The 56,464-nt window shown below is 51.0% G+C and carries 64 protein-coding genes (2 of these 64 only partly in view); 5 read left to right on the forward strand and 59 right to left on the reverse strand.

Annotated elements, in window-relative coordinates; genetic code table 11:
• The 3 genes from CYG50_RS00800 to CYG50_RS00815 all read right to left on the reverse strand — a co-directional run.
• Positions 1-159, reverse strand: partial view of a tyrosine-type recombinase/integrase gene (locus tag CYG50_RS00800; protein WP_000543934.1) — the 5' end (the start) only. The gene continues 852 nt to the left of window position 1, outside the view; only the first 159 of its 1,011 coding nucleotides appear in the window; it begins with the start codon at positions 157-159; its stop codon lies beyond the left edge, outside the window.
• A 2-nt stretch (positions 160-161) separates the two neighbouring features.
• Positions 162-698, reverse strand: coding sequence for a protein-tyrosine phosphatase family protein (locus CYG50_RS00805; protein ID WP_000949433.1), 537 nt, complete (start codon positions 696-698; stop codon positions 162-164).
• 298 nt (positions 699-996) lie between these two features.
• Positions 997-1,278: a hypothetical protein gene (locus CYG50_RS00815; protein ID WP_000575657.1), complete on the reverse strand. Its 282-nt coding sequence runs from the start codon at positions 1,276-1,278 to the stop codon at positions 997-999.
• Positions 1,279-1,539: 261 nt separating this feature from the next.
• On the opposite strand from CYG50_RS00815, the gene CYG50_RS00820 reads away from it, so the two are divergent.
• Positions 1,540-2,142, forward strand: a complete 603-nt coding sequence (locus CYG50_RS00820; RefSeq protein WP_000278322.1) for a hypothetical protein — start codon at positions 1,540-1,542, stop codon at positions 2,140-2,142.
• A gap of 15 nt (positions 2,143-2,157) precedes the next feature.
• Here the strand turns inward: CYG50_RS00820 and CYG50_RS00825 are convergent, their stop codons facing one another.
• The 20 genes from CYG50_RS00825 to CYG50_RS00910 form a co-directional block, all read right to left on the reverse strand.
• A complete protein-coding gene (locus tag CYG50_RS00825) occupies positions 2,158-2,610 on the reverse strand; it encodes a hypothetical protein (protein ID WP_000791469.1) in 453 nt (150 codons plus the stop codon).
• A 166-nt stretch (positions 2,611-2,776) separates the two neighbouring features.
• Positions 2,777-3,076, reverse strand: a complete 300-nt coding sequence (locus tag CYG50_RS00830; protein ID WP_011872911.1) for a hypothetical protein — start codon at positions 3,074-3,076, stop codon at positions 2,777-2,779.
• Between the two features lie 47 nt (positions 3,077-3,123).
• Positions 3,124-3,366, reverse strand: a complete 243-nt coding sequence (locus CYG50_RS23360; protein ID WP_000750746.1) for a hypothetical protein — start codon at positions 3,364-3,366, stop codon at positions 3,124-3,126.
• A gap of 4 nt (positions 3,367-3,370) precedes the next feature.
• The gene (locus CYG50_RS00840; protein WP_000787563.1) at positions 3,371-3,643 is read right to left on the reverse strand and encodes a MafI family immunity protein; all 273 of its coding nucleotides are present in this window, start codon (positions 3,641-3,643) and stop codon (positions 3,371-3,373) included.
• On the reverse strand, positions 3,640-7,794 hold the full coding sequence (locus CYG50_RS00845) for an RHS repeat-associated core domain-containing protein (protein ID WP_014342219.1): 4,155 nt from the start codon (positions 7,792-7,794) through the stop codon (positions 3,640-3,642). Before CYG50_RS00845 ends, CYG50_RS00840 begins: the two co-directional genes overlap by 4 nt.
• A gap of 240 nt (positions 7,795-8,034) precedes the next feature.
• Positions 8,035-8,760 carry a hypothetical protein gene (locus CYG50_RS00850; RefSeq protein WP_000988732.1) on the reverse strand — a complete coding sequence of 242 codons (726 nt, stop codon included), beginning with the start codon at positions 8,758-8,760 and terminating at the stop codon, positions 8,035-8,037.
• 113 nt (positions 8,761-8,873) lie between these two features.
• A complete protein-coding gene (locus CYG50_RS00855; RefSeq protein ID WP_000868821.1) occupies positions 8,874-9,248 on the reverse strand; it encodes a hypothetical protein in 375 nt (124 codons plus the stop codon).
• Between the two features lie 120 nt (positions 9,249-9,368).
• Positions 9,369-9,485, reverse strand: a complete 117-nt coding sequence (locus CYG50_RS22805; RefSeq protein WP_000338626.1) for a hypothetical protein — start codon at positions 9,483-9,485, stop codon at positions 9,369-9,371.
• A 9-nt stretch (positions 9,486-9,494) separates the two neighbouring features.
• Entirely contained in the window at positions 9,495-9,734 is a 240-nt protein-coding gene (locus CYG50_RS00860) for a permease (RefSeq protein WP_000714162.1), read from the reverse strand.
• A 72-nt stretch (positions 9,735-9,806) separates the two neighbouring features.
• Positions 9,807-10,085, reverse strand: coding sequence for a hypothetical protein (locus tag CYG50_RS00865; RefSeq protein ID WP_000268337.1), 279 nt, complete (start codon positions 10,083-10,085; stop codon positions 9,807-9,809).
• Positions 10,072-11,799, reverse strand: coding sequence for a DUF7146 domain-containing protein (locus tag CYG50_RS00870; RefSeq protein WP_000122923.1), 1,728 nt, complete (start codon positions 11,797-11,799; stop codon positions 10,072-10,074). The genes CYG50_RS00865 and CYG50_RS00870 overlap by 14 nt, the downstream gene beginning before the upstream one ends.
• 177 nt (positions 11,800-11,976) lie before the next feature.
• Complete coding sequence (locus CYG50_RS00875) at positions 11,977-12,363, reverse strand: hypothetical protein (protein WP_001077335.1); 387 nt, start codon at positions 12,361-12,363, stop codon at positions 11,977-11,979.
• A gap of 106 nt (positions 12,364-12,469) precedes the next feature.
• A complete protein-coding gene (locus CYG50_RS22810) occupies positions 12,470-12,616 on the reverse strand; it encodes a hypothetical protein (RefSeq protein ID WP_001032042.1) in 147 nt (48 codons plus the stop codon).
• A 204-nt stretch (positions 12,617-12,820) separates the two neighbouring features.
• Entirely contained in the window at positions 12,821-13,672 is an 852-nt protein-coding gene (locus CYG50_RS00880; RefSeq protein ID WP_000595210.1) for a hypothetical protein, read from the reverse strand.
• A gap of 74 nt (positions 13,673-13,746) precedes the next feature.
• Complete coding sequence (locus tag CYG50_RS00885; protein WP_000064431.1) at positions 13,747-14,304, reverse strand: pyruvate dehydrogenase; 558 nt, start codon at positions 14,302-14,304, stop codon at positions 13,747-13,749.
• Positions 14,305-14,377: 73 nt separating this feature from the next.
• Positions 14,378-14,596, reverse strand: a complete 219-nt coding sequence (locus tag CYG50_RS00890) for a hypothetical protein (protein ID WP_000260293.1) — start codon at positions 14,594-14,596, stop codon at positions 14,378-14,380.
• Between the two features lie 13 nt (positions 14,597-14,609).
• Entirely contained in the window at positions 14,610-14,879 is a 270-nt protein-coding gene (locus tag CYG50_RS00895) for a hypothetical protein (protein ID WP_000184110.1), read from the reverse strand.
• Positions 14,872-15,477: a 5'-deoxynucleotidase gene (yfbR, locus tag CYG50_RS00900; protein WP_000071870.1), complete on the reverse strand. Its 606-nt coding sequence runs from the start codon at positions 15,475-15,477 to the stop codon at positions 14,872-14,874. Before yfbR ends, CYG50_RS00895 begins: the two co-directional genes overlap by 8 nt.
• Positions 15,478-15,548: 71 nt before the next feature.
• Positions 15,549-15,752, reverse strand: a complete 204-nt coding sequence (locus tag CYG50_RS00905; protein ID WP_000050848.1) for a hypothetical protein — start codon at positions 15,750-15,752, stop codon at positions 15,549-15,551.
• Positions 15,753-15,953: 201 nt separating this feature from the next.
• Complete coding sequence (locus CYG50_RS00910) at positions 15,954-18,407, reverse strand: adenine nucleotide alpha hydrolase family protein (protein ID WP_001187970.1); 2,454 nt, start codon at positions 18,405-18,407, stop codon at positions 15,954-15,956.
• 150 nt (positions 18,408-18,557) lie between these two features.
• Between CYG50_RS00910 and CYG50_RS00915 the strand changes: the two genes are divergently transcribed.
• A protein-coding gene (locus tag CYG50_RS00915) for an IS3 family transposase (protein ID WP_096043117.1) occupies positions 18,558-19,705 on the forward strand; the annotation gives its coding sequence in 2 pieces (ribosomal slippage) (positions 18,558-18,795 and positions 18,795-19,705; 1,149 coding nt in all).
• 21 nt (positions 19,706-19,726) lie between these two features.
• Here CYG50_RS00915 and CYG50_RS00920 read toward each other — a convergent pair.
• From CYG50_RS00920 to CYG50_RS00945, 6 genes are all read right to left on the reverse strand, one after another.
• Positions 19,727-20,113 (reverse strand): hypothetical protein, encoded by a 387-nt coding sequence (locus CYG50_RS00920; protein ID WP_000042274.1) that lies wholly within the window; start codon positions 20,111-20,113, stop codon positions 19,727-19,729.
• 232 nt (positions 20,114-20,345) lie between these two features.
• A complete protein-coding gene (locus tag CYG50_RS00925; RefSeq protein ID WP_001093868.1) occupies positions 20,346-20,900 on the reverse strand; it encodes a hypothetical protein in 555 nt (184 codons plus the stop codon).
• 73 nt (positions 20,901-20,973) lie between these two features.
• On the reverse strand, positions 20,974-21,405 hold the full coding sequence (locus CYG50_RS00930) for a hypothetical protein (RefSeq protein WP_000687894.1): 432 nt from the start codon (positions 21,403-21,405) through the stop codon (positions 20,974-20,976).
• A 60-nt stretch (positions 21,406-21,465) separates the two neighbouring features.
• Entirely contained in the window at positions 21,466-23,091 is a 1,626-nt protein-coding gene (locus tag CYG50_RS00935; protein ID WP_000201432.1) for a DNA cytosine methyltransferase, read from the reverse strand.
• 77 nt (positions 23,092-23,168) lie between these two features.
• Positions 23,169-23,471: a hypothetical protein gene (locus tag CYG50_RS00940; protein WP_000410925.1), complete on the reverse strand. Its 303-nt coding sequence runs from the start codon at positions 23,469-23,471 to the stop codon at positions 23,169-23,171.
• A 77-nt stretch (positions 23,472-23,548) separates the two neighbouring features.
• Entirely contained in the window at positions 23,549-23,893 is a 345-nt protein-coding gene (locus CYG50_RS00945; RefSeq protein WP_000209093.1) for a hypothetical protein, read from the reverse strand.
• A 12-nt stretch (positions 23,894-23,905) separates the two neighbouring features.
• Between CYG50_RS00945 and CYG50_RS00950 the strand changes: the two genes are divergently transcribed.
• A complete protein-coding gene (locus CYG50_RS00950; protein ID WP_000498033.1) occupies positions 23,906-24,088 on the forward strand; it encodes a hypothetical protein in 183 nt (60 codons plus the stop codon).
• Here the strand turns inward: CYG50_RS00950 and CYG50_RS00955 are convergent.
• From CYG50_RS00955 to CYG50_RS01050, 19 genes are all read right to left on the reverse strand, one after another.
• A complete protein-coding gene (locus CYG50_RS00955) occupies positions 24,085-24,438 on the reverse strand; it encodes a hypothetical protein (RefSeq protein ID WP_000994741.1) in 354 nt (117 codons plus the stop codon). The genes CYG50_RS00950 and CYG50_RS00955 overlap by 4 nt on opposite strands.
• Before the next feature lie 68 nt (positions 24,439-24,506).
• Complete coding sequence (locus CYG50_RS00960; RefSeq protein WP_000651508.1) at positions 24,507-24,698, reverse strand: hypothetical protein; 192 nt, start codon at positions 24,696-24,698, stop codon at positions 24,507-24,509.
• A 57-nt stretch (positions 24,699-24,755) separates the two neighbouring features.
• Entirely contained in the window at positions 24,756-25,031 is a 276-nt protein-coding gene (locus CYG50_RS00965; protein ID WP_000340223.1) for a hypothetical protein, read from the reverse strand.
• A 4-nt stretch (positions 25,032-25,035) separates the two neighbouring features.
• Positions 25,036-25,488, reverse strand: a complete 453-nt coding sequence (locus tag CYG50_RS00970; protein WP_001176699.1) for a hypothetical protein — start codon at positions 25,486-25,488, stop codon at positions 25,036-25,038.
• On the reverse strand, positions 25,478-25,867 hold the full coding sequence (locus CYG50_RS00975) for a hypothetical protein (protein WP_000026577.1): 390 nt from the start codon (positions 25,865-25,867) through the stop codon (positions 25,478-25,480). The genes CYG50_RS00970 and CYG50_RS00975 overlap by 11 nt, the downstream gene beginning before the upstream one ends.
• Positions 25,868-25,928: 61 nt before the next feature.
• Positions 25,929-26,153: a class I ribonucleotide reductase maintenance protein YfaE gene (gene yfaE / locus CYG50_RS00980; protein WP_001102700.1), complete on the reverse strand. Its 225-nt coding sequence runs from the start codon at positions 26,151-26,153 to the stop codon at positions 25,929-25,931.
• Positions 26,154-26,218: 65 nt separating this feature from the next.
• Complete coding sequence (locus CYG50_RS00985) at positions 26,219-27,103, reverse strand: hypothetical protein (protein WP_000477209.1); 885 nt, start codon at positions 27,101-27,103, stop codon at positions 26,219-26,221.
• A 73-nt stretch (positions 27,104-27,176) separates the two neighbouring features.
• The gene (locus CYG50_RS00990) at positions 27,177-27,677 is read right to left on the reverse strand and encodes a hypothetical protein (RefSeq protein ID WP_000793769.1); all 501 of its coding nucleotides are present in this window, start codon (positions 27,675-27,677) and stop codon (positions 27,177-27,179) included.
• Between the two features lie 90 nt (positions 27,678-27,767).
• Positions 27,768-28,307, reverse strand: a complete 540-nt coding sequence (locus tag CYG50_RS00995) for a hypothetical protein (protein WP_000018872.1) — start codon at positions 28,305-28,307, stop codon at positions 27,768-27,770.
• Between the two features lie 264 nt (positions 28,308-28,571).
• Positions 28,572-28,907, reverse strand: a complete 336-nt coding sequence (locus tag CYG50_RS23365) for a hypothetical protein (protein WP_001071288.1) — start codon at positions 28,905-28,907, stop codon at positions 28,572-28,574.
• Positions 28,908-28,968: 61 nt separating this feature from the next.
• Entirely contained in the window at positions 28,969-30,765 is a 1,797-nt protein-coding gene (locus CYG50_RS01005) for a VWA domain-containing protein (RefSeq protein WP_000039318.1), read from the reverse strand.
• 84 nt (positions 30,766-30,849) lie between these two features.
• A complete protein-coding gene (locus CYG50_RS01010; protein WP_000170086.1) occupies positions 30,850-32,127 on the reverse strand; it encodes a DUF3150 domain-containing protein in 1,278 nt (425 codons plus the stop codon).
• 199 nt (positions 32,128-32,326) lie between these two features.
• A complete protein-coding gene (locus CYG50_RS01020) occupies positions 32,327-33,337 on the reverse strand; it encodes a YqaJ viral recombinase family nuclease (RefSeq protein WP_000706865.1) in 1,011 nt (336 codons plus the stop codon).
• A gap of 62 nt (positions 33,338-33,399) precedes the next feature.
• Entirely contained in the window at positions 33,400-34,389 is a 990-nt protein-coding gene (gene bet, locus CYG50_RS01025) for a phage recombination protein Bet (RefSeq protein WP_001282585.1), read from the reverse strand.
• A gap of 94 nt (positions 34,390-34,483) precedes the next feature.
• Complete coding sequence (ssb, locus tag CYG50_RS01030) at positions 34,484-35,014, reverse strand: single-stranded DNA-binding protein (RefSeq protein WP_000987165.1); 531 nt, start codon at positions 35,012-35,014, stop codon at positions 34,484-34,486.
• Between the two features lie 60 nt (positions 35,015-35,074).
• Positions 35,075-35,983, reverse strand: coding sequence for a hypothetical protein (locus tag CYG50_RS01035; RefSeq protein WP_000739139.1), 909 nt, complete (start codon positions 35,981-35,983; stop codon positions 35,075-35,077).
• A 10-nt stretch (positions 35,984-35,993) separates the two neighbouring features.
• Complete coding sequence (locus tag CYG50_RS01040; RefSeq protein WP_000085162.1) at positions 35,994-36,962, reverse strand: AAA family ATPase; 969 nt, start codon at positions 36,960-36,962, stop codon at positions 35,994-35,996.
• A 219-nt stretch (positions 36,963-37,181) separates the two neighbouring features.
• Positions 37,182-37,367, reverse strand: coding sequence for a hypothetical protein (locus CYG50_RS01045; RefSeq protein WP_001186917.1), 186 nt, complete (start codon positions 37,365-37,367; stop codon positions 37,182-37,184).
• 303 nt (positions 37,368-37,670) lie between these two features.
• Positions 37,671-37,991, reverse strand: coding sequence for a hypothetical protein (locus tag CYG50_RS01050; RefSeq protein ID WP_000547566.1), 321 nt, complete (start codon positions 37,989-37,991; stop codon positions 37,671-37,673).
• Positions 37,992-38,284: 293 nt separating this feature from the next.
• Here CYG50_RS01050 and CYG50_RS01055 point away from each other — a divergent pair, with 293 nt between their 5' ends.
• Positions 38,285-38,926: a hypothetical protein gene (locus tag CYG50_RS01055; protein WP_000796664.1), complete on the forward strand. Its 642-nt coding sequence runs from the start codon at positions 38,285-38,287 to the stop codon at positions 38,924-38,926.
• A 341-nt stretch (positions 38,927-39,267) separates the two neighbouring features.
• Positions 39,268-39,909 carry a hypothetical protein gene (locus CYG50_RS01060; RefSeq protein WP_223854615.1) on the forward strand — a complete coding sequence of 214 codons (642 nt, stop codon included), beginning with the start codon at positions 39,268-39,270 and terminating at the stop codon, positions 39,907-39,909.
• Positions 39,910-39,947: 38 nt separating this feature from the next.
• Here the strand turns inward: CYG50_RS01060 and traN are convergent, their stop codons facing one another.
• The 11 genes from traN to traV form a co-directional block, all read right to left on the reverse strand.
• A complete protein-coding gene (gene traN / locus CYG50_RS01065; RefSeq protein ID WP_001909286.1) occupies positions 39,948-42,758 on the reverse strand; it encodes a conjugal transfer mating pair stabilization protein TraN in 2,811 nt (936 codons plus the stop codon).
• 103 nt (positions 42,759-42,861) lie between these two features.
• On the reverse strand, positions 42,862-43,869 hold the full coding sequence (locus CYG50_RS01070; protein ID WP_000983283.1) for a TraU family protein: 1,008 nt from the start codon (positions 43,867-43,869) through the stop codon (positions 42,862-42,864).
• Positions 43,866-44,537, reverse strand: coding sequence for an EAL domain-containing protein (locus CYG50_RS01075; protein ID WP_001337754.1), 672 nt, complete (start codon positions 44,535-44,537; stop codon positions 43,866-43,868). Before CYG50_RS01075 ends, CYG50_RS01070 begins: the two co-directional genes overlap by 4 nt.
• Complete coding sequence (locus CYG50_RS01080; RefSeq protein ID WP_000621288.1) at positions 44,534-45,799, reverse strand: TrbC family F-type conjugative pilus assembly protein; 1,266 nt, start codon at positions 45,797-45,799, stop codon at positions 44,534-44,536. The genes CYG50_RS01075 and CYG50_RS01080 overlap by 4 nt, the downstream gene beginning before the upstream one ends.
• The gene (locus CYG50_RS01085) at positions 45,762-46,292 is read right to left on the reverse strand and encodes a S26 family signal peptidase (RefSeq protein ID WP_102139632.1); all 531 of its coding nucleotides are present in this window, start codon (positions 46,290-46,292) and stop codon (positions 45,762-45,764) included. The genes CYG50_RS01080 and CYG50_RS01085 overlap by 38 nt, the downstream gene beginning before the upstream one ends.
• A complete protein-coding gene (locus CYG50_RS01090) occupies positions 46,289-46,606 on the reverse strand; it encodes a hypothetical protein (RefSeq protein ID WP_000351984.1) in 318 nt (105 codons plus the stop codon). The genes CYG50_RS01085 and CYG50_RS01090 overlap by 4 nt, the downstream gene beginning before the upstream one ends.
• A 14-nt stretch (positions 46,607-46,620) precedes the next feature.
• Positions 46,621-49,068, reverse strand: a complete 2,448-nt coding sequence (gene traC / locus CYG50_RS01095) for a type IV secretion system protein TraC (RefSeq protein ID WP_000637386.1) — start codon at positions 49,066-49,068, stop codon at positions 46,621-46,623.
• Positions 49,065-49,772, reverse strand: a complete 708-nt coding sequence (locus CYG50_RS01100) for a DsbC family protein (protein ID WP_001259347.1) — start codon at positions 49,770-49,772, stop codon at positions 49,065-49,067. The genes traC and CYG50_RS01100 overlap by 4 nt, the downstream gene beginning before the upstream one ends.
• 148 nt (positions 49,773-49,920) lie before the next feature.
• Entirely contained in the window at positions 49,921-55,452 is a 5,532-nt protein-coding gene (locus CYG50_RS01105; RefSeq protein WP_085281193.1) for an Ig-like domain-containing protein, read from the reverse strand.
• Positions 55,453-55,652: 200 nt separating this feature from the next.
• The gene (gene traA / locus CYG50_RS01110; protein WP_064754699.1) at positions 55,653-55,970 is read right to left on the reverse strand and encodes a TraA family conjugative transfer protein; all 318 of its coding nucleotides are present in this window, start codon (positions 55,968-55,970) and stop codon (positions 55,653-55,655) included.
• A gap of 78 nt (positions 55,971-56,048) precedes the next feature.
• Positions 56,049-56,464 carry the 3' portion of a type IV conjugative transfer system lipoprotein TraV gene (traV, locus tag CYG50_RS01115; protein ID WP_000793435.1) on the reverse strand. It continues 163 nt past the right edge of the window, so only the last 416 of its 579 coding nucleotides appear in the window; its start codon lies off the right edge, out of view; the stop codon is at positions 56,049-56,051.

Consider the following 56,464-nt stretch of genomic DNA (forward strand, 5'->3'; position numbering starts at 1 on the left):
TGACCCGAGGCTCACCAGATAGGCGACGGCGGGGTTGTCCTGGATGTTCCGGAGCGAGCTCGATGACGGCAACAGTTCACCGCGAATGCTTTGTTCTGCCGGAACATTTACTTTCGCATGTGAAACTAGCTCTTCCTTGTCATTGTTTGTGTCGTGCAAAGTTACCTCCTAAGCCCGACCGCAACGAGAAGAAAATCCCATATTTTGAGGTGAAGAGGTAGTTCCTCCTCCATATGTTGCGTTTCGTAGCTTTGCATCAGTGGTTCAAACTTGGTTGGATTGCACAGCAATTCGTAAACTGTTCGGTTGGGCTTGGTGATCGGCTTATTCGGAGTGAATCCATGTTTGTTCTGGAGGTACAGCGCTACCGCGCCACTTCTGGATTCTCCGTAATAGCAATGAACGAAGATCTGATCGATACCGCTACCAACCAATCCATCCAGGAAGGTGGACAGCTTTTCAGCCTGGGATGAGTCAATGTAAGAGGCGTAATTCATCCGGAACGCTGCCTTCATCGTGTGGATGGTGTTCTCAGAATAGCCGCCGTCATAGAAGCTATCGCGGTACAACTGCCCCCACTGTCCGAGAGCGGCAGGGGACTTGTCTGGGTCAGTTATGGAGATCATGGCCGCACCGGGAACCGGCTCCAGTCTTTCGGCCTCCGCTTGACTAATGAAAAAGACTTTTTTGCTAAGCATGTCCCATCATCCCCTTACAAGGATGTGTTGCGAGTAGCTCACGCGCCTGACTTTGCCCCTCTTGAGTATCTACAGGAGCGGTCGTATACACACCTCCATGCCGCAAGTCCACAATACTGGTCCGACAGCAAGAACCTACGTTCTGAACTTTATTGTCCGAATCCAAACCAGCAAAAGTATGGCACGGTCCAGGGAATGGTTTCCTGCAAATAGAGCAGCGCTCAAAGTTCTTATCGAGGATTCTCTTTAAAACTTTCTCAAATTTGTTTTTGTTTAACATCGAGTTCTCCACACAAAGTTACTGGCCGAGCATCCCAGCCAAGGTGGTCTGCTGGCCTTCGCTACAAGGTGCAAATCCGGCAAAAGCACCGGCATTAACCTTGAGCTCATCAAAGCGTCCATCGGTGTCCCGGTAGTACACCTTACGTTTTCCAATTCCACCTTCGAGGTTTGCGGCCAACCAGGCGATCACTGCATCAGCATCGTTCGTAACTGATGCTCCCTGATCCAGATCGATAAGTACCAGGTGGGTGTCCGTCTGGAGTGCCACTTCAAAGGTCGCTCTTACATCAAAAATCACTGGTCGCGCTCCTTGTAAAAAGTGGGCATTCAGCACCACCTATCCTATTCCAAAAACTCTACTTTTTCAAAGATACATTTTAATAAGTAGAACAACAGCAAGAGGAACTCAAATTTATTTACCGTAATTATCATAATTACGGTAATACGGTAATTTTACAGATTTGGATGGAATGGTATAAGATGTCTCGCTGGAACATACTTGCTGAAAAAACGCTTAACAACGATAGTGAAAACATCATGTACAGGTGCGAGAGATAATATGTATAAGAGCCTTGAAGATCTGATGGCGGGTATTTACGAGATGGCAGCGCCAGATGGCATCATCTGTAACGAGGTTTCCAAATTCCTTGCGGCCAACCAGGTCAAGCCGGAAGACATAAGCTCTGGGATCTGGTTTTTCCTGTGGCTGAAATCAGCTCCCAAGGATGCGAAGCCAATCCAAAAAGAAATCCCCGGATTTGGAGTTGTTCTCAACATGCCGACTTATGGCGGAACGCTCAACGAAGCAATCACAGGGTTGATCGAGAACGAGTGCCGTCAAATAGAGCTCGCTGAGGGACATCCGAGCCTTGAGGCTTGGGTTGAATCAGTATTAGCCGGTCGAGATGACGGAGAGGAAAATGAAGCTGCGGCCAATATCGTGGATCTGCTTAATGGGTGTCACGACCTACTGGATACAGCAATAATCAATTACCTTTTTAAGGTGGGAAAAATCAACGAGCAAGAGATTTTGTCGCTCATCTATTATGGAGAGCTATGTGACCACTCTCTTGTCGGTACGCCTTTTTCAACGTTACATATCCCGAGTGAAAATAACGTCCACGAACGTAACATCATCCCCATTAAAAAAGGAGCCAGTTAGGCTCCTTTTTGTTACTCAGGGTTTGCTTTGAGAAACAACTTCATTCCAAGTATGCAGCACCTTCGATAGGTGCTGATGCTTTCTGGTGAAGTCCTTATCATCCAAGAGTGCTTTAAATGGCGCGTTCAGGTCACTGCATGTGACGTTCTTGCCGATCACAGACAGGGTATCCTGGAGTGATCCACCAGCAGCATCAAGCCCCATTCTATCGACGGTCTCACTACTCACCATTGCCTGGACAACATTGGTGAATGCCTTTGAGTTGAGCTGCTCAACGCTCAGGGCTGTATTGCATTTCTGCTCAACCGCTTGCTTGTACTGGATGGTGTACTTTGCAGTGATAGGTGACATGGTGTTCATCGCAAGTATGTATGCGTCTACCTCACTGGTCGGTAATGTCGCGGCATAGACTGACGAGCATGATGCGGCTGCGGCCATTATCAAAGTTATTACCTTCTTATTCTTCATTTCTCTGAAATCCCCCTTTAAAATATGGAGCTACAACTCATTTGTACCAATCATAATACTATTGATTTCCAAAAGTATCTCTCTCTACTGACTCTATGATGGCTCGCCTTCCAAACACTTGGCCGCTGGCGGCGGCTGGGCCAACGCCAGAGCCTGATCCACACTATCATCCGCCTGAAAAAAATCTCATTACCTCTGACGGATAAAGAAACAGATTTCCCCCTTTGGCAAAAAACAGATACCAAACAGAAAAAGCCACAGAAAAAACACCTGCAACACACACTTCAAATCTATTTCTTGCAGAGAAATACTTGTAGTGCTTTTTTTCGTATCTCGGGGCTCTCATTTTGACTAGATTTTTCAATGTCAACCAAAGAAAGATAACCCCAGTAGGAAGGATAACTATCACAACCCCAAAGAAATAAATTGTGTATATAATAAAATCAAACCAGTTATTGATTTCCATAAGCCGTCCCCAATGCTGCGCCAATAGCAGAACCATGTGAGCCGTATTTAATCCCTGGATTCCTCATTAGCTCTCTTTAACTTTAATATTTTCCTTAGATTTAAGTATCCATAGATTCCTGAGAACACTCCATACCCCCCCCAAACACCAACGGACAGATATAAGGCGAATTTGCTTAGAGGCCCATTCACATAATTTAATAAAGCGAACACTGCAATTCCTATAAAGGCTCCAGCTAACGGAAATCCAAGCAGATATACTGCTCTATATTTTAAACCGGTTTTTTTCATCTTATTATTTATCTATATGTTTTGAAATCTTATCTACAATGGATGTAGTATCCATATTCATTATCCTCCCTGCTTTTTCAATCAGAAACTCAGCTTCATTTGTTATGTTCTTTGACTCTTCATTAATAATGTCAATGATAGTTTCTAGTGCGATTCCATACTCACCCACATCAATAAATTCTTGCACTTCTATACTTTCAGATTCAGAAAACGAATCAGACAGCACCATAAGCAAAAGATCTAGCGTGGATTCAATTTCTCTATATTCATTTTTCATTTTGGATTCCTTGGTACGTTTGTTGGAAAACCTGAAACAATATCACCATTAGATTCTTGTATTACACGAACATTAATACCTTCTTTAACTGCCTCTGCAATAGTCCTACCACCGCGCCCAGCCTTTCGAGAAACATTTGGATCGGTAGCTATATCGGAAATGACGTGCATAATTTTTTCATCAGACCAACTTTGAGGAAACTCACTTTTTCCAGGCTTGCCTGTTCCTGCTCGATGCCCTCCACCAGTGGCGTCACCATCAAGAATATGCTTACGTCTCTGGGAACTGGCTAGGTCTACAAAATCATCAGCCGTATTTTTAAAAGCGCGTTCCGCAACATTCCCTAGCGCCTTATAGTTGCCAGGCAGGATAATCCCAGCAGCAAAAAGCCCCCCGGAAATCCACTTTTCTCTTGAGGTCGCACAATCACTGGTGATGGTCTTGAAGGTGTCATAGGCGTCCCAAGCGCTCAAGGCAAAGTCTATGGCAACATAAGCCCCCAGAAGAAGCGGCACAAACTCCCCTGTTGGATCTGCATTGCCTATCGGGTTGCTCAGCGCATAGGCATAGGTGTTAATCCCACCAGCCAGCCCAATCGGGTCACTGGTGATGTAACGCCCGGTATTCGGGTCGTAGTAACGCCGCCAGTTGTAGTGGAGCCCGGTCTCCGCGTCGTAATACTGTCCTGGGAACCGCAAATTGAAGGTCGGCCCCTGAGTGGTGATGCTGGCCTTACCGAACGGGCTGTAGCTCGCCTTCCAAACCACTTGGCCGCTGGCGTCGGTTAGCGCCTTCGGGGTGCCCAGATGATCGACGTGGACTTGATAGGTCTGTCCTGACTGAGCAAAGCTCAAGGGGGTGCCATCGAGCCAGATATACTCCGCCAGCACGTCTCCAGTGGCTGCGTCCAGCTCCTCGATGAGGTTTCCTGCCAAGCCGTAAATCAGTAGGCGGGTCTGGCCGTTTAGGGTCTTAGTTACACGCTGATCCAGATGGTTGTAGGTGTAAGCTGCTGTCACTCCAGCGACCGTTGCGGCCACCAGCCGGTTCTGGCTGTCATAGGTGAAGGTATCCGCCCCCTGCTTCGTCAGGTTGCCATTGGCGTCATAGCTTCTGGAGGTTTGCCCAGTCTTCACCAGCCAGTTGTTCATGTAGTTGATGGTGTAGCTTTGGCTCAGGCCATCGGTCGTGATCGAGGTCCTGTTGCCGGTGGCGTCATAGCCATAGCCCAAAACGCCATAGAGCCCCTCAGCAGAGGTGATGCGGCCAACCGCGTCATAACCGAGTGACTGATTGACTGATGAGCTGAGATTGTCGTCTATGGCTGAAATCAACGAGTCTGGCGTGTACCGATAGACCAGCGAATGCACTCTAGTAGCGTCGATGCCGGTGACTCGGTAATTGAGATCCAAAGAGCGACTTTCTGAAATGCCGTTCCATCTGACCATACTGGTGACGGGGCCAAAGGGCGCTCGCTCGATCTGGCTTGCCAGGCTTGTTGTGGTGCCTGCTTGTGTCGTTGCCACCTCGATGACGTCACCGGCTAAATCACGGGTGTAGGAAACCTCACGACCACTGGGATACGTGATCTTCGTGATGAGGCCTGCACCATCGTATTGGTACTGGGTAGTAAGGCTCTGCCCGTGGGTTTCCCAGGTCTCGTAAGCCAACCATCCTTCGGGTGTATAGCCATATCTCCGGACACCGTTGCCATCATCGACTGAGGTCAAGCGGCCCATGCCGTATGGTGAGGTTGCTTCGTCGTACCCGTACAGAATTGGCGATTCGCCAGCGACACCGCTGGATGCCTCGATGATCCGGTTCAGCGCGTCGTAGCTGTAGCTTGTGGTTTGTCCCTTGGCCGTCTTGCGCGTTGCCACGTTACCGGCTTCGTCATAGGTAATGTCGGTGGTGCCGGTGTCCGGGCTCCGGACCTGAGTCACTTCGCCAAAGCCGTTGTAGCTGTAGTAGGTCAGGCGCGAACGAGGGTCGGAGACACGGTAAACATCGCCGGTATCCTTGTAGAGCACCTGCGTGACCTTCCCGAGTGGATCGGTCGTTTGTGTCCGGTGATGGAAGCCGTCGTACTTGTAGGAGTGTGTGTTACCAGAGGGACTGGTCTCCTGTATCAGGTTTGCCACCACATCGTAGGAAAACGATGACTGATTGCTATAGGCGTCGGAGACACTGGAGAGCCAGCCGATTTCGTTGAAGATCCGGCGCTCTATCCAACGGGTCTGGCCCAGCGCATCGAGCAGTCGCTCTTCTACTGGGTTCCCGAGGTCATTGAGCTCAAGCTCGCGCCGGTTGCCCTGTGCATCTGTTTCCGCCACCAGCCGATGTGCAGCGTCGTACTCATAGCTGACGGTTGCACCATTTGGCTTAGTCAGCGAGCTCAGGAGGCCCACAGCATCATAGTTGTAGGCCGTGGTTCCTTCTGGTCCAGTGGAGCTGACAAGTCTTCCTCTGGCGTCATAGGTGAGGGTTTGGGTTACACCGTTGACGCCCTGAATGGTCCCGGCGCGACCGTTCGCGTCGTAGTCACCAAACTGCATCACCTGCCCCAGCGCGTTTGTTGTCCGGATCAGGTTGCCCTGGTCATCGTAGTCAAATGTCGTAACATCGCTGACGTCGGTGCGCGGACCATCAACCGAGGCCAACAGGCTCGGCTTTCCTGTACCAACAGGGGCATAGGTGTAGGTCCATGTCCGGGAAGCGCCCGAGCTGCGATCTGTGACCTTGCGGCTTATCACCCGGAGATGAGTGTCGTAGGTAAGCTCAGTGATCCTGGTTGGTTCCGTGATTTTTGCAGGGAGCGACTTGGAAGGAAGCCAGTCGGTCGTAACCTTGCCCCCATCCTGGTCTATCTGGGTGGTTTCCAATCCCCGGTCGTTATGGGTGAACGTGCGCTTCTGTCCAGCACGATCTGTAATGCTGGAGACGAGGCCTTTGCTGTCGTAGACGTAGGTTTCCTTGCCTCCCACAAAGCCGGTACACGGCGCACCCTCAACAACATCAGGCTTGAGCATCCCGTTGTGACGGCTGTAGGTATATCGCTGAACGTGGCCGAGGGCGTTGGTGACAGAGACGCTTCCGTCAGCGTTGTAGCTTACCTGAGTCTTCTCTGCGCCCCCGGCGTGTTCACTTAGAACTGCCATCCCCTGAGCATCATATCCCCATGTGGCGAAACGGTTGCCGTTCTCGTCCACCAGCCCAGAGAGCAAACCCGGTGCATTCGGGTCATCGTAGAGATAGCTGCGGCTCGTATTGTCCTGGTAGATCACTTCCGCCAGCTTGCCAGCGCTGTTGTACTGGTACTGAATACTGCCACCAGCAGGATCGGTGACACTGACCATGCGGCCATCTTGATGCTGGAACTGGATGTTGCGGCCAAAGCCGTCAGTGATCGAGGATAGCTCTCCGTTCAGATAGCTCAGGGTGATGTGATTGCCGTTGGGCTTCTCGATGCCGGTCAGTCGTCCGGTTTCATCATAGGCCTCGACTACCCCGTCAGATTGAGTGTAACGCCAGCCGGTAGCATCCTTCGTCAAGGTATCATCGGTTTTCCATGTTGGCACCCAGACAGAGGACGAGTTGTAGAACGCGAGTTGTTGCCCTTCTGGCCGGTGCAGGACAACCATGTTCTCACCGTACTTCGAGGCGTTGACCTCGACGCTCCGCGAGTAGGTATGCCGCCAGCCGCCGAGCTCTTCATCAGGAAGGTGGCTATTGTAGTATCTGGTGAATGTGAAAGGGTCGGAGCCTCCGCTTTGATAATCCAGTTCAGCCTGGAACTTGTTGCCGGTGCCAAGATGGATAGGGTTCCCTACACACATGGTCGTTGTTGGTAAGCCGAGATCCCTGTCCAGGAACGGTGTTTTATCCATCTCACCCGGCAGAACATAGGTTGAGCGCCAGTAGACCGTAGCTGGGTCGCCAGTGCAGGTAGTGGGGTCATAATCGCCAGTAGCACCTAGATACTTAAAACAGATCCTGGAGACATAACGGCCATCACCATAACTGGCAACCGGATAAAGCGCATCCCCAACTGGCGTTCCCTTCCCTTGCTCCTCACCAGAGCGATAATTCTTCATGAAGGAATGCGCGTCTATGATGGTGTTGAAGCGCATTTTGTCTACTTCGGTGCTCACGGCTACAACCCGCCATTGTGCAAAAGCAACGCATGGCAAAGTTGCGAGCACCACAACGGCCAATGACCGCAGGTTTCGCATCAGTAAAAGGGAAGGTCTCGATCTCATTTACAGCTCCAGTTTTTATGCTGGAGCTATTTTCAGGTGGGAGAGTCGTTATCAACGACTGCGTTTTTGCCCTTTTAGGGTATGAATACGTGATTTGGAGAGGTTGTGTATTCAGAACAAATGAGAAGCAGGTTACTCATTTCGCTCAAACACTGTGACAAGAACACGTTTTTGGTTGTCGTCGTTGATCACCATCAGGTACTTGAACTTGGAATCTCTATGGCCCCAGACTTCCACGTTATCTACGCGGCCATACTTTCTGGCTTTATGGCGAGCCACTTTCTCGTCAAAGGGTTGAACCTGTAACTCTGGATGCTGGAGGCGACCAACGAGTGAGGCCCACGGTTTTTTAGGGTCTCCAGAGGTTATCCGGGCCTGATACTGATCGATGGCATGTTGAGTAACAAGGACGGGACCAATGGCCGGTGTAGAGATTTCGTCATGGGTTTGAGTATAGGCTTGCTTGTCCACATCGAGGAGCTCAACGTTGCCCTCACCCGGCTCATCCATAAACTCCATGCTCTGCGAAACTTCAATAGTAGCGCCCTTTAAACGTCCAGTGAGGCAAGCCGCAAACTTGAATGCAAACTCCTTGGTGGATTTGCCCAGCGCCAGCTTTTTAATCGCACCTTTGGATACCACCAGCTTGTAACCAGCACCAGCACCTGGCTCTCTGCAAAAAACCTGTTTGTCCAGCGCCAGATAGCGAATGGCTACGAGCTCAGCCAAAAGATCTGCCTCCTCGTTGTCAAAATCAATACGAACATCAAGGATGCCTTTCCGTTTTGTACCAACGCGCCAGAATACAAGGGCTGAATTATTAGAAGTTTTCTTCGAGACAGTAGTCAGTGTCATCATGGTCTATTTCTCCATTATCGGGATAATGGTCGGCATCGCCGCCAGCACCCCTATTCGTTAGGGTTCATTTAGATGCTACCACGGGTTTTAAAAATGCAACCCCTAGTGCCACTCTATTTGTGGTCCCAAGTATTTTTATAAGCTCGGGCTAGGCGTTTCTCTATCACTTCTGACAAATTGCAACCATCGACTTCTGCCAACCGCTTCAAAATCCTGTGGGCTTTATCGCTTATAGTTATGCTTTTACCAACACCATATCCCCTTCTGCGACGTTGCCTAATTGATGTCCCGAGTTTATTGATTTGCTCTGCTGTCAGATATTTATTAATCCATTCAGTGAGTTCTGATGGTGATCGCCCCATGCTGTTCAGGCTGTCCACGGCTTCAAGTTTCTTATCGAATGGGACGTCACGCCAGAAAGCTGGGCGCGAAGCAGCTCTGAGGAGATAGATCGCCGTAGCCTGAGCATCTTCATTGGATACTTTCAAAAAAACACCTTTACCGTTACATGTCACACCAACTTCATCGTGACATGTAACACTTCAAACTGCAAGTATAAAAAAAGGCCAGCTATTGCTGGCCTTTACGTTCATTATCGCAGTTACTCTTTAGGCGTTGTGATGCTTTTTTTCCTTCTGTTTCTCATGGTAGAGATACAGACTGCCGCCAGTGACGACAGTGAAAAAAATGAGCAACCCCAACATGCCTAATGTGAAAGCGTCCATTTGACCCCCTTAGGAATTGCTGACCTTGGTTAAGATTATACCATAGATCCACAGGATAACCCCAATGACCAACACCAAACCGGCTTCTTTGACGGTTATAGTGTCCCCAGATACAGCCAATCCTACAATACCGACACCGATGGCTGTTACGGCGACCTTACGCAGGTCTTCACCGATAGCTCCCAGAGTCTTCTTGTCAGGAGAGAAAAGACGCACAAACCACGTCTTAATACGCAAAAACTTTTTCATGATTACCTCCATAGTTGAAGAGGAGGCGAATCATGCCCGAGAGGGCATGAACACCCCCTCAGGGTTAAAGTTTTAGGCAGACAAAGCTGTTGGCTTCGCCTTGTTCATCTTCATTGAGTTAATGATCTTCGTCGCTTCATCAGCAAACGGGCCAGTAACTTGGATAGGCTCCCTTCTTGCGAAGGAGGCTGTCACCATCATTCTCTGGCCGTGCATCAGATGACGATACCGAGACCGCATAAGCTCAACGTAGGCCGCAGAGTCCCCCTCCCACCCCTCAGGGGGAGAAAAGGGGCACACCGCGTCGTTACCAGGCGTTGTATCAACCTTCGAGACATCAATGACGGCCATACTCAGCTCTCCTTCTCGCAATGAAATCGCGCAGGTAGCGAGCATTCGGGAAACCGAGGCTTCCCTGACTCATCAGGACATCGTTCCAGTCAATCCCTTTCGCTCTGGGCGGGATCGGGAGTTTAGGCAGCAGGACGTACACACGAATGCCGCGCTTCTCCAGCTTGGCTTTCAGCACGTTCGCTGACTTCTCACCAGTCACAGACTTATCTTTGTCAGCCCAGATCAGTACGGTGTGAACACCTTCTGGAACCTCGAAGGACTCCATCAGGGTCGCATTGACCGTTGACCAAACCGGGATTTGAGTGACTCGATAAGCTGACAGGGCTGTTTCCAGCCCTTCTGCAACACCCAGGATACCCTCAGTCGGTTCACCGAGGCGGATGGCCGCGCCATTGACATCCAAACCGTCAGGAATGGGCATCATCTTCTTGGCGTTGCCGACCTTGGCTTTTTTACCGTTTTGGGTGAGATAGGTGCGGTGGAGCGTTACCAGGTTGCCTTCCACATCTCGGATAGCGCAGACGATAGCCGGGAATTTCCCAACTTCATTGCCATCTTCGTCGTAGTAGGCCATAGCCGGATTGAACCGCAGACAGTCTGTTTTTTCTACTTCATCAACCTTGAACAGAAGCTCGCGGTTTTTGAAGTACAGACGCATTGGCTCAGTCACATGACTGGAGAACGGCAAACACTCGTTCCATACCTTCTCGATTTTCTCACGGAGACGAGCACTGTAAGCGCGTTCGCGCTCCATTCTCTTCTCCATTTCTTCTTGGAGCTCAAGCAGCCAAGGCTTAGGTTGTTCACGAAACATCGGAACAACTTTCGGCTTGTTTTCGCTGCTTTGCTCTTCCGGTTGTGTGGCCGCATGTTGTACTTGCGGTGCCGGAGCTTCTACCGTGCGGTTGACCACAGGGGCCGACTCAACATGGTGACTCACCGGCTCAACACCACCGTTCGAGCGAGCGCGGAACTGCGTTACCGTAGCGCCGCGACGTTCCACCAGCCAGGTGTTGCGATGCGTTTGCATAGGTTGTTCTCTCACAACATTCCCCTGCTCGTCCTTAACTTCAACGACGACAGTTACAGGCTCGCGCCCGAGGTTTGTCATGACGATCTCATCCCCATACTTGGCTTCACTTTCACCAATGGCTCTTTCAAGATCCACGCCCCAGATGGTGCGTTCCAAACCGCTCTTGTCACGGATGAAGGCAAAGTAGCTGAGCTCGTTGTCTTCGTTATGCTCATAAGGAGCTTTACCGTGGGCAATCAGAGTACCGGCAATGGATTTTTTACGATTCTTGGAATCGAGAACCTTGTTATTCACCTTCATAGGCTCTTGCTGAACAGGCGCTTTGGCCTGGACAGGAGCTCGTGTCGGTGCAGCGGCTTGTTGATACTGGGGTTGCTCTTTCTCAACGCCCAGATAATCACCAACCTCGCTCAGGCACTGTTTAAAGTCCCAGTTATTGAGCCACATCAGCAGCTCAAAACCATCATGATTGGCACCGCATGTATTGCATACGCCGCCACCAGTCAGGTGGGCATCCTTGAACAGTCGGAAGCCATCTTTCCCGCCGTGGATAGGACAAGAAACATGACGACCAGGTTTACGGAGAGCTGGTTCAAGATGGGGCGCTAGGGCCGCCAGGATGAATAGCCAGTTTCCGTTTGCAGCTTCACGAACGGTGTCAGCTTTGTAGTAAGACATAGGTTTTCTCCTTAGCGTGAACCCCAGCATCGAGGCTTCCTTAAACCCCCGTCGCCAGGGTTTTAAGGAAACCCCGACACCGGGAGAATGTGCCAAGGAGGCTCCCCAGCCGGGGAGAACTCCCCGGCGAGGGGTTTAAAAAGGTCGCCCCCGAAACGGAGGCGAATTTTGTGAATATCACAAGCACAAATGAGTGCCATCTTCCGAGGCCATCATGATTGTGACATCTGCGGTTACAGGATCTGACTTAATCACAACCTCAGTGGGTTTGAAAAAGCCATCTACAGTGGGCATGGGGTAATAAAGACGAATCTTTCCCCAATTCTTGTTGTCGGTAAAAGCGACCTTTGTTTGAGCAACACAAAGCTGCAAAAACATGAAAAGGAAGTCTTCTACCGAGTGCTTACCATCTGCACCAAATACTCCATCGACAATTGCCGGGGTCACTGCCACATTGGTCAGGAAACCAGCTTGTTTACCGATGGAAGATTGGTCCACCAGCAGACCATCATTGATGGCTTGTTGACGGATTTGGGCGAGGTCCAATTTAGCTACTTGGTTCATAAGGTGTACTCCAAAGTTAATGGGTACACCTACCCCGTGCGGGGAAGTGTACCCGCATGGGTTATTGAAAGGTCACGGCCAAAGCCGAGCTTTAAGGTTCCGAGTTTTACGCTGGCTGAATGCGCCAAAGAACGGTCGGAGGAAACGAGTCAGCGACACGCTTCACATTCGCGTAAAGAGTGTCCTTAAAGACACGCTCTAAGCGACGACCACCTTGACGATAAACCAACTTAAAGTCTTGGAATTTGTTCATGGATACCTCCAGAAATAACGGGAGGTATCTCCAGCAGGAGATAGACTCCCGCAGGGATTAATAAATTAACGTTAATTTGCTGTTTGTTTTTGGCGACCAGCTATCGCACGCTTTCGCCCTCAGGGAGGACAAAATCTGCTTACTGATGGCTTAACCATGAGTAAGAAGACTTGGGAAGTAAAGCAGGGGTTTCCCCCTGCCTTGTTATGCCGCTTTGAGGTGGCGAGAGAAAAAGTCCCTGGTTTGCTGGATAGCGCCCCGGAGAAGTTCTCGTCTGTAGCCAGCGTAGCTCTTGTCATCACTGGCAACGGTCAAGCCGTGCAGACTCTCTTCACCCAGGACAATCTCGTTTTCACGAGAGAGTACCTCAACACGTAGGCCAAGCACTCGCTCTTTCCCTTCCAGGATAGAACAAATTGTTTGGTCTCTTACTTCGTCATCCCAGTGGCCCATATCGAAATCCCGCTCAGGGAGTTCAGTAACACGCACCAGGTAGTTTTCAGTGGCCCGTTCCCAAACCACTTCATCTTCGCATGGAGAGGCCTCGATCAGCGAGTACCCGTCCGCTTCGAGCTTCTTGGAAAGACTTTTTACATCATCCGCCAGCTCCAGCACAAAGCGTTCCCAGAGGTCTTGCCAGCGCTCGACCATATCCTGGTTAATCCCTTCAATGCCGGTGCCAATCATGGAATCATCATCAGGGAAGATCCCTGTGAAGTCCACGTTGTCGTCGATGTTCATGCAGTTCCAATGGCTGTAGTGATGCCCGTGACTATTCCGAGTAATGGACAGGTCACAGGAACCATATTCGCGGAGGACAGAAAGCATATTCTCAATGTCTTTCTGTGCCATCAGGTTCTTCACGCGGCTGACAGCATCCACTTGGCCGGGCTCAGTGCTGAATAGGCGATTCATGAGAGCTTTGACGTCATCAACGCTCAAATCCCCGTAGAAGGCTACGCCATCCCCCTGGCAGTATCCGAGACTGTACTCAATCGTCAGATCATCCGGGTATCCACACTTAACCAGTTCGTTTTGAAAATGCTGTTTAATCATTGGTATCTCCTTAATTTCAGAGGGAGACACCATCCCCTCAGGGACCGATGTCCCCCGTGGGGTTAATGTTTGGGTTAAGAAGCCTTGCGGTTTAATTCAGTATCAAATCGAGGACCTTTGAGAACCGCAGTTTTCATAACCTCGAAGTTTCTTGGGTAACGCAGCTTTGAAACTGCGCCAGCTCGGATGTCGGCAGCCTCACTTGGAGAGACTAGCCTTAACCCTTCGCTGGTTTCAGCGTAGAACCAACCGGCATAACGCTCATAGGCATTCTGCTGGTACTGTTCAGTCGCCATATTCTTCCGGATCGCCTCTGTTAAGGCCTCAACAACACCGTCATCTTTCGTGATGATGTTGAAAACATGAGAGACGGTCAGGAAGTTCCCAAAGAAGCAGGCTGCCCCAAGCCAAGGCTGGAACATTTCGCCATTTCGCCCCGTCCTCACCATTGGTTCAAACGGGTATGGGCGATAACAGTGATACTGCTCAAACATCGGGTCAAGAACGTTGTCACCCAGGACATCCAGTAAAGTCTGAATGCTGTCCGGGTCTTGGCCTGCCCACTTACTCCCATTGCTGAGAATCAGTGTTTTACCGTCAGTACGCTCCAGAGCTTGTTCAAAGTTAGACATAGTGCATTCCTTTTGGTTAGGACGCACCACACCCTCTCGGGATGATGCGCCCGAGTGGGTTAGTTGAGAAGGCTTAGCCGTCAAGTCCGTAAATTACGGCGGAGCCGGGCTCCATCTCGACAACTTGTGCGCTTCCTTCTTCTATCAGCTCCTGCATGTAACCAGACTCAGCATCCGGATTACGTTCGCAGTGTTCGTCCCAGCGTTTCAAAAGCCCTTCTGTGGCTTGTCCGTGGGTCTCACCAAGGCCGATAAACTCATAGTGTCCTGTGTTTACGATGATCACCACCATAGCTAGTGCTCTCCTACAGGTCACTTGGTACATACAGGTCATCTTTGATGGCAGAAAAATCGACAGGAGACTGGTCCCCATAGGTTCGATTCACGCCACCAGCATCATCGACACTGACAAAAACCGTGCGGAGTAAACCGCTGGGCTTTGCAGGGTAAACGATGCTGACATGCTGACCTTTGTACTGTTCTGACAAAGTGCTTTGAAGCTCATCAACCGAACGGAATTTCCGGTCGCGGCCAAAGTCCTTAATCTTGATGTCGCCAGGGATTGGATTAGTCATCGTTACCCCCTGCCAGCAGTTTATCTACTGAATGGCCGAGTCCGTTACCAAACCATTTGTCCAGAGCGTCGATTTCCGGGAAGTCCGATTTCACCTGAGCAACAACACGTTCCATTTTGCTGAGAGCATCCTGGAACTCAAGGCCATTACCTGCGGCCACCTCAAGTTTGCACTTGATGTAAGCGGAGTAGGTATCACAGGCCTTAACCAGTGATTGTTCATAGCCACCGGGAGCGAAGGCTATGGCGACTGCATCCTGGAGTTCTTCGGGAAGAGTCTGGATGAGTTTGTCCTCTGCGGCCTTTTCCAGTCGTTCAAACTCACGCTGCAAAACAGCGTTTGCTTTCTTGACCGGTGTTACAACATCCGAACAGAGAACCTCGGCTGCATCATGCAACGAAGCATGAGCAAGCATGACTGCCAGATCCACCGACTTCCCTTGCTGAATGGCAATATTGCCAGCCAGGTAGGAAAGCAGGGTAACAACAGCGCTGTGTTCCAACACAGACTCCGGTTGAACAGAGTGCATCAGTGACCAGCGTTTGATCAGGCGTTGGCGCAAGGCCAGAGCTAGAAAGCCGAAATTTGAATTAGACATAGTGCCTCCAAAATTGGTTGGAGGTACACCAAAGCCGACCGGGCCTTGGTGTACCCGGTTGGGTTACTTAGTTATCTCGGGTCAAGCTGCTTAGCTATAGCGAGTAAAAACGGATGGAATGGATGATCTTGCGGGACACCCCCAACAAGCTCACGGGCTAAACCGACTGAGTTTGTAGCCAACACCTCTTTGACGGCCAGAATGATTTCATTGTCGATTTCATCCTGGGTCTTTCGTTGTTGGTCCACCAGCCGACTTAACTTGTCTAGGCTCATGCTTCTCTCCTTTGTTTGTGGGAGAGAACCCAGGAGGGGTTTCCTCCCGAGGGGTTAGGTTATTGCTGTTTTGGGCCAGCTACCGTTATAGCCAGCAAGCGCTGACAATGAACAAAGAGTATGACAGCCACCTAAAAGGGTAAAACGCTGTAATTGCCCTTTTGGGGTGCAAAAGAAAAAGCCCTCCCGAAGGAGGGCTTTTTATGCGGCCAAGGACAAGCCTTGCTGTCCTCTTTGCAACTCTGTGTCGTCGCGGCGATGTAAGCGTTGAACCGCCTTGATCATCGTTCTGACATGTCGCTCCAAAGAGGCTGGATGGCGTTTTGACAGTAGGTTGATCCAGTCGAGATAGATAGCAAGCGCGGAACCTTCGGTTAGGGCTGCCTGTATCGCCTCATACTGCCCTACGGCACTCTGGACCACATCATTCACCCACTGGGCGTCAGTATTGTCCAAGAGCTCGCAGAGGGCCGTATAAGCCTTCCTTCTGGTCGCGGCCATGTAACGACGAATGTTGGCGTTTCCGCTCCCCTCTCGCCCTTCCATGACGCTCATACAGAATGCGCTGGAGTAACAAAGCATCGCGTCAGTCACGTAGTTAAACCATCGCTCCTGATGCCGTTTCTGTTCTTCCATTGCTTCCTGGTCAAGTTGCTTCTCGATGAACAACCCCGTCGGAGTACGGTGGTGCAGATGGTACTTGAACGTTAAGTGCAAGTTGACCCACCAGCGTACCGTTGCCAGTCTTCCCTTGATTTTTCGCTTCACCAGATCTTTGTACTTAGCATCGCTAAGCACTTTGACATCCTTGCGCTGTTGGATTCCTTCCATCGTCTGTAGCCCTGTAAGGCCCATCTGGTGGTAGGTTTGACCTCTTTGCATCATACGGTGATACAAAGCGCCTTTTCCTTTCGCAAGCTGGATTGCTCCGAACCGAAGGTAGAACTGCGCTGCACTACCGGGCGTATAATGTCCCTTTAGTACAGACTCCCTTAGTCGCGGGTATTCGTTCCAGATGATGAACGCAGCGGAGTCGGGATCGACTTTCACTTCATCATCTTCTGCGAAGCAAACCACCCTTCTCTTTCCGTCTGCGGTATTGATCACTTGCGCTGCCAACGGGTCATCCCCGCCGTCAAAGTAAGCCATTTCCGCTAACGGATCGGCCAAGCCATCAGAAAGCGAACCATCGCCCCAGCGACCAACCTTCAACCACAATGGCTTCGGAATTGGTGACTGAGGAACGGTTTCACACTGCGGCTCGTCTTCCAGCAAGTCCAGATCACCCATCGACCAAACCCTGTGGTAAATCTCCAGGGCATGGAAAGGCTTATCATTGAAATGATGGAAGGCCCACATGAAGTCGATATGGACTAAAGCCTCTTCCGATATGATCCGGAATTGTGGCTCTGCCATTCGACGGTTCCAGTCGTTATCCTCTGCTTGACCAGTAGCCAGCTTGTATGCCAGCTCATCAGCTCTCTTTTGCTCCATGTAGTCCATGCTGCAACAGACATGAAGCAATCGTTCTAGGAAAACAGGACTGTAAACGTCCGGCTGTATTTTGATGTATCCGCCCTCGTAAATCGTTCGACCTACGGGATGGCGGTCTTCCCATGCGTACCGGCGTTTTGCCAAGTAGCGCTGGATGCGGTTCAGCCCCGACATATAGCCATGCCTTTCAGGGTCCGTGGCAAGCAACGTCTCCATTGACTTATCCAACCCAACAGCCTGGCAAGCCCAGCAACCGAAGCGAGCGCCACAGGCGTCACTGGCCTTCTTCTCTGTTGCCGACCACACGCACTCCCCTGTTGCCGCCTTGTAAAGCTCTGCCGTAGTGACATTGCTCTCCAAGTAACTTGGCAGAGGATATGCTGAGCCCATGCCAGCGGATAGTAAGAACTCCCAGACATCACTCGCCAACCAGTTTTTCACCACATACAGCTCACCCCCATCTTTCGTCTTAATGACGCGATCTGAGCTTCCTCGCTGTTTTGCAATGTTGGCCGCACGAATAGTGCTTTCAGCATCACGACTGCCCAGCAAAAGGCAGACTTTCTGTCGAACCTCTTTGGGAAGCTCTCGCATATAAGCTGCCTTCGCTCTTTTGGCAGAGGTGATTTTTAAATCCTGGCTACACTGGCGGGCCGTGGAGTTGGAAAACGTAGGCAACCCCCTCCCAGTAAGGATTCGGCCCGTCCAACTCTGCGAGATCCCAGGCTTTGCTAGAACGATGGTCAGAGGAAGGTTTTCCTTCGCAATGAAACGCTCCAGCTCGGCCAGTTTCTGATCCGCCAGCCACCTTACCTCTGGGCTTTCGATCAGTGTGTCAGTGTGCAAGATGAAGTGGTGCTGGCTGATGGTCGCCCCACTCCTTACAGCCCGGATCAGGGCCATCAGGAACAGGTGCAAGACCGTTTCAGAATCTTTACCACTGGAATAGCCGATCATCATGGTCCACCCATCAATTAAGGCCGTGTGAATGGACTCAACCGATGACGTGATCAACGATGACAGACTGGTTCCTCTACTGGCATCAACGAAGTTCAAATCCTCGTTATCAGTCAGTTCTGACCAAACAGAATCCCACTTATCCCCACGCAAAAGCACTGGGATGGGTTGTTCTGATAGATCAAAGTTTAATGTTTGTTGCATAGGGCCTCCTGGATTAGCAGGGTGCCCATCCCTTCCGGGAAAGCACCCCGGTAGGGTTAAAATTGAATCCTGGCTATCAGACCTGAATGAATCGCCACGGGTTTAACAGACACCTCAGAGTCATTTAAGATGGCTTAAAGAGAGGTGCCCATGAGCGGTAAGCGTTATCCCGAAGAGTTTAAAATTGAAGCAGTCAAACAGGTTGTTGATCGCGGTTATTCTGTTGCCAGCGTTGCAACACGTCTCGATATCACCACCCACAGCCTTTACGCCTGGATAAAGAAGTACGGTCCGGATTCTTCCACTAATAAAGAACAGTCAGATGCTCAGGCCGAGATCCGCCGTCTCCAGAAAGAGCTGAAGCGGGTTACCGACGAACGGGACATATTAAAAAAAGCCGCGGCGTACTTCGCAAAGCTGTCCGACTGAGGTACGCCTTTATCCGTGACAACACCTGTTGCTGGCCTGTTCGCCTGCTCTGTCGGGTGCTGGATGTTCATCCCAGTGGTTTTTACGCCTGGCTTCAGCAGCCGCATTCACAACGCCATCAGGCAGACCTAAGACTGACAGGACAGATTAAACAGTTCTGGCTGGAATCGGGATGCATCTATGGTTATCGCAAAATCCATCTGGATCTGCGGGACAGCGGGCAACAGTGCGGAGTGAACAGAGTCTGGCGACTGATGAAACGTGTCGGGATAAAGGCTCAGGTTGGATACCGGAGCCCGCGAGCACGTAAAGGCGAAGCCAGTATCGTGTCGCCCAACAGGCTCCAGCGACAGTTCAATCCGGATGCTCCGGATGAGCGTTGGGTAACGGACATAACCTACATCAGGACCCACGAAGGCTGGCTGTATCTTGCCGTGGTTGTTGATCTGTTCTCACGCAAAATTATCGGCTGGTCCATGCAATCCCGGATGACAAAGGACATTGTCCTGAACGCACTGCTGATGGCTGTATGGCGGCGTAATCCCCAAAAACAGGTGCTGGTTCATTCGGATCAGGGCAGTCAATACACAAGCCATGAGTGGCAGTCGTTCCTGAAATCACACGGCCTGGAGGGCAGCATGAGCCGTCGCGGTAACTGCCATGATAATGCGGTTGCAGAAAGCTTTTTCCAGTTGTTGAAACGCGAACGGATAAAGAAAAAGCTCTACGGAACGCGGGAAGAAGCCCGCAGCGATATTTTTGATTACATCGAAATGTTTTATAACAGTAAGCGTCGGCATGGTTCTAGCGATCAGATGTCACCGACAGAATATGAAAACCAGTATTATCAACGGCTCGGAAGTGTCTAGATTATCCGTGGCGATTCAGAACTAGCTGCTACTCGACATCTGGTTGTCTTCGTATTGCTGCTTGGCCTGTTTCACCAGATCAATGTCACCGTCTTGCAGCTTTTGAATATCAAGCTGTAGACGAGCCTTGTGTTTCAACAGTTCAGCGACCGCATTATCAATGTGATCAATGAGCGATTGGTTTTTTTGGATGGTGTAACTGTTGAGTTCATCGAGCAGGGGCCATGCAACACTCGAATGAGTGTTGAGCAATGGGTACTCTGCTTCGATCTCACAAACCACACCGTTTGCTCCTTCTCTGTAATGAGGGAACCCGACACGCAGACCGATACGACGATCCAGCGCTGCATTTACAGTACATTCCAAAGAAGTTCGGTTTGAAAAAACATCGTTGACGTTTTTAGACATGCTATATCTCCGTTCAGTTTATGACGGAGCCCCCCTAACAGGAGGTGCTCCCGTCAGGGTTGATAATTTGCTGTTTGTTTTTGGCAGCCAGCTACCGCACTTGAGCGCCTAAGGCACTTTCCGAAGCACCCTGGGAAACCGAGATGCTTGGGAAAGCGCGGGGTTTCCCCCTGCGCTGATTACCCTTTTTAAGGGGCCGGTACGCCGATTTCTCGGCGCACTCAGGTTGAAGCTACACAGTCAAGAACCAACGTTTCATAGGGACGGTGATGTCTATCATCCCGTTTCCACATGGATTCTGGCCCCAGAATCTGTAGGTCGTCTCATAGAAGTCAAACTCAGACAAGGACTGAATCTGCGCTTCTGAGATCGGCTCAAATGGTCCACCGCAACCGATGTGCATATTGAGCCCATAATCTCGAAGCTCTAGCTCTCCGAGATTTAGCGTCTTCCCGCCCACACAAGCAACCAAGTTCTGGTTTCTGACGTCGCCTTCTTTGAACAGCAAAGCTGACTCATCGTAGCTCCCATATTGGTTGGTAAACTTCACAATATGCCCGTGCTTAGGTGAGGTTTGTTCCGACAACTCTTTCAGTAATCGCTTTACGCTTTGAAATCTCGCGTACAGAGCTGGCGTAAACTGCCCAGAGTAGTTCAAGTTTGGGCAGATCATTTCAAGCATCTCATCAGGTACAGATTCAAGCCCCATTTGCGCGGCCAATGGCTTCGCCTTTTTCAGACCTTCCTCAAGCACTCTCTGATTTACAAGTTGTTCTAATGTGTTCATTTGACTCTCCACTTTCGAGAGAGCAATGCAAGCCGTCTCCGGACTTACATTGCCCGTTAACGGCTTTATTGGTTTATCCCAAGAGGTACGGAGCTACGCCAGTCAGGAAGCCCATGACTCCCAACACAGCGCCAACCACGCCCAATTTGATTGACAGTTGGACACTTTGATCCGGATGGTTCCAGAACCACTGCCAGACTTCCCAGCGCCTGGCTCTGCGAACCTCAAGATTTACAGTGTCTTTAAAACGAACACCCAGAGCATCTACCGCATCGTAATCCAGCGCGACCGCCAGCTTTGTGATGGATAAATTCCCAGGGTTGCCCATCGCATACCGGAGAACCTTTGCTTTGGTCTCTGGGTTTACGATCATAACCGGCTCCCTCCTGAAAAAACGGGTCTTGTCTTTTCGCTTGGAATCCATGTTGCGGTTATGGAACCTGGCAATGCAGTGTTGAAGGCCTGAATCCTCGGGAGGTAAAGGCACAACAGTTTCGATTTTCATGATTACTCTCCTTTCGGATAGGCCGGAGCAAAGGCCTTTCGGCATTGCCCCGGTGAGTTACTAATGAACCAAAGATGAAGTGACCATGATTGCGTCTCCGGACATCATTACCGGGAGATATTCGCAAGGCTCATGGCCGCAGCTCTTTTTAGTTCCGTTAGGTGAATAGACAGCCAATTGACCATCCATAATGTTGAAGGGCATCCCCTGTTTTTTCGCTGCCGGTGACAGCTTGAGAGTGCCCTTTGCGTCAACCAATGCCGTTGCCCAATGGAAGTCTTCACCACCGATCACCGGCTGTGATTCATCCACGACTTCGACCATGATTGGCATCATTCCAACCCAGCTCCACAGGCTGTTCCCTAATGCGAGGGCTAAAGCCTCGAACGCGGGAAAGACTACCGATTGCCCGAGAATCTGGTGGGCAATAGTGTCCGACAGACCTTGGATGAGTTCCTCTGGTATCCCTTTCACTCGACAATGTTCTGTCGGTGTAAAGATGCGAGACAACTCCGGCTGTTCTGGATGAACAATGAAAGGTTCGGTACTTCTGCATTTTGCATAGTCCTTACCTATGGTGCCGCAAAACTCATCGTCGCCAGTCAGAAGCTGGCGAGAGAACCCCTTGCCAGCAGCTTTGTCTCTCAACTCCTTCTCAGCCAGATAGTCAAATGACTTCCAACGTTCAGAATCGAGCGGAACTGGCTCCAGGATGTCCTGTATGCGACTTTCCTTGGTGCGAACAGGCTGAACCTTCTCAAGTTCAAACCCGTCGATCCCGTGGGAAAGCGCAACAACACAAAGACGCTTGCGGCGCTCAATAACCCCAAACTCATTGCCGTCGAGAATGCGCTCTTGTAGGGAGTAACCCAACGAAGAGAGCACCGAACGAATCACTTCCATCGAAGCGGTGTTCTGGTACTCAGGCACGTTCTCAATCAGCACAACGGCTGGGTTTAGCGCTTCTACGAATTGCAGGAAGTTGAAGAACATGGCACCTGCCGCCTCATGCGATTCGGCAAACTCCAACTTGTTCTTACTGCGACCTGACTTTGACGCGCCGGTACACGGTATGCCCCCCATCAAAACATCCACCTGTGGTGGGCGTTTGCTGAGATTCACAGCCTGGATTGGCGATTCGATAACAATAGAATCTTCGTTCCAAAGCTCCGGGTTATTTGCCAAAGACGAATCGAGATATTTCCCTTCCATCTCCACGGCCACAGATATGGCACTGGCAATTCCCGCCTTGTGAAAACCGGCGTGAATCGCTTTATCAAGCACACCACCCCCATGAAAGAGGCTGCATACCGAAAGCGATTCTCCATTCTCCAGCTTACTGATAAGCCGGTTGACGCGCTCGATCACTCGCTCTTGTTGATGGTGAGCAGAGATCACAATTGCGCCGTTACGGATGAACACGCGGAGCATCTCTACACCGTCAAAAACGGTAGCAAGCTCCTGCACGGTCAGATCGATGATTGGAGACACCCGGCCATTGCGCTCGCGCTTACTGATGGTGAACTTACCCTCCTCTTTGACGCGAAGCACAACCTGGGAATCTTTCAGCTCCAGATCATACTTCATGCCAGGATAGTAACCTTCACGCAGTAGCTTTTGGCCTTCCAGCCAGACGCGCTTCTTGCCTCGATGTTCTCCTAACTTGGTGTTTACGATAGTAGCCATGAGCTCTCTCCTTTCGGTTGAGAGGCCACTACCGTCCCAATCGGGAAGTAATGGCCCCGATGGGTTTAAAGTGGTTCTCAGTTCACAGCGATGCCGTGAGACTGAATGGCATTAGCAAAGCCAGCCATTTGTTCAGGGAAGGTGTAGCGGTTGATGTCCTGGCTGCGAGCCAGATTGACATGCACCTTCTTCACCTTCGTTTCGTCAGAGTCGTACTTTTCAAGCGCCAGCTTCTCAGCTTCTTCCGGATCTCGGCCCAGCGAGTAGGCGTAAATCACAGAGGTGAAGCCAAGTCCTGAGCCGAATGCGTAGACTTGTTTCTCGAAATGGACGTCAGCGAAATAGATGCTGAATCCGGATTTGAGGTTATGTTTTTCCATGATGCACTCCAAATAGTTTGGGGGCGCACCACGTCCCGAACCGGGCGGATGCACCCGGTTTAGGGTTAGTAGATTGCTCAAGCTGTTACGCCAGCCTGAGCCTTTATTGCTTCAAGCACGATCTCTGCTTCCTTGATAGAACCAGTGCTGTACAGCTTATGCAGCACCCGGCCAAGGTTCACAGAGATCTTTTCTTTCACTTGGAGATACTTGACATAGAAGTCATACAGTTTCTCCGCCTGCTCAAGGTGGGACATGCTCTCAACGGGAATGGTATTCCCTGGATTGCAGTACCACTTTCCGAGCACCTTTTGTACAAATCCCTCTTTGTCTCCTACGAACTGATTTGTGCCAAACACCCCACTGGTTGGTGAGCGTTGAATAACAGAAATCGGATTCGCAAAGCTGGCAAGAGTAGTCATAGTTGTGGCTCCATGTTTGTCAGGGAACCACCAGCCCGAGGGGCAGTGATCCCCCAAGGGTTATGTAGAATGCTGTTTGTTTGGGGAGGCCAGCTACCTCACTATTCACTCTCGACAGAGAGCAAAATCTTGCTTTCCGAGGGGCACAAACTTTCACATGTGAAAGTCGATGCCACTGGGAAAGCAGGGGGTTAACCCCCCGCTTTAACCCGCGCTAAGCGGTTTAGGATAGACTTCACGCCTTCCCTTACTCCAGATGGATCGTAACCTGCTTCATCGCAGCAGACCACAAATGAGAATGGATGTACCTCATCGGACATCACCCAAGCCATCGTTTCCTGCTTGATTTCACTTCCAGCTCGACCATCAGCAAGGACTCTAAGGCTATGCCATAAAAGCCCATCACGTAACTGCCTTACCTCATCATCAGTCCATTCAGGCTTTGGCTCAAATGGAATGACTTCTGCGGTCTTCGGCTCTTCATCCAGGAAGAAAAGCGGCAGCTCAAGCTGGTTTTCCTTCTGGATCATCTTCACTGCATTCATGGTGACTCCTTTTACGGGCACCATGCCCCCACAGGGGCATGAAGCCCCCAGTGGGGTTACAGTCATAGTTACTTCACGCCTGCCAGTTGAGAATTGATGTTCTCTTCCAGCCAGCCTTGAAGCGATTCAAGGTCACGTTTGTCTTCCGTATTGCTGGCTTTACGTGCATCTTCCGACACAGCGCTCAACATGGCGTTAGCCTCAGCAAGTGATTCAACATTGTTCCCAGGGAACACAATCGTTTGACTGTGATCTTTCATGGTCTTCTCCTTTGAGAATGGAGGACCGTCTCCCATCAGGAAGAGCGGCCCCGTGGGTTAAAAGTAAAAATCCTCCAGCTCTTCATGGTCAGGCTTTCGCTCAACTGGTCGAAGCAACTCAGCTTCATCAGCGAACTCAAGCTCAGGATGAAAAGCAGGATGAAATCCTCGATGCCAGACTGGACGGTCATTATCGAGGTCTAAGTAGCAGTGCCTCCCACTGGCTGGGTGATAGCAGTAAAGCCACTGTCTACCACTAACGGTAAACGGCTTCTCTGCACCTCCACATGCCGGTACAAGGTTATCTGCTGCTATATGCGCTACAGCATCCATAGGATCAGTCCTCATCTTCGTCATCACGAACACAAAGATCACGAGCAACTATTTCCGCAGCTATCAACGCATAATCGTTGCCCTGCCAGAACCACCGCTCCGCCAGCTCATAGGCTTCGCTGGAAGGTTCGCCATAACCATGAGCCACCACGTAATCGTGGAACACTTCATGATCAAATGCCTTGCCATCAGCTTCCATGAACCAACCGACAGGGCACTCCAGAATGCGATGCCTTACGACATCTCGCTCTGAATACCCCTCTCTGACGGCTTGCTCCAACATTTCCCGCGACATACCAGGAGGAGTGATGATCTCTATGCTGATCCCGTCACTTCCTGCAAGATTGTCCTCGTATGGAAGACCGGCAAGTGTAAGGTGATTGCGCTTGCACCAGCCGATGGTCCGAAGTATCCGACTTTTGTCAGACTCCCTGGCCGTGTATCGGTTAAGCTGCATAGCCACCTCCAGCACACTCCCCATCTTCGATTTCACTTCCGAGCTCGACCATTCCAATCAGGTCAAGCTGGGTCATGTCCGAATCCAGAGAGCAGTCAATTGCTGACTGAATGATGCCTTTGTGGGCCAAGCCTAAAACGGACTTAATAGTCGAAAGCAGAGACTCGGCTTCGCTCTCGATTTGCTCCAGAATGTCTTTCCATTCCCAGTGCTCAAACGGTTGCCAAACGACCAGATCCTCAGGCTCGTCTCCCCGTTCGACACACTCAGACAAATACTCATAAGCCTTGCACCAATTCTCTTGTTGGCCCAGTTCACTGAGCACTAGAGCGGTAGCATGACCGTATGCGATTTGTTCAACTTTGGTATTGATAGACATAGTGTTTCTCCTCGTAATGGATAGAGGAGCCCCACCCGCAGGAAAGGCTCCTCCGGATGGGTTAAATTTCCAAGGTCACATCGGTTTTTGCTTTAGCGCAGCAAACCAACACTTCCCCTTCTTTGACAAATGCGATGGGCGTCTCGTCATAGGCCACTTGACCTTCGAGTAGACGAACCCGGCACATGCCACAAAAGCCACTGCGACAATGCGTTTCAACAGTGAGGCCTTTGCTTTCGATTTGCGCCAACAGCACATTGTTGCTGGCTTGAAGTTGTACGTTCATGGTCACGCTCCTTTGTTGTTGATGAGCGCGACCAATCCCCTCCGGGATGTCACGCCCCGGTTGGGCTACTCAGCAAGTGCATAGACACCTACCTCGATGCGAATAAAGAACCTGGCATCTTGAAGAACTTGCCTGACCTTTGCTTGCCAGTGGTTGTTCTCTCGATGCTTTGCGTAGGGTTCAATCTCTTTGTAAATCTGCTCCAGCTTCAACGTTTTCCCCTGTAGGGTTCGGCGTATTGCAGCTTTCCACGTAGTCGAAACCATATTGGTTGCTCGACGGTGTACGGCAGCAAGAAGACAGAGCGATGAGGCAACGTCGTTACGACGAAACACCAACAGCTTTTCATGGGCGATACGCACCAGCTTCCCGGAATACTGAGTTCGGTCACTCACACAGTTGTGCTGTGTTTTGATGATCTCATCCACCAGCTTCCCAGGTGCGATACGTTCCACAAGGCTGGACAGGTTGAAATAATCCCCATCGCGCCTCAGGTTTCCCATGAGGATTCCGTAATGCCCTCCTCGCTCACAGGCGTCATGAATATTCATAACGGCCAGCTCAAGGGCTTCAACGAACTCAGGCAAATTCATGCGGCTCATATCCCATTTGTTGGGCTCGCCCCACTGCTTACCTGAATACTGGATCATGTCCCAGTAAGGAGGGTGCCACCAGATCAGGTGTGCAGGCTCTCCGAGGAACGAAAGGAAGTCATCCCGCAACAGGTTGAACCCCTGATGCAAGTCTGTCCCTTTGAAACGGACACCAAGTTCATTGGCAACGTCGATGCTAGAGCCACCCCCAACACTTGGGTCTGCCACCAGCCCGTTCGGCTTTCTCATGTAAGACTCAATGAAGTCTTTAACGATAAAGCCCGAGCAGTTGCCTCGGTACTTGTTGTTTCCGTAAGGCCCCCTGTTTTCGTAGGAGCATACTGATGATTTGAACATGGCGTCCTCCATCATAGATGGGGCGCACCATGCTCCCATCAGGGGCCGGTTCGCCCCTGGTTAGGGATTAAGATCAAGCGTTATCTGCATACCACCAGCTAAGGCGATTGCAATCACGAAAGAAGGTTGCTTCATCAGGAGCCTTCATCATGACCACATCACCTTCGCAGTAGGTGCATAGCTCAAGCGTTGCTTCATTTTTCCAAAAGGCACTGCACCCCGATTCTTGATACACAACCTCCCATTTGGGATGTCGCAAGTACCGATGGAAGAAATCGAGAGTGTCACCATAAGGGAAGTTGAAGCGCTCCATCACTGAACCATTTTCTGTCAGTTCAGGTTTAACCTTGCCGGTTTTCAAGCGCTTCTTGATGATGCGCTGAACCCAACGAAGTCGTGCAAACAGCCGATTGGTGTCTTTCTCGTACCACTGGGGATTACGCTTGCTCCAGTAGAGCTTGGCGAAGATTTCCCCGGACAAATCCTTCATCTGGTTTTCGTTGAGCTCATCAAGAAAACGTCGAGAAGGTTTGTCGTAGTCAAGAACTGCTTCCAAAGCTGATAGGTTTTTCATAGGGACTCCTTATTGCGATTGCGGAGCCCCGTCCCCTCAGGGCTATCGGAGCCCCATAGGGTTAATTAGGGTTAATGGTTGAACGGCGATTTATCGAGGGTTGGTGAATCGAATGGCTTTACCAACGAAATCGGCCATCAGTCGATTCCCAGTAGAGCTGAAATAGCTCTGCCACTCTTTCCAACCACCAACGGATTCCACCGAGCTTGGAGACTCGAAGATACCCCAGATACGCATTTCACAACCTCGTTGCAACACTCGGTTTACCTGGTCAACCAAGTATTCCTTGTTCTGCAATGAAGAGAGGTTGCAAGGCATCTGCATGATCAGCTTTTCAGCTTGCTCGAAGTCGATTTTTTCAATCAACCCCGTGCGGGTATCCACAGAGAATGGAACCACCTGTTGACCGTGGTTAGACCACAACCAATGGGTGATATAGATCGGATTAACGCCAACTTCCGCTGGCACCAATACGCTGCCGCAAGACCGCAACAGCCAGACCAGACGTAAACCATCGAATCGATCCAGAGACTCCACATCGGTAGTGATGTCATCCTGGTAGATTTCAGGCAGCTTATGTTCGGCGGCGAGAGAGATCATTACGGATTTGAGATTGTTCAGATGAGACATGTGTGCTCCTTAAAGTAACTTGGGCACACAGAGCCTGTCAGGCGCAGTGCGCCCTTAGGCTGAGGTTGAATGCTGTTTGTTTTTGGCGACCAGCTATCGCACGTTTCGCCCTCAGAGAGGACAAAATTCACTTTCTCAGCAACCCTCAATGAAGGCCTCTGAGAAAGTGGGAGGGTATTCCCTCCTCACTTTGATTGTTCCACGAGAGCTGTGTGAACAGGAACGCTCAAACTGCCCTTTTCGGGTGCAAAGCTCAAAGACGCATCAACTGCCCCGTCTTTTCAGTTCTTCGACCAGATGTTCAGGCACCTTACTCGCAGTACAGGCCAGCAATACATCGAGGCCTACCGGCTTGTGAAAGCGCTTATTTGACCAGGAATCGCCAACTGATGACTTTGCCCAGTCGATTGCTTGCCCAAGACTGTGGAACTGCCGCCTGCCTGTGTATCCCATACGACTATCCAAAGTAACACCCTGGAACAGTCTCCAGTACATCGGAGGAATGCGCTTAGCAAGCAGTAAAAAAGGCGTCTCCGGCACTGTAGCCCTTCTACCTTTGTTCCGATGATACAAATCCAAAGATGAATGGAATTGGTTCATAGACTCTCCAAATAAAAACGGCCACCCCCGAAGGGATAGCCGTTTGTCGTTTCACTTCCTGTTAAGCTGCAAAAGCAGTCAATGACCGCTCCATCAACTTAAACAGTGTGCGTTGCAGAGCTGCCGCATCATCAATGACAATGTTCTTTTGGAACAGTCCTGACACTGCGGTAGTCTCTACCCCTATGCCGATCACCTCAACATCGCTTCGTTCACAGAGGTCAATCACTGAGCGACATGCCGGGGCGCTTTGAGGCTGCCCGTCAGTCACTACGATCAACATTTTTCGCTCTTCACGGGTCTTGGTGAGTTCAAAAGCTGCATACCACATAGCTTCCGCCATAGGCGTACCGCCAGTTGCTTTGAACCCAAACCGACCGGCCCGATTCTGAACCGTATCTCCATGCTTCACGACACTGAACACTGGCTGGTTCCGGTTGCCACCAAAAAAGGTGACTGCCGGGTTTACGCCGGGTATTGCTTCCAGAGCCATCGAAATAGCCAAGGACGCTTCCCGCGCAATGTCTTGACGCTCCTTTCCATTGGCGGCCTTGTAGGCCATCGAGGAGCTCATATCAACCAGGATGTGAACCGCCGTATTAGGGCGTTTCTTGGCTTCCGGCTTGAGGAATACGCGGGTATCACCCGTCACTACACGATGTAGTTTCCGAGCATCCACACGCTTCCCTGATCGTTGGTTACGGTGAGCAACTCGCTGGCTGGCCTGGACCAATCCGTAGAGCTGCGTTCTTATCTTTGAAGTGGTGCTCTTCACATCCCCTACCAGGCTTTTGCCAACAGCAGGGTTGTCCTGGGTGTTCACAGCAGAGCGAACAGTCATATAGCTACTGTCCCCCTTATCTTGAGCCACCCGGTTGAGCTCGGCTTTAAGTGCATCATGCGCGTCACCACGCAAATCACCGGCACCGGCATTCAGAACCTGCTGGAGCATTTTGGCCGCGTCTTGTTTCGCCGCGTCAGAATTGCCACCAGCCTGGCTTTGTCCTGCCTTGCTGCCACCATCAGTATCCGACTTGCCTTGGTCGCCCTGTCCTTTCGGATCAGATTTCCCGTTAGCATCGTCTTGCTTCTGGTCTTTACCTTGCTGATCACCACCATTGGCATCAGGCCCTTGGTTTTGATCGTTACCACTTCCGCCCTGACTGTTCTGAGGTTGGTTGCCACCAGCATTCTGCTGGTTGTTACCATCCTGACCATTCAGGGGCTTTTGCTCTTCTTTCTCCTTTTCCTCCTCGATCATCTTGATGATTTGGTCGGCCAAGGATGTCACCTCTGCGGTTGACTTAGTGTTCACAGCCTTACGCAGTAAAGCGTTCAGCCGAACAACAACACCCTGAGGGAACACGCGCTCGAATACGGGGGTAGCCGAATCGAGATAGGGTTGAAGGACGGATTGCCCTACAGCCTTGGTTTGCAACCAGTACAAACAAAACCCTGTCAGAATGGAGGCAGGGGCCTCTTTGTCTGTGACGTGCTCGTAATGACCAGCTTGAGCCATATAGCGAGCAACCTCATTCAGGGTCTGCGACGTACCGGGGAAGAGTTCCATCATGGCCCGTTCTATGCGGCAGTCCTCCAAAACGTTGGACAACTCAGCATGAAGACCTCTGCGGCGCTCAACACCAAAGTCCGTAAACCGGACATGGGCTGCTTCATGGGCCAAATACCCCCAGACAGCATCCATGTGAGGATAGTCGTCGGGGATATTCGGAACCACGATGGTCTTACCATCGGTGTATGCGTCATCGTTACCGATGGCGACTTTGACACCGAGTTTTTCACCATAGGCTGCGGCCACGATTGGTAGAGCGCTGTAAATGGTGCGTTTTTTGGACATATCTTTTCTCCTGGTAGGGAAGGAGATAGTCCACCCCTGGAGGGAATGGCTATCCCCTCCGGGTCGGTTTAGTTGAAGTGACTATTAGAAGAAATAGTCGCCATCGTCGTCAGTTTTAGGCAGCTCCTGGTTGAGAGGCTCCTCTGTCGGCTCCTCTTGGACAGGCTCTTGCTCTACCGGAGTTTCCTCAGGCAAAACCGGCTCATCCTCAACATCAACGCGCTCTTCTCGAACCACATCACCGGCATTGGATTCATCTTCCGATTCACCCTCGCCTCGTTCTGCAAAACTCTTGAAGAAGTTGTCGATGTCTTCATCCAGGTCAACAGCGTTACCACCGCTGTTAGTCTGTTCTGATTGAACAGATTCAGTACCACCTACCTGTTGCTGCTTGGTTTCGCCACCCTCTGTTGCAGGGATAAGCTCACCGGCTTTATCGCTTTTCTGTTCGGCCTTTTCATCTTTAGAACGGTCCCCCATCTGGGCTCCCGAACCGCCAATGTCATTAGCCATGCCCTCTACAGTAATCGAGCCATTGGCATACTGCTCGATGCGGTCCCTCTCGCTCATGATCAGCACTGCGGCCACGACCTGATAAAAGAAAGGCGCAACGATGTTTCGGCCATCGGCATGTTGCTCGTATCCCCGGAGGGTTTGGTCGAGCAGCTTGACCAGAGGGTTAAAAGCGCTGTTCAGGAAGCTAAGCCCATCCACCTTGTCGCGGATGTTACGGAGTGTCTGCCGAGTAGTGACCGCACATTGGTCTCGACCGGCCAAACGTTCCATATAGAACTTATTCGCTTCCTGAACCACTTCGGAGATGAGATCGTCACCCAAGCGCTCAACCTTGCGGTTAAGGCGTTTGGCGTTGGCCTCATCTTCGTTCACAGGCTGGATCATGAACACCTGGTACTCAAAGCCAATCCGCTCCTCGACCGTTTCCTTTGGAAGGGCTCCGGCACGGATAGCTCGTTCATACTCAGGGTTCTCCTGACACCATTCATCCACGGCTTTGTTGTAACCTTTGATGAAATCCTGTTTCAGTTGGTTAAACTGAAAGTTTATGTCATTCAGCTTGTTACAGATTTCATCGGTCTTGCTGACGGGTACGGCAAATCCGTTCATGAACGGCATACCGAATTTCAGCAGGAGGCGACGAGTTTCTGTTTTCAGGCGATGAAAGCCTTTCAGCTTAGCCGGATCACAGATCTTCTTACTTCCCAGTTGAGCTACTTTCTCAGGTGGAATTTCACCACCCTCGCCCAGCTTGAGATCAGATGCAGACAAACGGGTTTGTCCACTCCAGATGTCAAAGTCTACGTGGATAACACAGAGGCTTTGTAGATGGTTCACTTTAGTCATGATGCACTCCAAAAAGTTGGGGGCGCACCACGTCCCGAACCGGGCGGATGCGCCCGGTTGGGCTAGTAAATTAACGTTAATTTGCTGTTTGTTTTTGGCGACCAGCTATCGCACTTTTCGCTCTCCGAAGAGAACAAAATCTTGCTTTCCGTTGGAGACTCCCAGAATCCCCAAGGGAAAGCGGGGGAAAATCCCCCACTCACCAGTAGAACGTCTCTACTTCTTCCGGCAAATCATCAAGAGGAGCAAGCACGTCCTCATCAACAATGTACCGTGGCTTCACAGAGCCAGTAACCGTTACACGGCACCGCTCTGATGACTTCTCTCTGTACTGGTCAACATCCTCAGGCTTCACGCCTGACGCCTTATCAGCCAACAGCTTTTTGTAGTCTACCCGGCCAGCCGCTTTGTATCTCGTTACCATCACACCGCAGTAGTCGGCATGGAAGTATTCCCCCATGAGGGACTTCATGGTGTCGAGATGAGGCTTTTGCCTTTCTTGAAGCTCAGACAGTCGCTGTTTCAGCTCCTGAATCTCAGCATCATAGAGGCGGTATTCCTCAGCAGCAGCAATCCAACGGTTGACCTCTTCACCTTGCGGTATGTACAGGTCTCTCTCTGGATCTTTGTCGGGCTCCTTCTTGTCTACTACCTGTTGCCAGAACTTTTTAGCCTCGGCCAAGATTTCTTGAATCATGGCTTCGTCTCGGAGTATTGGAAACTCCTGAATCTGACCTTCAAAGTAGAAGACTAACCAGCCTTGCTTGGCCCCCGTTACCAGGAGCTGGTGTTGCACCTGCGGGTAATAAAGCTGGTATGCCTTGCTGTTTGCTTTCTCAGCACAAACATCTTCCCAGACAGTCGCACTCGGGCTTTTCAGCTCGACGGGCTCCCCGTTATCTCTCAGGCCATCCAGGGAGGCCCTCATGAGCGGGTATTGAACCGATTCGACACAGGCGGGGAGCAGCATGTCATCATACTTCTCCTCGAAAGCGCGTCTTGCAGCATCTTCGTTTTCTATCCCCCGGCGAACCAGCGGATTAAGACTCAGATCGACTTCACGCGCATACCCAGTCTTCTCGGCCCACAGTCTCCATCGTGTTTTGTACGGAGACCGATTGAGCAGGATAGCGGCGTCAGTGGCTGTTACACCTTGACGCCGCCAATCAAGCCAATCTTCCTCTCGTTGCGATAGGTTGACTATTTTCATGGACCTCTCTCCAATGGTTAGGAGGGAGATCTCCCCCAGCGGGGGAGTCCCCCCCGTTGGGGTTAGTAGTAACTGCCTTCCGCGCCCTCCTCTTCTGTAACAGGGATCATGTCCTCGTCACTCAAAGGCGGCATTTCTTCGGCACCAGGTTCAGCATTTGCAGAACCACCAGCGGCGGACTCTTGCTCGTGCGCTTCCTGGTAGTCAGGTTTCGGAGGCTCCATTTGATCCATCTCCTTGTCACGAAGGAATTGAGTCGCATATTGCAGTTCCGAACCTTCATACCGTCCCTTCACATACTCATGCGCCGCAGACCATGCGTTTTCAGCAATGGCGCGATTTGCGAGTTTGGTTAGGATCGGGTCAAGCTCTTTGTGCTCAATAGCCAAAGGCTCTTGGCTTTGAACTTGAGATGGTGAAGGGAGATTGGCAATAGCCGGGTTAATGGCCGATGCCTGCTCCATTTCACGGATGCGTTCAGCTTCATCCTGGTCATAAATACCAGAGAAACCAAATGCGACACGAGAACACTGGATCAGCGACTTGTGCCGGAGTTGACGCTTGGTGTGCGTTTGCCAGGGGCCATCAACAGTGTAAGCACCATTGCGACCTTGACCCTGAAACGGTTCACGGTACACCTCATCAATGAACTCCTTGATGCGGATAGGGCGAGATCTGTCCTTACGGTAAATCACGCATTCAATCCACTCAGGGCAGTCAACTTTCGCCCCCTGCATTCTGACCATCTTGTCCGAATACACGAACTCGACGCCATCATACTGGGGATGCTCGTTGATGATGCGGCTCCAACCATCAACACCTACTACCGGAATGATCCCATTTTGCTTGTCAGGAAACGCATAGATTTCCCGAGTGAAAGGGTTCAAACCGTACTGTTCAGCCACGATCAGGAGCGTCATCATCTGCTCATCGGTCGGGGCACTTCCATCTCGCTGCTTGAATGCGGTCGCCTTCAAAGTTTCATAGAACTTTCGGGTGTCCACGCCAAACCGGCTTGCGATACGGGTTACAAGAGATTTGTTATCAGACATGGTGTTTCTCCAATTCACGAATGAACGGTTTGAGGACACCATGACCCCCTCGGGGCATGAGTGCCCCCGTGGGGTTTAGTAAGAGTTGGCGGTGTTACCCGCCAGCCAAGTGGTGCAGCCGCATGAACGGGATGTCATCATCCCAGCCATCAGGAGCGGGACCATAGCCTCCGCCCATACCACCTTGCGGTGCTGATTGCTGCACAGGAGCAGATTGCGTACCGGCTCCTGTACGTTGCCCTTTTTGGGGCGCTGCACGTTGAGAGTTGTCCTGAGGTGCATTTCCACGACCACCAAGCATCTGCATTTCAACGCAGTGTACTTCGGTGGTGTAGCGCTCGATTTGTTGGCTGTCAGTCCACTTCCGGGTGCGGTTGCTCCCTTCGAGATAGACTTGGGAGCCCTTTTTCAGGTACTCACCAGCGACTTCTGCCAAACGACCTTTAAGCACAATACGGTGCCACTCAGTATGCTCTCTTTGCTCGCCAGACTGCTTATCGCGCCACGTATCCGTTGTTGCAACGTTGAAGTTGGCAACGGCAGTTCCGCTTGGCATGTAGCGAATTTCCGGGTCAGAACCGAGATTACCGACCAGAATTACTTTGTTGACGCCTTTAGACATCATGACCTCCAAGTTATTTGGAGAGGGCCAACGCCCCTTTCGGGGAGCAAGCCCCCGTAAGGGTTAAAAAAAGTGATCCTCTTGTTCGGCGTCGATCTCTGCCAGGCGAATCAGCTCAGATACAAGGCCAAGCCTTTCTGCATCTGCTCTTACTTCGTCGTAGCTGAAACCAAACCGTTCAATGAGGGGTTTTAGTGAATCAAAACGCTCGTAGTCGAAGGTATCACCCTGTTCATCACAGAATGCCACCAGCGGCTTCTCTACGTTTGAAAAGTCATCCGCGAAACGCTGTTGCAGGTAAACCAACATCAGCAGGGGTTTGTGACCATGTTCCGGGCGGAGTTCACCAGCGCCTTCCAGCGTAGCTGGATGGATAGTGTTTTCGCCTAGTCCAGTGCTAACCCCAAGCTCATAACCGCTGTCAGTACGCATCAGCACACTGGGTAGCAAGTCATTTGAGCCTTCGCTCCGAGCAACCTCAAAGCCGATTAAACCGGCTCCTTTGGCAAAAACCCCAGCAACAAAACCTTTGAAGAGGTTTATGTCACCTGGAGGTAACTCAGAGGGCGGAGATAACAGCCAGTTGAGAGATCCCAAGCTGGCTGTTTGTCCGGCTGAAACATTCCCCCCTTCCAGCACCGTCTGTGTCTCTGCGTTTACCAGCACCTCATCCAGAAAGGTGTACCCCTGGCTGAGAAACTGTGACACATACTGGCTTTCTTTGTCCTTGTAGGACATTGGGATCGTGTCTGGGCCGTTAGCTTCAAAAGGTCCTTCGAGCTTTGTCTCAGACCAATTTTCAGCTTTCCCATCAGTGACGGTTCGGCGTAGCTCGACCATCGTGAATTGGCCTGGCTCCGAGGAGCTGGGCTCCCGGAGCAACTTGTAGCCAATGAAGACTTCTATTGTGGTTTCGTCATTGCCCCACTCTTTAGCAGTGTAACGACGGCACAAACAGTCATTTTTCTTCATGCGTCACCCCTTAGCGCCATTGGTCCCCGAACACATCCTTCGCAACACGCAGGATGGCTTCACGCTCCTCTTTGGCCGCACGGATAAGCAGAGCTTGATCCAGGGCGTATTCAAGAGCATTTGGGGCACCACGGAACGCTAGAGACAGTTTCGCCCAACGCACCAACGTCCGAGTGGACATGGTGACGCTGATCTGACCATCTTCACCGTTTTCGCCAAGAAACAGTTTGCGGACCTGATTAGCAATCCGAACCATTCCCTTCCGCACATTTTCCGGAAGTTTCGGAGTAACACGGCCAAGAATGCTGAGTTCAGCTTCCTCATCCGCATACCCTACTTTGGTGAAACGATAGCGATCCATAGCTGCGAGGTTCTGCATCATCACCCCCTGGTACAAACCAGAAGCATCACCGGACCCCGTAGAGTTACCAGTAACGACCACACGAAACATCGGGTGCGGCTTGATGATTTCCCCGCCATTCTGAGCGATCACAAGGGGACGCCCTTCAAGGACATCGTTGAGACCAGCCAGCTCGGCAGGGTCGGCCAAATCCACCTCGTTGATGAGGAGCAGATGACCTTCACGCATAGCGACTGCCAGAGGTCCATACATGAACTTCATGACAGGTGGTTGACCAGGCTTTTCCGCGACCAGAGCGTGATGTCCAATCAGATCTGTCAGCTCCATCCGCCCGTGGGCAGTGATTTGCTGAACAGGCCAGTTGAGACGACCAGCGATCTCGGTGATACCTGAGGTTTTGCCAGACCCGGTAGGGCCGGTTACGAACAATGCGTCACCGCCAGGCTCTTTGAGATAGGCCAAGACCTCTCGCAGAAACTCTTTGCGGAAAACGTAGTTGGTATCAGTGGCAGGGATGAAAGGGTTTGAACCGTCAGCGTAGCCGATGGCCGTTACCTTCTCCGGAATGCTGGGCATACCGAAAACCTTGCTTACTGAGAATTGAGAGTATTGAGACATAGGTGCGCTCCTATTGTGACAGGCGCACCACGTCCCGAACCGGGCGGATGCGCCCGGTTGGGCTAGTAAATTAACGTTAATTTGCTGTTTGTTTTTGGCGACCAGCTATCGCACTTTTCGCTCTCCGAAGAGAACAAAATCTGCTTACTGATGGTATTCACCATGAGTAAGAAGACTTTTAAGGAGCGAGGAGAGTAGCCTCTCCTGGAGGCCACTCCCTCAATGGACGAACATCACCACATCGTCGTTTTGACCAATGACCCCGGTTTCTTTGGCCCACTTCACTGCTTCACTGTGCGCCTGGTAGGAGCTGGAATACAGTTTCGGATCAAATTTCACCTCGCGTCCATCAGCCAGATAGATGATGCCTGCGTGATCGTCGTAAACATGAAGATTCTGTTGCATTCGACATTCCCCCTGTAGCTTGTCGTCAAAGCCAACTGACACCAGAAGACTTTGAGGACAAGCCACAGAGGCTTGACCAGAAAGAGAGGGGTTGCCCCCTCCCTTTGCGTTGACTATCAGCAGTAACCGAACGATTCAGCGATTCTCACGAAAGGACGAGAGATTGCCCAACCAGTAGGGATACACAAAGCGATGATAGCGATTTCCATGATGTTGCTCCTAAGCAAAAAGGGGCAACATCCCCGTCGGGGTATGGTTGCCCCGATGGGTTTGAAAGTGTCGAAGATTACTCAGCGACAGTTATTACCAAACAAGTTCCTTGCCCTTACGAAGGTAAGTCGGGATTTCGAGATAATCCCAGTCAGGTTCTTGTTTAGCGACTTCTTGAACTTGAGTTACCTCAGGTTCAACGACTGCTTTGGCTTGTTCAGCCTTGGCAGCACGTTCTTTGATGACGGCCTGTACAGACCGCATTGCAGGAACTGCGAATTTGTTCCAAAGGAACAAACCGATACGCTGGAACACTTTAGCGAGAACGATGAAGGAAAAAGCAAATGCCTTCGCGCCTACGTACAGTGCGCCCAGAGATGCAAGCAGAACTACAATGAAAGTGATGATGTGCATGGTGTTGCTCCTATGTAAAAAAACAGGGGCAACACCCGAAAACCGGGAGAAGCCCCCGGCTTGGGGTTAAGTAATGCCATACGGCATAAGACTAGATGCTGTTTGTTTTCGGAGACCAGCTATCTCACCTATAGCCGCAGAGCGACTAAGATGATTCAAATATAGCTCACCTTTGCTAAACAGAAAACGCTGTAACTGTCCATTTTGGGCACTTCGAGAGGTCAGGTTACAGATTGACCGCATTTATCCTTTCCAGTGCGTTTATCTGTACCTCAAATTTAGGAGTATCTCTAATGGCAGAAGCACAAGTAGCACTGGACACAAACAACGACCGCAGCAACCACTACTCTCGCCCTGTTTTCAAGCAAGTTCTGAAAGTAAACAGCCTCCAAGCTCAGCGCGTCATGGAACGCAGCTTTGAGCGAGTTTCCAACTCCCTGTTCTCCATCGACGTGATCCTTCGCATCATCGGTGAGCAGGACGAAATCGACCAGGTTGAAACCGTCATCCTGGAACACATTTCCAAGGTCTCCGAAGACCTGGACAAAGCTACCGCCCAGCTCAACAAGCTGATGGAAGACAACGGCATCGACATGATGCCCGGCTACACCAACCCGAATGAATACACCATCGAGATCAACTCTCCTCAGGTTGCTCAGTTTGCACACCTGATCCGCAAACTGGATACCCTGATGGGGATCGTTGACACTCTCTGGCTGAACACCGTACTGACCAGCAAGCAGCGCACCGACGCCACTTACCAATGGCAGCAACGCCTCATCAAGCTGGCCGGTCGAATCATCGGCATCGAGAAACGGGCTCGCATTTCCGCCCACAGCAAAGGCAAAGAAGGTGAAGTGGCCGAAGCCGCTCCGGAATCTGCAACCGGCGACAAGGAAATCGCAGACGAAGCCGAGAAAACAAAAGCAGCATAACCCAGCCCAAACCTTTGCCCCTCGCCCGAGGGGCTTTTTTTTGTCTTTTATGGTTGCATTTTTTGATGCTGTGATATTATCGAAGTAAATCAGATTCAACTCAGGTAAGAACGGAGAACAACATGAAAAAGGCTTTAATCACCACCGTGGCTCTGGCTGTAGCAGCTCTATCTGGCTGTGCATCCACCAGCAGTTACGAACCCACAGCGTACAAAACCAATCACAGTCGCGCTTACAACATCGCGGAGGCCGGTGGCCTGGTAACAGGCATCCAAGACGCTTCTGTTCCGCGTGACAAGCTGGAGCGTCTGACCGACACCAAAACGTTTGGGGCAGCCTACGTGCTGTCTGGCTACATGTCCCCTCAGCTCGGAATGACCGACTGGCAAGGTGGCTTGGTCAACCTTGCGAACTGGGCTATCGGCCCCAAACAGCATGGCGCTCGCAATAGCTTGATCGCTTGGATGCCTGCTAACGAAGCAGTTTCACCGGCAGACGCTCAGGCCAAATTTCTTTCACATGTGAAAGTTTCCATTGAGTCAGCGCTGACTGATTTGGGTGCCAATTTCACGCTTCTGTATGACAAAGATGGTCGCCTAACCTATCAGTTCTACAAGAATGAATGGGGTTGCCCGACGTGGGTGAACGGACAAAGTAAGGTAGCTGACATGTGTTCCGTTAAGGTGAAAATCGTGGAGCCTCGCCTAGGGTCAGCTCCTAATTTTGTCTCTGGCGTTCAAGGTACAGCGTATGCCTTCACATCAGGCCATGAGACCGCATACAACTTTGTGAATGTCGGTAATGGGGCAGCAAGCCATGCTCCTCAGCAAGCGATCTACGCAGCTATTAGCAAACAGCTACCAGCTTGGGCCTACCTCTACCTTGCTCCAAAATCGGTTGAGCTGGATAATGGCGAAAAAGTTGCTTTCCCTTACCTTCTTGATCAGGGAAAAGCAGAGTTATTTGTTTACCCAGAAGCGTAATCAATCTACATGAGAAAGGGGCCGAAAGGCCCCTTTTTTTATCCACCACCACCAGTTGGCGCGCCTGTTTGAGGGTCTATGCTGTTTGTCGCCTCTTTTCGCTTCGCGTCAATATCAATCCCTTCCAACCGCTCCAACGCCCTTTCCTGAGCATTCTTCCGCGTCCCGTCAATATTGAAGTCATTCCCTGCTCCAGTCAGCGAGTCGAGATTTATTGAGGCCGGATCAGGGAATTTACCGTTCTGCTGTAATATCCCAAGCCACTCATCCAAATTAATTTTGCTCCAATCAATTTCGGCAATTTTATCTAGTGGAATCCCTTCACACTGAGGATTTTTGGGGTCTCCAAAGTTCTGCCCCAATTGAGGGCGAACCTGTTCTTGTATAATACGAGAGAGCGGAGAATTGAAGCAGCAATACGCTTCTCTTTTTTCAATACAAGCGCCCAACACCTTAGATTTACAATAAGAGCCTACATAGGTGCAATTCTTGAGCGCTCTTTTGGCGTTCATAGTGAACTCTTCTTCCTCGCACTTATAAATCATCTGGATCATCACCATCGCAACGACATAGACGGTATATATCGTCATGGCAGTGCTAAGCCATGTTGTCGCAGTCTCCATCATTGCTTCGGCAGCTTGTTCAGATGCTGCGGCAGCCGCCTGCTCTGTTGCTGCATCTTGGCCTGCTGATTTCATGACATCCATCATCACTTCTTTGACTTGCTCTTTGAGCTGGTCAATGAGTTGATCAACAAACTGCTCTACAGGCTGGAAGAACGAATCAACAGCACCTGAAACGTTCTCTATATAACTTGTGAACGGTTTTGTGACTTCTGTCCACCCTTGAAGGGCAGGTTCCCTAAGTACCTGATAAGCACCTTTAAGCGCATTACCATCAGTCAGCCCCATCACTGCGCCATCGAGCTTTGGAACGGCCATTATTAGGTTCAGATAATCGGCAAGAGATATATTGGTTGGCTTTTCACAGCAATCAGAAACTCCCCCAACAGCTATCTTGCATTCGCCAGCTTCCCCTGCAAAAGCAGAGCAAATAACGTTTTCATCCCCGGTAGGATTGTCATCCCCATCTTGGCCTGTGCAGCTCATATCCTGCGTCATGAATTGGGCTGCATTGAGCAACGCAGTAGCGCGAGCAAAATCAGTGCTTTGTGTTTTGGTCAAATCAAGGCAGTCATCTCCCATGCAGCGTATAGGCCCACCGCACTGGTACTCAGTTTCCTTTTCCAAGGTCGGAACAGAAACATCTGTACCACAGTCATAAGTATCCTCGTGGACGTAGCACGTACCAGAACTTCCCTGAGCACCATCAACACATTTGGAACTGATGAAGCCGCACTGAGGGTTTTCTTCATATTTCTGACAGCTATCGAGATTCCCGCCCGTGTTTACCGGACAGTGCGTTTCACCTTGAGGGTCTGTCCAGCAGTCCATTTGCCCCTTATAAAAGTCATAGTCAGCTTTAACTCGAACCTTTTTGCATAGTTTTGGAATACCAGGCAAAGGTGACGGCTTGAGTTGAGATTCGCAAACTTTGATCCCATTGATGACTGTGCAGCCCGTAGCATCAGTCGGGTCATCTATACATGTGATCTCGCCTTCCGCAAAACCATCTACAACCCCTTTGGCTGAATCCATGCAGCTCTGTGGAGCCCACTCATCCTTGGTAATGGCTTTTGATGGGTCATAGCGTAGCTTTATGCGGCCAAAACCCTCACCTGCGCCAGTTACTGAAACGCGGATCTTAAACGTAACAACATCACCATCTTTCACATTCTTGAAATAGGGAGTGACATCAATATTAGGGTTTCGCTCCCAACTTGTTGACAATTCACATCGGCCAGCCGTTTCTGGAGGGAAATTGCCGTCAGGGCCGGACCATACTTTAGTTTCCTGACCTGATTTACCAACCCAAACTTGCATGTAGTCATCCCACTTGGCGTACTCAAGAGTTGCAGACACTATGGCGTCTGGATTACTGACTTGGACCCGCGTGTATTCCTCATAAATCGAACAGTTGCCACTCCAGTAGTCGTTACCAACTCGGCCAATCCACAACTCAGTACAGCCTTCTCCACAAGATTTGAGGTTATATGGACCATCATAGTGCTTCACCACAGAGGCATCGTAGTCATGGACAACCTCACAGTCCGCGCTTTGATCTACAACACGCTGACACCGTTCATACTCTGGAATGTGGGCGTTGATAGTATTCTGATTGATGGTTGTTTCGGCAGAACAATCCCCAAAGCCACCTGCGATGAGGTCCATATCCTCATAGGTCTTTTTGCTTAGATTTAGTACAGGGTCATTACTGAAATCAGGGCGTGATCGATTAGAGGCATCGAGAAGAACCTTGTATGCCGCACCAGAGATTGATGGATTAGCACTATTGGCATCACTCCACAGCGACCCTTTTGCATTATTCCCCACGCTGTCCATGTCATCGCCAGAGTCGTAAATGCCTTGCAGACCGCCCACATCAGGTTTATTGGCATCAGGGAAGTAATAACTATCAGGTTTATTGTTGGTCCCGCTCGTTCCGGGGAATAGATCATTGACATTAATCTGACTCCCCCCGTTCATTTGGAATTGACCGTCTTTCAACGTCGGCATAGAGATTGTGCCATCTTGCACAGTCCCCGAGCTCGACTTGAATGAGTTTGAGAGGTTTTGTCCGAAAGCCTGGGCCTCTTTACCCACCGCTGTGATGTCCTGGTCTTGGCTACCGTTAGCGTAGGAATGTATCGGCAGCGCAGACATGGTTACTGTCAACAGCGAGGCCACAGCTTTCATAAAGTAATTATGACTTCGCATTGTGTTCTCCATTTCAACCTTCCCATGCTATCTGAGAAGACAAGGGCCACCTGTACGTGTAGTGGCCCTTTTGGGGCATAATCTAAAATGCCCGTGCAAATTCGTTAGGGTCTGCTCAATTGTTACAGCAATCATTCCATCGCCAGATGGTGTAAATAGGGTCTTGCCCAATTGCCGGTATAGTTCGCGCCAGACCCCACGTAAGAGTGGATTCGCCAATTACGTGAGATGAGTTTGTCTCTGGAACCGGATGCAATAGCGTGAATTTGTACTGCGTTTTGGGTAGTGTTGGGCTAATAACACCTCTACACATAGCCTCAGAACCCATTGTCTTCCACGCTAACCCCCGGCGATGCAAAGCAGCCAGAACCCTTGTGCTAAGAAGACTGCTATCGCGGATAACACCTTTTCCACCATTCTGGTTGCCACTAAATGGATACAGGGTGCCCCATGAACCAGCACACCAGAAAAGCTGTTTTAAAGGTTTTCCAGCGGTTGATGAGACAGCATCAGCAGTACACGCAGCCGCCGCAATTGGGTTTGCTACTGCCGCCGCCTCTGGATTGGTAAAAAAAGCGAGCTCATCATTGTTCCAGGTCGGGTCGAGCTCCGACATGTACATGATGTCGAGATCCATATACCCATCAGCATTACAGGTCTGCTTAATAAATAAATCGAGCATCACCAACAGAGGAAACGCATAGTAGTGATAGTGCATAAAAGAACCATCACCACCATCCATGTCTCCCATGCCATGATGCCCTTGGTTAGTCCTATCAAACGGGAACCTGACACCATTCAAGACAGATGAGCAGCCAGGCACTCTCTGAAATTCAACAAGCCGTGCTGGCTCCCACATAGAAGTGGTGACTCCAGGCCGAGGGACCCCTAGATTATCCTCGCACATACACAGAGGGTTGCTTACGGCTTCACTCGGGAATGATCCGCCTCCACCACTTATAGGAACCCCTGCTACTTTGATGGGAAAAATACAGCTCCAGCAGATGTCAGTAATCAGTTTTCCGCCGATTACTTCCGCATTCTGGCACCCAGGGTCAGCCGATACCGAACGAACCCAAAAGACCGCGCTAACGGCAATGACCCGTAGAATTTTTTGCATCATGGTAAGGCCTTTACGTAATTCAAGTGTTTCTCCATGACAGCAGGCTTCCCGTGATAGAAACCTTGTTGCCATGACAGTCCAAGTAATTTGGCGCTCTCCCCCAATGGGAAGCTCTCCACCTGCTCAGCAATGAGCTGTATGCCTTTTCGGCGGCAGTGGAGGATGGCCGAGTAGTCTTCAAGCGACCGCAGTCTTCTCGCGTCAAACTTGCAATAGTGCCAGTCATAACGACTCAGGCGCTCCAGCGAAGAGTTTTTGTCTCCATAGTCATCCAGCGCCAGCTCAACCCCTATTTCGGTAAGAGCCTCCCATCTCAATGCGAGAGAGGCATCCTGAATGCCCTCGGTAATCTCGATGACAAGCCGTGATGAGTGATTCTTAGCAATGTCGCGGACAACCCTCCACCACGCTTTGAAAATGACGTCTGATTGCAAAGTATGTTCAGAGACATTCAGAAAAAGAGCTGGGTACAGATCCAAGCAATAATGAAGGTTGTCCTGAATGAACCGTGCCATCTCCATATCCACCAGCCCCCAATAAGGAGGTGATGACAGAGAGGATGGTGTAAGAACCCGGCCTTCGTCGTACCAACGAGCCAGTACCTCAGCAGCGACAAACGAACCTGTGCCGACGTCTTTAATTGGTTGGAAAGCCGGGGCAAAAATCATTCACCGCCCTCCTCAGCAAGTTCGCGGACAACAAACTTCTTGCCTCTGGCAGTAATGACGCTCGGTGTGTGCTCCAGCTCGAACCGGGTAATCAGATCTGGCGTCAGCAGATATACCGGCGCGTCAAAGTTGTCGGTGACACTCTTGTAGGAATCCCAGCCTTTGTCTTTGTCGAACTCTGTGGCGATATAGGTAATCCGTTGTACGCCAGGTTCCTGCTTAATTTCAGGCAGCTTCTTGGCGAGCAGCTCCATTTGCTTTTTGTCCAGCGGGTCGAAAACTACGACCGCTTGGGTAAATGGCCGCGTTCCAGGCTTGCAAACTTCCTTCGGATCGCACAATGGGTTGATCACGTCACCCGCGTGAGCGAACACAGTGCCATCCGGAGTGCTGATGTCACTGGTGATCATGACGCTAGGGTCAATTTCTCGTGTTCGAGATTTTGGCGCTCTGGGCAGCTCATTGAAATTCTGCTTGGTCCAGAAGCGCTCTATAGCCTGTTTCTTCTTCTCTTCCCAGTCGATATTGGCAAGGCGTTTCTTGGCAACATCAATAAGGTCTGGCTCACTGATTTTCTCCACCGGCCCCTTAACGCCGAGATCGCCTTTTTCTCCGTTATCCACTTCCCGAGCCAACCATACCGGGTCGGACAACCCGGAGACCTGGGCGACGACGTTTGGTTGTTCGCCAGGCAGCGGCTCATCCTCCAGCATCACAATCGTGGGAACGGCTGTGATGTTGTACGTTTTGAACAACGTAGGGTTGATGATGATGTTCGGCACTGGGTCTTTTTTGGCCGCGAGCGCCTGAATAGCTTTAACTCCCTGCCCCAAGTTCATTCCTTCCGGGATGCCACGGAACACAATTACAGAATCAGGCTGGCCTGACACCGCCGTTAGGACGTCATCTAACCCCTGTTCGCCAAGAGACAACGAGGCGAAAACCAGTATCCGATGGTCAGAGTAGATACCCTTTTCAGCCTGTTTCCGGTGCATCTCCTTGAGCGTTGGGTTAGTAGTTTGGAGCTGCTTGAAAAATGCCTTGGCTTCGGCCTGAGCCTCGTCCATGTGTTGGTTTTGCAACAGAGATGGCATTTCCATCTTCTGGGCCTTTTGGGCAATTTGCTTTCCTTTCTCAATAAGCGCCTTATCCTGCTCTGTGAGCGGAGACTCTTGAGCGTATGCCCCGCCAGCCACAGAGAATATCAACGCCACCAGAACGCTCTTAGAACAGGGGATATGCGCGGCCAATGATCTGATCATTTTTCACAGTCCCCCAGTAACGTGAGTCGAAGCTGAATGGGCTTTTGCCCATAAACCAGTAGTTATTCTCTTTCAGCGTGGTCTTGCCGTAAAAGTGGCTCTCTGGCAGATGTAGTTTCCCTGCGAGCTGGAGCCCCTCTCCGACGACATCACCATTGACGGTGATCTTCCACTTATCGTTGATCTCGACTTTATCCCCCGGCATACCGGTGAGGATTTTGACCATGCGAGTCCCGTCCTTGTAGAAAGGCTGCATGTTCTTGGCTTGGAAGGCGTAAACAGCTCCCCTCTCCAGAGTTTGGTCGTTCAGATCAATGAGGAAGAAGGTGTAACCCGGCAGGCACTTCTCCTGTTGTGGATCAATGCCAATACGGTAGCGGCTGGCAAAGGCCGCACCAGCAACCCAAAGAACCAGTAGTGTCACACCGGCCTTAACCCCGAAGCGCTTCCAGGATTCCTTTTTGACGAAATACTTCTTGAGTGGAAAATTCATTTCAGCACCTCATCAGGGAGGTACACGTCACTTGGAGCACCGACGACAGCACTTGCGTCAAGGACCAAATAACCTGCGTCTTTCAACTTCAAAATTGCGTCATTGGTCTTGACCATCAGTCTTTCAACTTCCTCCTGAGAGGCACCAGCGGGATACGCCGACGCCACTTTAGCGAAGTCAACCACGACCACTGGCGGGGTTTGATTCAAACGCTGATGGATGCTTGCCGTTTGTTCGCTCATCACGTAGTAGCTACCGCCGAAGCCACCAGCGGCACCGAGAATGGCGGCGATTGCGATTGATTTAATGTCCATTACTGTCTCCCTGGTTATGCAGCCTGCTGACGGCTTCGCATCACGGCCTTGATTGCCTCAGGAATGCTCATGCCTTGTTTCACAAACTGGTCGATGGCGTTAACGTCCACCGGATCGGTCGAATAAAGCAGCTTCTGGAAGTCGCCCACTATCAAGCGTCCGACGCCCATGCCGCTCTTCGATTTGATAAAGATTTCTGAGTACACGCCCTGGATGGTGTGTACCGTCTTGAGGGTGTGGAACCCGCCCTCTGAAAGGGTCAGACGACCGCTACGTTTAACAGATTCCACGGTTTCTTCGGTTTGGCCGAGCAAGTACATGCTGGCCGAGTTCTCCGCGATGGCGCGGCCCACTGCGTTCTCATAGAGGTCGTTGATGGACTGCGTTGCAATGACAACGGAGCCACCGTACTTACGGAATTTGCGGTAGGCATGTTCCATGAAGACCGAGACCTCGCCCTCTTTGAGCAGGTCCCAGGCCTCATCCACGATGACGACTTTCTTGCGGTTACGTTCACCCAGGAATACTTCTTGCTGGATCTGGTAAATAAGCTGGAGCAGTACAACCTGACGCAAGTGCTTACGCCCTTGCAGTTCATCGAGCTCCAGTACAGTGAACTGGTTCTGGAAGCTGACGTTGTTCTTGCGAGAGAAGTATTTCCCGTAGCTACCTTTCGACGTAAAGGCGTAGAGCTGCTGACCAATATCCTTGAGGCGCTGGTCGTTTTCTTCTTCCAGACAGCGCTCAGCGATGTCGTCAACCTTCATCTCTTTACCTTTCTCTTCCCACAGGCGAGAAAGGACCTGTTTCAGCGCAGAGATTTGCCATTCATCCAGCAAGCCTTTGGCCGACGCCATTGCACAAACGAGGCTGACAATCGCGTCTTCTTCGTCCTCGTAGTTCTGTATGAGCTCGAACGGGTTGAGGCAGACGTGCGTTCCTTCTTCAAAGTGAACGAAGTCGCCATTGAGCATTTCCGACAGCTTCTGGTAGGACTTACCGGCATCAATAACCCAGACCTGAGCACCCTCGGACAAGTAGGAAAAAATCAGTTCGTTGGTAAGGAACGATTTACCCGAGCCGGATTCGGCTGCGATCACCAGGTTTTTGTTGGTATTACTGTCGTGAAGAGACAGACTCATGAGCTGGCCGTTGCGGGAAATCAGCGCTGCATGATAGGTCCCGGTCCCCTTCCATTCCCCAAACACCGGCAGGACCACAGCCGCCTGCTCGGTTGTCATGGTCTTGTAGCGGAATAGGTCTCGCACTGCATCCCGGTCTGTACAGAATGGCAGGCAGTTGAGGAACATCGGCAGAGCAACGAACTTATCCTCCATCAGCTCGAACCGAGATTCACGCCAGATGTTTCGTGCGGCCATCGCCGCCGCTTCAACACGTTCTTTGGTTGGAGCAAATAAAACCACCGAGTAGGTGATCTTGACTGGCTTAGCCCCCTCTTTCATGGACTCATAGAGAGTGTCGAAGCTCTCCTTTTTGTCCGCCAGCACCGGCACGAATTTGAGCATCGGCCCGTAGGCTTGGTTTACAGTGAACTGGCGTTTGCGCTCCAGAGTGTTTTTCGTGCTTTCTGCCTCAGGGAAAAACACATTGGTCACAACCATGTAGTTTTCTTTGATGCTGGAGTTGCCGCCGCTGAGATCCCCGGCATAGGTCAACGCATCACCAAAGTAGAAAACGTCAGGCAGCTTTTTCGCTGACATGACTTTCGCGTGGTAGTCCCCCAGCCTGATGCCGTTCTTGCTGACTTCCACATCAGTGCCGTAATCGAAGATTTGCTCGCAGATGGGCTTATCCATCTCCCAATCCACAGAGTCATGTCGCCATGAAGCATCCGGCCCCCAATTCAGGATGGTGCTCATGATCCGGATGTAGTTCACCGCCGTCATTGTGCGGGGACGCAGACCAACGGTTTGAAGCGATGATTCGACCTTCGTGCGAAGCTGTGCGAGCTGCTGGAGTTCGCTTTCAGTCGGGTTATTGTTCTTGATGGGGACTTTGCACGTAACGAACAGCTTGAGGTCTTGGATCAAGCCATTGTCGTAGATACCTTTGTTGGTCTTGGCAAATATGCGTTCTGTCGTGTGGTGCTGGAGGAAGTTAATCCGTTCCTTGATGACAGATGTCAGCAGCTCGTGACGGAAGCCATCACGCAACCCCATCATCCGGTACATCTCCTGATTGATGTCCGGGGAGCGGAACAGAACAAACTGGAGCGTAGTCTTCGACGGGAACTCCTGATTCAGGAAACCGTTCATTCGCTCCTGAACTTTTTCATCGGCACCACACAGGGGCTCACACATGAAACCAAAGCCTGCACTGTGGTCATCCATAAGGAAGACATGATCGTCTTCGTCATAGGCCAGGACAGGAATAATCCCGGCAGCTCGCAAGTGCTCCGGGATCAACGTTTCTTCGAGTTTCTTTTTGATGGTTACGATCATTCAACACTCTCCAACCATGATTTCAGGTTCTTCGGACGTCCTTTGCTGACACGACCATCCGGAGCAACCACGAACGGAACGCCCTCAATCCCAATGAAATGAGCTGTCAGCAGCGTTTGATCGTATTGGCCGGGGTCGCAGGTTTCTTTTGAAGGAAGGGAACCCAAGGTGTTGTTCATCAGCGCATCGAGCGCGTGGGTTTTGTCTTTCGCGCAGTACAAGTTCTTTGCCAAGCGGTTGGACTCAGCACCCAGAGCAGGAATCACGATAAATTTAAAGGTGTAATCATCCACCAGCGATTTGGCATCACCCATGAGCTGATGGCAAACCGCGCATCTAGGATCGACAAAGACCACCACCTCTTTGTCACCACGCCCCATCGAAACGGTGTTCAGCGTGTCCACATCCATGCCCATGCTCTTGAAGTGGATACGCTCCGCTACATCCCTCATTTGGGACATCGTGTTGAGGGGCTTCTTGCTCCACAGGTCGTAGATTTGTCCTGAAATAACAAATCGCCCGTTTTCAGAGAGGAACATGATCTGCCCATCACTTTGGACGGCTCGAACCCCTTTGATGGGTAGCTCTACGATGTCCTCTATCTTCGCCGCTCTGGGATCGGTGATTTCCAATTTCGATGACGCATGAGCCGTGCCGGTAATAATCCCGAACACCATCAGCGCCCCGAGTAATTTTGTCCGCATGTCTATCCCCTAAGATTGGATTACTGGATGCTGGGCAGTGTATCCGGGGGAGGGAAATAGACTCGCCTCTGTAATAGCCCAATTTGGACAATTCCAGCGCGATACAAAAAAAAGCCCGGTCTGAACCGGGCTTTGAGAGGAATGAACCTTAGTTCATGGTAACAGCTTCGGATTTGCCACCAGAGTCATCGACCCCAACCAGAGAGATGGTCGGCATCGTTTCATAGGTGCCCTTGCTGATAGTCACTCGATCAGAGCTGATGCTCTGCAACTCACCGGCAATGGTCCATTCGTAGGACTTCATGCGGCCATCGGTATCTTCGCAGTTCGCATAAACGATCCACGACCCAACGGTCTCTCGTGAGCTCAGGCTACATGCAGGCAACTTGTTCTCTGCCACATTGATGTTCACCTCGCCCTCAGCTTCATGCCCCATTTCTGAGGTTATTTTCAGCTTGATGCTGTGCTCACCAGCGCCCAGAGTTGCTCTGCCGTAGTAACCGCTGCTTTCCAACGGCGTACCATCTACCGAGTAGACGCGAGTCGAAATACGGTCGCGTGGGTGGCCGCCAGAAATGTACGGTCGCAACAGCACATCCAGAGGCTCACGCTCGTATTTGTTCGAGCCAGAGTATTGCAGGTCGATAGCATAGGGCTCTGCCTGGCCGATCTTGAGCGGTTGCTCGATCACGGTTTCATGGCCGCGAGCATCACGGACAGTCACCTTGATGTTGTAATCGCCCGGCTCATTGATCACAAAGGACCGGACAATATCCTGCCGCTGATCCTGAATCACTGCGTCTTCCGGCAACTCCCACTCGTAGGTCGGTTCTTCCAGCTTGCCGTTGAAGGCAATTGGCCGCACTGACGCGGTGATCGTCGCAGGAGCCACGTCAGCGTTCTTCCTGACCTGCATTCCGAAGCTCGGCCATACATACTGCCACACGCGGGAGCGTAGGCTATGCGAGGCTTCTGCACCCTGATCTCGGTATCCTTCGATCCAGGTGGTGTACTTCGTTTCTACAGTAGCCTGGTTGAGGTCAGTGTCCGAAGGCACGTACTCAGCAGTATCACCCTGCACAATTGAGCCATCAGGCAGCGTGAAGAACCCGTTCAGCTTCACGTCCATCCCACGGTAAGGCAGGCTGGTTTCGGCTTTGAACACATACTTCTTACCGGTCTCAATGACTCGCGGCCCTGTCACGTAAGGACGGGGGGCCTTCACTGCTCGGAAGTCAACTGCCGTTTTCGCAACTTCATAGGCATAGCCGTCATCAGCCGGTGCAGTGGCAGAGCGCACACGAGCCCACAGGCGGTATCGGGTTTCTTCATCGCTCGAAAGCGTGATGCTATCCCCTGTCTGCGCGTAGGTTTTGCCACCGTCAGTAGACCACTCAACAATGGCATTGCCACCGGAGATTGGCTCATCGTTCAACGTCAGGTTCGCTGTGTACTTGCCTTCACTTCCGACAAACAACGTGGTCGGGCCGATAACAGCAATATCAGGTTTGTCGTAAGCGACAACACTGACCGCTTCGGTGTACTTTTCCGCACCTGAGTTGACGTTCACCACCTTGGCCCGAACCTGGTACTCCCCCTTGTCGAAGGTCTTCACAAGCTGATACTTGTATCGATCTTCTGGGATGAACTGCTCCCAGGTTTTACCGTCGTCCTTACTGGTTTCCCACACAACCTGGCCGGTAGCCCGGAGATCCTGACGGTCGTCCAAAGATAGCTTGAACACAGCAGTGAACGGAGCTTCACCAGACAACTTGCGAGCCTCCACGCCAGCACCGATGGCACCACCACGAAGCACTGTCAAGAAGGCAGGTCTGATAGACAACTCTGTGCGGTTGTAACCCTCAACAGGGCTTTCCAGAACAGCCTCAGCAGCGATACGGACGGAGGAAGTATCCACACCAGACAGGTCTACTGAGAACTGAGCTTCACCGTTCGATGCTTCCGCATAATCAGTGAGCGCAACCGTCTCGTTGTAGGCCTTTTGCTGGATCAGGCGTACTTTCCACACCCCCATCGTGTTAGCGTCATAGTCACCATCAGGTTTGTACTGATCACGGATGAGAACCCTAACCGGCAATGCCTGGGTGTCAATCGCGGTATCACCTTTAACTTCAACGATAGGACGGATACTGTCAGAAGGTGCAGAGATAGCCCGGTAGACAACCTCAGTCTTCACATCAGGCACCTTGTTGTAGGCCGCGTTCACCTTGTAGGTGGTCTCCTCCCACAACGCTCGCTCATCGGTATTGATGCGGCGATACACCTTATTGGTGGCACCCCATCCCGGAGTGAAGGTCTCAGACTCAAGAACATCAGAGTTGCGCGATATGGCAATATCCAGATCAGCTCGTTCAGAGTTGATAATGGCATCACCCAGGTAGTTACCTGTCATCGGCACCAAGTAGATGTTGTCTTTGAAGTTGTAGTCGGAGGCTAGTTCAACGGTCGGAGCTGGTGGGTCAACCGCTTCGACATTGAAAGTCTCGTCGTTCAACGTCACCCGAGTGCCGTTACGGGTGAAAATACTTACCCGCCACCCCAGAGGGTGATCACCGTTCTCGGCCAGGGAACCTGACAACGAAGGAGATTCCGATAACGGGTCTTGGACCAGTCCATCGGGGATCTGCTGCCACTCGAACAGACAGGTGCGGCTTGCACTGCCAACAGCTTTGTTCGCGGCCTCGTTTTTCGCACGGTCAGCACTGAGAGTGATTGAACAATCAGGACCTTTGCTCTGCTTGAAGTTCACATCAAAGTCTTCAATGACGCGATTCACCTGAGCAATGTCATCAATCGGGGTGTAACCAACAGAGCCATAGGCAGTAGTTACCGTCAGGTTCTGAGAGCCAGACCCAACTTTTACCTTGGAACCGTCACCACTGAACAGGTACAGGCTGTATTCGACAGGTTGTTCACCAATGCTCACAGCCTGCCCCACCAGCCCGGCAACTTTCATCCCGTTGTTGTCCTGCGTAGTTTGTTCAGCCTCATCCGGAGTTCTGTCCCATTGGAGCAAACACACCGGGTCACGAATTGGGTCTGCGGCCATAGCCACATCCTCTTTCGTGGTGAACCGGCAAGGCACACCCGACTCTGGCAGGGCATAGATTTTCACCGGGTCAATAACCTGGCGAATTGTCCATGATTCAGCCGAGAGCTTGGCCGTCCCTTTCCAGGTATTGATGTCCACAACCAAGATGGGTGAGTTCGGCGCGGAGGTCATGACAAGAAGACTGGAAGAGCCGACCACATCAGGAACAGCCGGTTTAACCGGAATGCTCAAACGACCACCTGACGCACCGAAATCATGTTGGCTCATGATCCCCATTGTCTGGCCCGGCTCGATACGCACCCCATTCACCACCAGCGGCACTTTCGCATCAGAACGGAGGGTCGCAAACACGTCGTATGAACCTGTCACGACAGCACCATCACTGAGCGTCAGCGGCTTGGTCTCGATGATCCGCTTGCCATCTGCATGAACAAATTCATGAGTGACAGCGGGGACCATAACCTTGCCATCCATCCCATCCGCCAGCATCACCTGACGCGGTTTGTACTCGAAGCCAACCGCCTTTTGAACCGCGTTGCCTTGTGCGTCCTCACCGGAAACAGTCAGCGTGTAAGATTCCCCTTCCTTCAAAGACGGGAACATTACCGGGTACTCAAGGCGGAATCGACCTTTCGACTCCTCACGCCAAGACAACTGCACCTTGTCATCGGCTGGGCCTCCGACGAGGGCAATAGAGGTCAGCTTAGGACTCGGGTCGGCAGTATCAGTCAAGGTGATTACAACATCATCCAAAGACTGGATTGGTGCTCCATCACTGATCGATACGGTTAGTGTCGGCGCTGAATTATCTATGCTCATAGCATATTGGGAGCCAGTGAATACCTGCTTAACCTCATTACCGAAAGCATCTTTAGCTACGAGAGATATGCCGGTATATGTGCCCTCTGACAGATTCTCAGCAGAAAATGTGAAAAACCAATCATTTGTGCTACTACGAAGAACTTCAGTACGAGACAACGGACGTTCTTCGCCAGTCGAGGTTATCGCAGACGCACTTGAGTTGTTAGAAATAACCCACTGGTTAACACCCCAACCGTCAAATGAATCAGGCTCACGGAAATGAGCTTTAAAAATCCGCCCATTTCGTTCTAACCCAGCAATTTCAGGAGGGTTAAGGTCATAGCAGAACGTTGCCCCAATCCGATCAGACGGAAGTTCAGGCTTCCCTTCCGGTCGAGACCAATATCCAGGCCATGAACATGAGCGCCCACTGAACGATATATCCGTATCCACTTCTGCATAAGAAGCATTTGCCGGAATTTTAGTAGTAGGCAACCAAGATCCCCATAACTCCTGAGCGTAAGGTCTCGGCTCAACATGAAATCTCAGTTTTTTATAATGGTTAACTGAGCTCATATTAATGGTTTCACCGCGGACCCACTGACCATCATCCCTAAGATATTCAACATACTTACCGATGGGAGCCAAGCTAACCGATGGATCAGCTTTCACACTGACGGATGTATTACCAAGAGAGTTCATAACCCAGTCGTAAATAATAAACGACTTAGTTTTTGTCCCATGTTGCTGGAATACATCAGCTTGCGTCTGCCGATAATCATATGTACCGTCTTCGGCAATGATATTGCCTTCAATACAGTTTTTATAATCACACCAGTTACCGCTTTGAGCACCGTAAGGTGAAGAAGGATAGGAGTTTGTTTTGGGTATCCGGTAGAGCACCCTGTAGGTATCGGAATAAATGGTCATTCCGTTCTGATAAGGCGCAAAACCTGATAGGGCCTGACCATTAACCTTAAAAGTTGAGGCCTGCGGGTTCTTAGGGTCATACACTGCTACTGGCTCAGGATTCTCTCCAGACTTTGCACCTACTGAATCCCAAGCAATAGGATAGGCTATTGACCCTTTGTTCCCTGCTTTATCCAGGGCCTCGAAATGAAGCGTATATAGATCCTCCCCATTAGGGAACACAGTGCTCCAGTTCAACAACTGGCCTTGGCCGTTGGCGTAATTAACCGAGACAACAGGACTCCTCTTGCCTTTGCTATCTACAGCATACGCCTGTATAGAGGAAACCGAAGAACCGGCATCAGATGCAGACACATCTATACCTGAAAATCGGTTAGGACCTCGCAGTAGCGTTCCATCAGAAAGCGCCCGGTTCCATTCCCCTTTTACTGTCACGTTTGCCAAACTTGGCGCTGTCGTATCGACTTGAAGCGGGTATTCATCAGTCTGAACGGAACTTCCGTCTGACGCCAGTATTTCGGCCCTTAGTTTGTAGACTCCCTCGGAAGGAGCCGGTAGTTGAAGTTCCGCACCATAGTAGGATTTTCCACCCACTGTGATGCGATCAGTAGCCCCAAGAAGGTGGCTGGTCGCTGTCGAAACCACTGTTCCATCCGACCGAATCACCGAAATCTTTACCTTTCGGTCGATACCGGCACTCAAGGCAAACGAGATATTGCCCGTTGGGTTGGCATAGTTGGCATTCGGAGTCAGAGACCGTTGCGTACCATCTGGAGCCTTAAAGGTGTATTCCAGCAGCTCTGCATGAGCAGCACCAGCGGTAAGAACCGCCAGAGCCCCAAGCATCGCCGGAATTTTAGGCTTGAAATTGATCATCGCATTCTCCATTCGTTTTGAGTTACAAGAACCCAATGCTGGAGGTTACGGGAGGGAGTGCATAAACATGGGCTGTGGAAGTGCCCTTTTTGAGCAAATAAGGAAATAGTTGGAATTTGTTATGACTGGACTTTTTGCCAAAAAATAAGGGCAGCTTTTAGGCTGCCCCTATCACCCGTTGATTAACGGCAAGGTGTCTTTTACACCCCCAGGCCATTGCTGAGTTGCACAACAGCCGGGATGACCTTCTCTGCATGTTCCAGAGTAGCAGACATGATGGATTCCACTACGGTCGGGGAGTTGTACAGGCCCATACCGCCACCGATACCCATAGCGAAAGCCATGAGGCTCTGGCGAGCGATACCACCAACAACACCGACCAGGATCATCGCACCCGCAACGATTCGACCCAAAGTACCTTGGGTCCAATCCTTGAGAGTTACCCATACGTCGTCAAACGCTGTACCACCAGTACCAGCGTGGGCCTGATCCGGCACGAGCAGGAAGGCTACCACCATCAACCCCAGGAAGAGGAAGAGTGCGTTGTTTTTACTTGAGGCATTCGCCAACTGATTTGCGTTCATCAAGAACATCTCCTATTTGGTTGTTTCAGACTTCGGTTCGTGTTGTACCGTTTGCAGCGGTCTCAAAACTGGCTCACTTTGCGGTGTGCCATCCCCAATCACCCACCTGCGCGGTTCGATTTCGGTATAGACATACCCTGTCACGATGAGATCACCATTGGTGTCCTCCCAGGGAGCTACCCAAATCCGCATAACCTGTGCTGGTGTACGAATTGGAATCGGGCGATCCGGAAGACGCGGTGCGACATAGTTGTCAATCACCGGGTCTCCGGAGCTAGATGAGTTCGCTGAAACGTTTGAGGAACCTTCGCCATCCGCTTCCGCTTTGGCCTCGACTTCCTCTGGTTTCATTGGGCGCGGGACATTTCCGTCATTGGTTGCGGCGTAAACGTCTCGCGCTGACATACACTGAACACCATTCGGCATTC

It is taken from the genome of Providencia huaxiensis, assembly GCF_002843235.3.
Taxonomy (GTDB): Bacteria; Pseudomonadota; Gammaproteobacteria; order Enterobacterales; family Enterobacteriaceae; genus Providencia; species Providencia huaxiensis.

Coding starts and splice junctions, on each gene's coding strand:
- CYG50_RS23360 (WP_000750746.1), bottom strand. CDS start 3,366: ATGAAAAAAACCGGTTTAAAATATAGAGCAGTATATCTGCTTGGATTT.
- CYG50_RS00990 (WP_000793769.1), bottom strand. CDS start 27,677: ATGAAAAACCTATCAGCTTTGGAAGCAGTTCTTGACTACGACAAACCT.
- CYG50_RS01070 (WP_000983283.1), bottom strand. CDS start 43,869: ATGATGCAAAAAATTCTACGGGTCATTGCCGTTAGCGCGGTCTTTTGG.
- CYG50_RS01040 (WP_000085162.1), bottom strand. CDS start 36,962: ATGTCTCAATACTCTCAATTCTCAGTAAGCAAGGTTTTCGGTATGCCC.
- CYG50_RS00890 (WP_000260293.1), bottom strand. CDS start 14,596: ATGGTGGTGATCATCGTAAACACAGGACACTATGAGTTTATCGGCCTT.
- CYG50_RS01105 (WP_085281193.1), bottom strand. CDS start 55,452: ATGATCAATTTCAAGCCTAAAATTCCGGCGATGCTTGGGGCTCTGGCG.
- CYG50_RS00825 (WP_000791469.1), bottom strand. CDS start 2,610: ATGAAGAATAAGAAGGTAATAACTTTGATAATGGCCGCAGCCGCATCA.
- CYG50_RS00925 (WP_001093868.1), bottom strand. CDS start 20,900: ATGAACACATTAGAACAACTTGTAAATCAGAGAGTGCTTGAGGAAGGT.
- CYG50_RS00940 (WP_000410925.1), bottom strand. CDS start 23,471: ATGGAAAAACATAACCTCAAATCCGGATTCAGCATCTATTTCGCTGAC.
- traC (WP_000637386.1), bottom strand. CDS start 49,068: ATGATCGTAACCATCAAAAAGAAACTCGAAGAAACGTTGATCCCGGAG.
- CYG50_RS00930 (WP_000687894.1), bottom strand. CDS start 21,405: ATGAAAATCGAAACTGTTGTGCCTTTACCTCCCGAGGATTCAGGCCTT.
- CYG50_RS00960 (WP_000651508.1), bottom strand. CDS start 24,698: ATGAAAGATCACAGTCAAACGATTGTGTTCCCTGGGAACAATGTTGAA.
- yfaE (WP_001102700.1), bottom strand. CDS start 26,153: ATGAACGTACAACTTCAAGCCAGCAACAATGTGCTGTTGGCGCAAATC.
- yfbR (WP_000071870.1), bottom strand. CDS start 15,477: ATGTCTAATTCAAATTTCGGCTTTCTAGCTCTGGCCTTGCGCCAACGC.
- CYG50_RS00955 (WP_000994741.1), bottom strand. CDS start 24,438: ATGAATGCAGTGAAGATGATCCAGAAGGAAAACCAGCTTGAGCTGCCG.
- CYG50_RS01045 (WP_001186917.1), bottom strand. CDS start 37,367: ATGCAACAGAATCTTCATGTTTACGACGATCACGCAGGCATCATCTAT.
- CYG50_RS00985 (WP_000477209.1), bottom strand. CDS start 27,103: ATGTTCAAATCATCAGTATGCTCCTACGAAAACAGGGGGCCTTACGGA.
- CYG50_RS22810 (WP_001032042.1), bottom strand. CDS start 12,616: ATGAACAAATTCCAAGACTTTAAGTTGGTTTATCGTCAAGGTGGTCGT.
- CYG50_RS00895 (WP_000184110.1), bottom strand. CDS start 14,879: ATGACTAATCCAATCCCTGGCGACATCAAGATTAAGGACTTTGGCCGC.
- CYG50_RS00850 (WP_000988732.1), bottom strand. CDS start 8,760: ATGATGACACTGACTACTGTCTCGAAGAAAACTTCTAATAATTCAGCC.
- CYG50_RS00875 (WP_001077335.1), bottom strand. CDS start 12,363: ATGAACCAAGTAGCTAAATTGGACCTCGCCCAAATCCGTCAACAAGCC.
- CYG50_RS01005 (WP_000039318.1), bottom strand. CDS start 30,765: ATGTCCAAAAAACGCACCATTTACAGCGCTCTACCAATCGTGGCCGCA.
- CYG50_RS01100 (WP_001259347.1), bottom strand. CDS start 49,772: ATGCGGACAAAATTACTCGGGGCGCTGATGGTGTTCGGGATTATTACC.
- CYG50_RS00885 (WP_000064431.1), bottom strand. CDS start 14,304: ATGTCTAACTTTGAACAAGCTCTGGAGCGTACTGACGGTAAAACACTG.
- bet (WP_001282585.1), bottom strand. CDS start 34,389: ATGTCTGATAACAAATCTCTTGTAACCCGTATCGCAAGCCGGTTTGGC.
- CYG50_RS00920 (WP_000042274.1), bottom strand. CDS start 20,113: ATGTCTAAAAACGTCAACGATGTTTTTTCAAACCGAACTTCTTTGGAA.
- CYG50_RS01055 (WP_000796664.1), top strand. CDS start 38,285: ATGGCAGAAGCACAAGTAGCACTGGACACAAACAACGACCGCAGCAAC.
- CYG50_RS00910 (WP_001187970.1), bottom strand. CDS start 18,407: ATGCAACAAACATTAAACTTTGATCTATCAGAACAACCCATCCCAGTG.
- CYG50_RS01010 (WP_000170086.1), bottom strand. CDS start 32,127: ATGACTAAAGTGAACCATCTACAAAGCCTCTGTGTTATCCACGTAGAC.
- CYG50_RS00840 (WP_000787563.1), bottom strand. CDS start 3,643: ATGAAAAATGAATATAGAGAAATTGAATCCACGCTAGATCTTTTGCTT.
- CYG50_RS00970 (WP_001176699.1), bottom strand. CDS start 25,488: ATGCAGCTTAACCGATACACGGCCAGGGAGTCTGACAAAAGTCGGATA.
- CYG50_RS01075 (WP_001337754.1), bottom strand. CDS start 44,537: ATGATTTTTGCCCCGGCTTTCCAACCAATTAAAGACGTCGGCACAGGT.
- traA (WP_064754699.1), bottom strand. CDS start 55,970: ATGGTGGTAGCCTTCCTGCTCGTGCCGGATCAGGCCCACGCTGGTACT.
- CYG50_RS00805 (WP_000949433.1), bottom strand. CDS start 698: ATGCTTAGCAAAAAAGTCTTTTTCATTAGTCAAGCGGAGGCCGAAAGA.
- CYG50_RS00870 (WP_000122923.1), bottom strand. CDS start 11,799: ATGTCTTACTACAAAGCTGACACCGTTCGTGAAGCTGCAAACGGAAAC.
- CYG50_RS22805 (WP_000338626.1), bottom strand. CDS start 9,485: ATGGACGCTTTCACATTAGGCATGTTGGGGTTGCTCATTTTTTTCACT.
- CYG50_RS00830 (WP_011872911.1), bottom strand. CDS start 3,076: ATGGAAATCAATAACTGGTTTGATTTTATTATATACACAATTTATTTC.
- CYG50_RS00945 (WP_000209093.1), bottom strand. CDS start 23,893: ATGACTACTCTTGCCAGCTTTGCGAATCCGATTTCTGTTATTCAACGC.
- CYG50_RS00965 (WP_000340223.1), bottom strand. CDS start 25,031: ATGGATGCTGTAGCGCATATAGCAGCAGATAACCTTGTACCGGCATGT.
- ssb (WP_000987165.1), bottom strand. CDS start 35,014: ATGATGTCTAAAGGCGTCAACAAAGTAATTCTGGTCGGTAATCTCGGT.
- CYG50_RS00820 (WP_000278322.1), top strand. CDS start 1,540: ATGTATAAGAGCCTTGAAGATCTGATGGCGGGTATTTACGAGATGGCA.
- CYG50_RS23365 (WP_001071288.1), bottom strand. CDS start 28,907: ATGAACCAATTCCATTCATCTTTGGATTTGTATCATCGGAACAAAGGT.
- CYG50_RS00865 (WP_000268337.1), bottom strand. CDS start 10,085: ATGGCCGTCATTGATGTCTCGAAGGTTGATACAACGCCTGGTAACGAC.
- CYG50_RS00950 (WP_000498033.1), top strand. CDS start 23,906: ATGTTTGTCAGGGAACCACCAGCCCGAGGGGCAGTGATCCCCCAAGGG.
- CYG50_RS00935 (WP_000201432.1), bottom strand. CDS start 23,091: ATGGCTACTATCGTAAACACCAAGTTAGGAGAACATCGAGGCAAGAAG.
- CYG50_RS01035 (WP_000739139.1), bottom strand. CDS start 35,983: ATGAAGAAAAATGACTGTTTGTGCCGTCGTTACACTGCTAAAGAGTGG.
- CYG50_RS01085 (WP_102139632.1), bottom strand. CDS start 46,292: ATGAATTTTCCACTCAAGAAGTATTTCGTCAAAAAGGAATCCTGGAAG.
- CYG50_RS01080 (WP_000621288.1), bottom strand. CDS start 45,799: ATGATCAGATCATTGGCCGCGCATATCCCCTGTTCTAAGAGCGTTCTG.
- traN (WP_001909286.1), bottom strand. CDS start 42,758: ATGGAGAACACAATGCGAAGTCATAATTACTTTATGAAAGCTGTGGCC.
- CYG50_RS00975 (WP_000026577.1), bottom strand. CDS start 25,867: ATGTCTATCAATACCAAAGTTGAACAAATCGCATACGGTCATGCTACC.
- CYG50_RS01090 (WP_000351984.1), bottom strand. CDS start 46,606: ATGGACATTAAATCAATCGCAATCGCCGCCATTCTCGGTGCCGCTGGT.
- CYG50_RS01020 (WP_000706865.1), bottom strand. CDS start 33,337: ATGAAAATAGTCAACCTATCGCAACGAGAGGAAGATTGGCTTGATTGG.
- CYG50_RS00995 (WP_000018872.1), bottom strand. CDS start 28,307: ATGTCTCATCTGAACAATCTCAAATCCGTAATGATCTCTCTCGCCGCC.
- CYG50_RS00860 (WP_000714162.1), bottom strand. CDS start 9,734: ATGAAAAAGTTTTTGCGTATTAAGACGTGGTTTGTGCGTCTTTTCTCT.
- CYG50_RS00880 (WP_000595210.1), bottom strand. CDS start 13,672: ATGATTAAACAGCATTTTCAAAACGAACTGGTTAAGTGTGGATACCCG.
- CYG50_RS00905 (WP_000050848.1), bottom strand. CDS start 15,752: ATGAGCCTAGACAAGTTAAGTCGGCTGGTGGACCAACAACGAAAGACC.
- CYG50_RS01050 (WP_000547566.1), bottom strand. CDS start 37,991: ATGCACATCATCACTTTCATTGTAGTTCTGCTTGCATCTCTGGGCGCA.